At 66.6% G+C, this 54,960-nt stretch carries 63 protein-coding genes, 1 tRNA gene and 1 pseudogene (2 of these 65 running past the window's edge); 61 read left to right on the top strand and 4 right to left on the bottom strand.

The features are described from left to right. The 48 genes and pseudogenes from M9917_RS21165 to M9917_RS20930 form a co-directional block, all read left to right on the top strand. Positions 1–885, top strand: partial view of an ABC transporter ATP-binding protein gene (locus tag M9917_RS21165; RefSeq protein WP_297256986.1) — the 3' portion only. 99 nt of this gene lie to the left of the window's left edge; only the last 885 of its 984 coding nucleotides appear in the window; the start codon falls outside the window, past its left edge; its stop codon occupies positions 883–885. Then, entirely contained in the window at positions 882–1,880 is a 999-nt protein-coding gene (locus M9917_RS21160; RefSeq protein WP_297256985.1) for an ABC transporter ATP-binding protein, read from the top strand. Before M9917_RS21165 ends, M9917_RS21160 begins: the two co-directional genes overlap by 4 nt. Before the next feature lie 62 nt (positions 1,881–1,942). Continuing rightward, positions 1,943–4,000, top strand: coding sequence for a hydantoinase/oxoprolinase family protein (locus M9917_RS21155; protein WP_297256984.1), 2,058 nt, complete (start codon positions 1,943–1,945; stop codon positions 3,998–4,000). Between the two features lie 4 nt (positions 4,001–4,004). Further along, positions 4,005–5,978 carry a hydantoinase B/oxoprolinase family protein gene (locus M9917_RS21150; RefSeq protein ID WP_297256983.1) on the top strand — a complete coding sequence of 658 codons (1,974 nt, stop codon included), beginning with the start codon at positions 4,005–4,007 and terminating at the stop codon, positions 5,976–5,978. A 75-nt stretch (positions 5,979–6,053) separates the two neighbouring features. Further along, positions 6,054–6,836, top strand: a pseudogene (locus M9917_RS21145) (enoyl-CoA hydratase/isomerase family protein). 71 nt (positions 6,837–6,907) lie between these two features. Further along, positions 6,908–6,983, top strand: a tRNA-Trp gene (locus M9917_RS21140). Positions 6,984–7,033: 50 nt separating this feature from the next. Next, positions 7,034–7,765: a class I SAM-dependent methyltransferase gene (locus M9917_RS21135; protein ID WP_297256982.1), complete on the top strand. Its 732-nt coding sequence runs from the start codon at positions 7,034–7,036 to the stop codon at positions 7,763–7,765. A gap of 159 nt (positions 7,766–7,924) precedes the next feature. Next, positions 7,925–8,119, top strand: coding sequence for a preprotein translocase subunit SecE (secE, locus tag M9917_RS21130; protein ID WP_297256981.1), 195 nt, complete (start codon positions 7,925–7,927; stop codon positions 8,117–8,119). A gap of 14 nt (positions 8,120–8,133) precedes the next feature. Beyond that, complete coding sequence (gene nusG, locus M9917_RS21125) at positions 8,134–8,667, top strand: transcription termination/antitermination protein NusG (protein WP_297256980.1); 534 nt, start codon at positions 8,134–8,136, stop codon at positions 8,665–8,667. A 102-nt stretch (positions 8,668–8,769) separates the two neighbouring features. After that, entirely contained in the window at positions 8,770–9,891 is a 1,122-nt protein-coding gene (locus tag M9917_RS21120; RefSeq protein ID WP_297256979.1) for a baeRF11 domain-containing protein, read from the top strand. Positions 9,892–10,091: 200 nt separating this feature from the next. Continuing rightward, positions 10,092–10,523 carry a 50S ribosomal protein L11 gene (gene rplK / locus M9917_RS21115; protein WP_297256978.1) on the top strand — a complete coding sequence of 144 codons (432 nt, stop codon included), beginning with the start codon at positions 10,092–10,094 and terminating at the stop codon, positions 10,521–10,523. A 13-nt stretch (positions 10,524–10,536) separates the two neighbouring features. Beyond that, entirely contained in the window at positions 10,537–11,235 is a 699-nt protein-coding gene (rplA, locus tag M9917_RS21110) for a 50S ribosomal protein L1 (protein ID WP_297256977.1), read from the top strand. Positions 11,236–11,747: 512 nt separating this feature from the next. Continuing rightward, complete coding sequence (gene rplJ / locus M9917_RS21105) at positions 11,748–12,263, top strand: 50S ribosomal protein L10 (RefSeq protein ID WP_297256976.1); 516 nt, start codon at positions 11,748–11,750, stop codon at positions 12,261–12,263. Between the two features lie 48 nt (positions 12,264–12,311). Then, positions 12,312–12,692 carry a 50S ribosomal protein L7/L12 gene (gene rplL, locus M9917_RS21100; RefSeq protein WP_297256975.1) on the top strand — a complete coding sequence of 127 codons (381 nt, stop codon included), beginning with the start codon at positions 12,312–12,314 and terminating at the stop codon, positions 12,690–12,692. Positions 12,693–12,979: 287 nt separating this feature from the next. After that, positions 12,980–17,101: a DNA-directed RNA polymerase subunit beta gene (rpoB, locus tag M9917_RS21095; protein WP_297256974.1), complete on the top strand. Its 4,122-nt coding sequence runs from the start codon at positions 12,980–12,982 to the stop codon at positions 17,099–17,101. A gap of 163 nt (positions 17,102–17,264) precedes the next feature. Further along, a complete protein-coding gene (gene rpoC, locus M9917_RS21090) occupies positions 17,265–21,449 on the top strand; it encodes a DNA-directed RNA polymerase subunit beta' (protein WP_297256973.1) in 4,185 nt (1,394 codons plus the stop codon). A 430-nt stretch (positions 21,450–21,879) separates the two neighbouring features. After that, complete coding sequence (rpsL, locus tag M9917_RS21085; protein ID WP_297256972.1) at positions 21,880–22,251, top strand: 30S ribosomal protein S12; 372 nt, start codon at positions 21,880–21,882, stop codon at positions 22,249–22,251. Positions 22,252–22,321: 70 nt separating this feature from the next. Beyond that, on the top strand, positions 22,322–22,792 hold the full coding sequence (rpsG, locus tag M9917_RS21080; protein WP_297256971.1) for a 30S ribosomal protein S7: 471 nt from the start codon (positions 22,322–22,324) through the stop codon (positions 22,790–22,792). 34 nt (positions 22,793–22,826) lie between these two features. Further along, a complete protein-coding gene (gene fusA, locus M9917_RS21075) occupies positions 22,827–24,902 on the top strand; it encodes an elongation factor G (RefSeq protein ID WP_297256970.1) in 2,076 nt (691 codons plus the stop codon). A 44-nt stretch (positions 24,903–24,946) separates the two neighbouring features. After that, positions 24,947–26,137: an elongation factor Tu gene (tuf, locus tag M9917_RS21070; RefSeq protein WP_297256969.1), complete on the top strand. Its 1,191-nt coding sequence runs from the start codon at positions 24,947–24,949 to the stop codon at positions 26,135–26,137. 68 nt (positions 26,138–26,205) lie between these two features. After that, the gene (gene rpsJ / locus M9917_RS21065; protein WP_043237115.1) at positions 26,206–26,514 is read left to right on the top strand and encodes a 30S ribosomal protein S10; all 309 of its coding nucleotides are present in this window, start codon (positions 26,206–26,208) and stop codon (positions 26,512–26,514) included. A gap of 72 nt (positions 26,515–26,586) precedes the next feature. Next, on the top strand, positions 26,587–27,312 hold the full coding sequence (gene rplC, locus M9917_RS21060; protein ID WP_297256968.1) for a 50S ribosomal protein L3: 726 nt from the start codon (positions 26,587–26,589) through the stop codon (positions 27,310–27,312). Further along, entirely contained in the window at positions 27,312–27,932 is a 621-nt protein-coding gene (rplD, locus tag M9917_RS21055) for a 50S ribosomal protein L4 (RefSeq protein ID WP_297256967.1), read from the top strand. The genes rplC and rplD overlap by 1 nt, the downstream gene beginning before the upstream one ends. Next, positions 27,929–28,240: a 50S ribosomal protein L23 gene (locus M9917_RS21050; protein ID WP_297256966.1), complete on the top strand. Its 312-nt coding sequence runs from the start codon at positions 27,929–27,931 to the stop codon at positions 28,238–28,240. Before rplD ends, M9917_RS21050 begins: the two co-directional genes overlap by 4 nt. A gap of 10 nt (positions 28,241–28,250) precedes the next feature. Continuing rightward, positions 28,251–29,093 carry a 50S ribosomal protein L2 gene (gene rplB, locus M9917_RS21045; protein ID WP_297256965.1) on the top strand — a complete coding sequence of 281 codons (843 nt, stop codon included), beginning with the start codon at positions 28,251–28,253 and terminating at the stop codon, positions 29,091–29,093. Positions 29,094–29,101: 8 nt separating this feature from the next. Then, a complete protein-coding gene (gene rpsS, locus M9917_RS21040; protein ID WP_297256964.1) occupies positions 29,102–29,380 on the top strand; it encodes a 30S ribosomal protein S19 in 279 nt (92 codons plus the stop codon). A 3-nt stretch (positions 29,381–29,383) separates the two neighbouring features. Continuing rightward, the gene (gene rplV, locus M9917_RS21035; RefSeq protein ID WP_297256963.1) at positions 29,384–29,767 is read left to right on the top strand and encodes a 50S ribosomal protein L22; all 384 of its coding nucleotides are present in this window, start codon (positions 29,384–29,386) and stop codon (positions 29,765–29,767) included. 10 nt (positions 29,768–29,777) lie between these two features. Next, complete coding sequence (rpsC, locus tag M9917_RS21030) at positions 29,778–30,503, top strand: 30S ribosomal protein S3 (protein WP_047582032.1); 726 nt, start codon at positions 29,778–29,780, stop codon at positions 30,501–30,503. An 18-nt stretch (positions 30,504–30,521) separates the two neighbouring features. Beyond that, the gene (gene rplP, locus M9917_RS21025; RefSeq protein WP_297256962.1) at positions 30,522–30,935 is read left to right on the top strand and encodes a 50S ribosomal protein L16; all 414 of its coding nucleotides are present in this window, start codon (positions 30,522–30,524) and stop codon (positions 30,933–30,935) included. A gap of 11 nt (positions 30,936–30,946) precedes the next feature. Continuing rightward, a complete protein-coding gene (gene rpmC, locus M9917_RS21020) occupies positions 30,947–31,159 on the top strand; it encodes a 50S ribosomal protein L29 (RefSeq protein WP_297256961.1) in 213 nt (70 codons plus the stop codon). Positions 31,160–31,169: 10 nt separating this feature from the next. Further along, entirely contained in the window at positions 31,170–31,412 is a 243-nt protein-coding gene (gene rpsQ, locus M9917_RS21015; protein ID WP_297256960.1) for a 30S ribosomal protein S17, read from the top strand. Between the two features lie 211 nt (positions 31,413–31,623). Further along, on the top strand, positions 31,624–31,992 hold the full coding sequence (gene rplN, locus M9917_RS21010; protein ID WP_055730187.1) for a 50S ribosomal protein L14: 369 nt from the start codon (positions 31,624–31,626) through the stop codon (positions 31,990–31,992). After that, the gene (gene rplX / locus M9917_RS21005; protein WP_047582043.1) at positions 31,992–32,309 is read left to right on the top strand and encodes a 50S ribosomal protein L24; all 318 of its coding nucleotides are present in this window, start codon (positions 31,992–31,994) and stop codon (positions 32,307–32,309) included. The genes rplN and rplX overlap by 1 nt, the downstream gene beginning before the upstream one ends. Further along, positions 32,302–32,868: a 50S ribosomal protein L5 gene (gene rplE, locus M9917_RS21000; protein WP_297256959.1), complete on the top strand. Its 567-nt coding sequence runs from the start codon at positions 32,302–32,304 to the stop codon at positions 32,866–32,868. Before rplX ends, rplE begins: the two co-directional genes overlap by 8 nt. Before the next feature lie 36 nt (positions 32,869–32,904). Continuing rightward, positions 32,905–33,210 (top strand): 30S ribosomal protein S14, encoded by a 306-nt coding sequence (gene rpsN, locus M9917_RS20995; protein WP_199085556.1) that lies wholly within the window; start codon positions 32,905–32,907, stop codon positions 33,208–33,210. A 13-nt stretch (positions 33,211–33,223) separates the two neighbouring features. Beyond that, positions 33,224–33,622 carry a 30S ribosomal protein S8 gene (gene rpsH, locus M9917_RS20990; protein ID WP_047582049.1) on the top strand — a complete coding sequence of 133 codons (399 nt, stop codon included), beginning with the start codon at positions 33,224–33,226 and terminating at the stop codon, positions 33,620–33,622. A 38-nt stretch (positions 33,623–33,660) separates the two neighbouring features. After that, on the top strand, positions 33,661–34,194 hold the full coding sequence (rplF, locus tag M9917_RS20985; protein ID WP_297256958.1) for a 50S ribosomal protein L6: 534 nt from the start codon (positions 33,661–33,663) through the stop codon (positions 34,192–34,194). 11 nt (positions 34,195–34,205) lie between these two features. Continuing rightward, positions 34,206–34,568 carry a 50S ribosomal protein L18 gene (rplR, locus tag M9917_RS20980; RefSeq protein ID WP_297256957.1) on the top strand — a complete coding sequence of 121 codons (363 nt, stop codon included), beginning with the start codon at positions 34,206–34,208 and terminating at the stop codon, positions 34,566–34,568. Positions 34,569–34,712: 144 nt separating this feature from the next. After that, positions 34,713–35,276 carry a 30S ribosomal protein S5 gene (gene rpsE / locus M9917_RS20975; RefSeq protein WP_297256956.1) on the top strand — a complete coding sequence of 188 codons (564 nt, stop codon included), beginning with the start codon at positions 34,713–34,715 and terminating at the stop codon, positions 35,274–35,276. 10 nt (positions 35,277–35,286) lie between these two features. Further along, positions 35,287–35,481: a 50S ribosomal protein L30 gene (gene rpmD, locus M9917_RS20970; RefSeq protein ID WP_297256955.1), complete on the top strand. Its 195-nt coding sequence runs from the start codon at positions 35,287–35,289 to the stop codon at positions 35,479–35,481. A 13-nt stretch (positions 35,482–35,494) separates the two neighbouring features. After that, on the top strand, positions 35,495–35,971 hold the full coding sequence (gene rplO, locus M9917_RS20965; protein ID WP_297256954.1) for a 50S ribosomal protein L15: 477 nt from the start codon (positions 35,495–35,497) through the stop codon (positions 35,969–35,971). Between the two features lie 94 nt (positions 35,972–36,065). Continuing rightward, positions 36,066–37,403, top strand: coding sequence for a preprotein translocase subunit SecY (gene secY / locus M9917_RS20960; protein WP_297256953.1), 1,338 nt, complete (start codon positions 36,066–36,068; stop codon positions 37,401–37,403). Position 37,404: 1 nt separating this feature from the next. After that, a complete protein-coding gene (locus M9917_RS20955; protein WP_297256952.1) occupies positions 37,405–37,998 on the top strand; it encodes an adenylate kinase in 594 nt (197 codons plus the stop codon). A gap of 305 nt (positions 37,999–38,303) precedes the next feature. Further along, positions 38,304–38,672, top strand: coding sequence for a 30S ribosomal protein S13 (rpsM, locus tag M9917_RS20950; RefSeq protein WP_297256951.1), 369 nt, complete (start codon positions 38,304–38,306; stop codon positions 38,670–38,672). A gap of 123 nt (positions 38,673–38,795) precedes the next feature. Then, positions 38,796–39,185 carry a 30S ribosomal protein S11 gene (rpsK, locus tag M9917_RS20945; RefSeq protein ID WP_043237079.1) on the top strand — a complete coding sequence of 130 codons (390 nt, stop codon included), beginning with the start codon at positions 38,796–38,798 and terminating at the stop codon, positions 39,183–39,185. Between the two features lie 96 nt (positions 39,186–39,281). After that, positions 39,282–40,298 carry a DNA-directed RNA polymerase subunit alpha gene (locus M9917_RS20940; RefSeq protein ID WP_297256950.1) on the top strand — a complete coding sequence of 339 codons (1,017 nt, stop codon included), beginning with the start codon at positions 39,282–39,284 and terminating at the stop codon, positions 40,296–40,298. A 124-nt stretch (positions 40,299–40,422) separates the two neighbouring features. Further along, positions 40,423–40,839, top strand: coding sequence for a 50S ribosomal protein L17 (rplQ, locus tag M9917_RS20935; RefSeq protein ID WP_297256949.1), 417 nt, complete (start codon positions 40,423–40,425; stop codon positions 40,837–40,839). A gap of 176 nt (positions 40,840–41,015) precedes the next feature. Then, complete coding sequence (locus M9917_RS20930; protein ID WP_297256948.1) at positions 41,016–42,281, top strand: Glu/Leu/Phe/Val family dehydrogenase; 1,266 nt, start codon at positions 41,016–41,018, stop codon at positions 42,279–42,281. 108 nt (positions 42,282–42,389) lie between these two features. Here the strand turns inward: M9917_RS20930 and M9917_RS20925 are convergent, their stop codons facing one another. Next, on the bottom strand, positions 42,390–42,809 hold the full coding sequence (locus M9917_RS20925; RefSeq protein ID WP_297256947.1) for a BLUF domain-containing protein: 420 nt from the start codon (positions 42,807–42,809) through the stop codon (positions 42,390–42,392). A gap of 147 nt (positions 42,810–42,956) precedes the next feature. On the opposite strand from M9917_RS20925, the gene M9917_RS20920 reads away from it, so the two are divergent. From M9917_RS20920 to M9917_RS20870, 11 genes are all read left to right on the top strand, one after another. Next, positions 42,957–44,393 carry a Do family serine endopeptidase gene (locus M9917_RS20920; RefSeq protein ID WP_297256946.1) on the top strand — a complete coding sequence of 479 codons (1,437 nt, stop codon included), beginning with the start codon at positions 42,957–42,959 and terminating at the stop codon, positions 44,391–44,393. After that, positions 44,390–45,697, top strand: a complete 1,308-nt coding sequence (locus M9917_RS20915; protein WP_297256945.1) for a replication-associated recombination protein A — start codon at positions 44,390–44,392, stop codon at positions 45,695–45,697. The genes M9917_RS20920 and M9917_RS20915 overlap by 4 nt, the downstream gene beginning before the upstream one ends. Before the next feature lie 2 nt (positions 45,698–45,699). Continuing rightward, positions 45,700–45,867: a hypothetical protein gene (locus M9917_RS20910; RefSeq protein ID WP_297256944.1), complete on the top strand. Its 168-nt coding sequence runs from the start codon at positions 45,700–45,702 to the stop codon at positions 45,865–45,867. Positions 45,868–45,930: 63 nt separating this feature from the next. Continuing rightward, positions 45,931–46,314, top strand: a complete 384-nt coding sequence (gene crcB, locus M9917_RS20905; RefSeq protein ID WP_297256943.1) for a fluoride efflux transporter CrcB — start codon at positions 45,931–45,933, stop codon at positions 46,312–46,314. Beyond that, positions 46,311–47,522: an RluA family pseudouridine synthase gene (locus tag M9917_RS20900; RefSeq protein ID WP_297256942.1), complete on the top strand. Its 1,212-nt coding sequence runs from the start codon at positions 46,311–46,313 to the stop codon at positions 47,520–47,522. The genes crcB and M9917_RS20900 overlap by 4 nt, the downstream gene beginning before the upstream one ends. Positions 47,523–47,616: 94 nt before the next feature. Continuing rightward, entirely contained in the window at positions 47,617–48,084 is a 468-nt protein-coding gene (locus M9917_RS20895) for a hypothetical protein (RefSeq protein WP_297256941.1), read from the top strand. 177 nt (positions 48,085–48,261) lie between these two features. Continuing rightward, the gene (locus M9917_RS20890) at positions 48,262–48,948 is read left to right on the top strand and encodes an HAD-IA family hydrolase (RefSeq protein WP_297256939.1); all 687 of its coding nucleotides are present in this window, start codon (positions 48,262–48,264) and stop codon (positions 48,946–48,948) included. 234 nt (positions 48,949–49,182) lie between these two features. Continuing rightward, positions 49,183–49,632 (top strand): hypothetical protein, encoded by a 450-nt coding sequence (locus tag M9917_RS20885; protein WP_297256937.1) that lies wholly within the window; start codon positions 49,183–49,185, stop codon positions 49,630–49,632. Positions 49,633–49,759: 127 nt separating this feature from the next. Continuing rightward, complete coding sequence (locus M9917_RS20880) at positions 49,760–51,760, top strand: acetyl-CoA carboxylase biotin carboxylase subunit (RefSeq protein ID WP_297256936.1); 2,001 nt, start codon at positions 49,760–49,762, stop codon at positions 51,758–51,760. Between the two features lie 14 nt (positions 51,761–51,774). After that, the gene (locus tag M9917_RS20875) at positions 51,775–52,395 is read left to right on the top strand and encodes a glutathione S-transferase family protein (protein ID WP_297256934.1); all 621 of its coding nucleotides are present in this window, start codon (positions 51,775–51,777) and stop codon (positions 52,393–52,395) included. Between the two features lie 78 nt (positions 52,396–52,473). Further along, on the top strand, positions 52,474–53,262 hold the full coding sequence (locus M9917_RS20870; RefSeq protein ID WP_297256932.1) for a YdcF family protein: 789 nt from the start codon (positions 52,474–52,476) through the stop codon (positions 53,260–53,262). On the opposite strand, the gene M9917_RS20865 is transcribed toward M9917_RS20870, so the two are convergent. Further along, positions 53,263–53,532, bottom strand: coding sequence for a DUF3253 domain-containing protein (locus tag M9917_RS20865; RefSeq protein ID WP_297256930.1), 270 nt, complete (start codon positions 53,530–53,532; stop codon positions 53,263–53,265). Between the two features lie 99 nt (positions 53,533–53,631). On the opposite strand from M9917_RS20865, the gene M9917_RS20860 reads away from it, so the two are divergent. Both M9917_RS20860 and M9917_RS20855 read left to right on the top strand, forming a co-directional pair. Beyond that, complete coding sequence (locus tag M9917_RS20860; protein ID WP_297256928.1) at positions 53,632–54,042, top strand: rhodanese-like domain-containing protein; 411 nt, start codon at positions 53,632–53,634, stop codon at positions 54,040–54,042. Between the two features lie 7 nt (positions 54,043–54,049). Beyond that, positions 54,050–54,223 (top strand): hypothetical protein, encoded by a 174-nt coding sequence (locus M9917_RS20855; protein WP_297256926.1) that lies wholly within the window; start codon positions 54,050–54,052, stop codon positions 54,221–54,223. A 13-nt stretch (positions 54,224–54,236) separates the two neighbouring features. Here the strand turns inward: M9917_RS20855 and M9917_RS20850 are convergent, their stop codons facing one another. Together M9917_RS20850 and M9917_RS20845 are read right to left on the bottom strand one after the other, a co-directional pair. Next, a complete protein-coding gene (locus M9917_RS20850) occupies positions 54,237–54,740 on the bottom strand; it encodes a gamma-glutamylcyclotransferase family protein (RefSeq protein WP_297256924.1) in 504 nt (167 codons plus the stop codon). 33 nt (positions 54,741–54,773) lie between these two features. Beyond that, on the bottom strand, positions 54,774–54,960 hold the 3' portion of the coding sequence (locus M9917_RS20845) for an isovaleryl-CoA dehydrogenase (RefSeq protein ID WP_297256922.1). 986 nt of this gene lie beyond the right edge of the window; 187 of the gene's 1,173 nt are visible here — the last part of the coding sequence; its start codon lies off the right edge, out of view; it ends in the stop codon at positions 54,774–54,776.

Genomic DNA, 54,960 nt, shown 5'->3' with positions numbered 1-54,960 from the left:
GGCGAGGTGCTGGGGCTGGTCGGCGAGAGCGGGTCGGGAAAGTCGGCGACCGGCTTCTCGATCCTCAACCTGATTGATCCGCCCGGCCGGATCGCCGGCGGCCGCATCCTGTATCGCGGCCGGGACCTTGCCAATTGTTCCGAGCGCGACTGGCAGAAGATCCGCGGCCGGCACATCGCGATGATCTTCCAGGATCCGATGATGACCCTGAACCCGGTGCTGAAGATCTCGACCCAGATGATCGAGGCCGTGCAGGCTCACGAGAGCATCTCCAGGGCCGCCGCGCGGGAGCGTTGCCGCCAGGCGCTGGCCCGTGTCGGCATTCCCTCTCCCGATGAACGGCTGGAGGCCTATCCGCACCAGTTCTCGGGCGGCATGCGCCAGCGGGTGGCGATCGCGATCGCGCTCCTGCACGATCCCGACCTCATCATCGCGGACGAGCCCACGACGGCGCTCGACGTGACCATCCAGGCGCAGATCCTGTTCGAGGTGCAGAAGCTCGCCGACCAGTCCGGCACGGCGATGATCTGGATCACGCATGATCTCAGCGTCGTCTCCAGCCTGGCCGACACGCTCGCCGTGATGTATGCGGGCAAGATCGTGGAACAGGGACCCGCGCCGCAGGTCGTGTCCCGGCCGATGCATCCCTATACCAGCGGCCTGATCGATTCGATCCCGAGCCGCAACAGGCGCGGCGCCGACCTCAGGCAGATACCGGGCATGGCGCCCTCGATCCTCGACCTGCCCGAGGGATGCGCCTTCCGCCCGCGCTGCTTTCGCGCTTCCGAGGCCTGCCTGGCCGTGCCGCCCATGCGGGAGCTTCGTTCCGGGCAGAGCGCGCGATGCTTCCATCCGCTCGACCCGGGCGCCGGGGCCGGCGCATGAGGCATCCGCTGGTCTCGGTCAGGAACCTGACGAAGCGTTTCACGGTCCAGCAGGATGCGGCCGAGGCATTCGCCGTCCGCATCGGGCTGGCCGCCGCGCCGTCGACCGTTCACGCGGTCGATGATGTCAGCATGGACATCGCGCAGGGCGAGGTCGTGGGGCTGGTCGGCGAATCCGGCTCGGGCAAGTCCACGATCGGGCGCATGATCGCCGGCCTCCTGGCGCCCAGCTCGGGGCAGATCGCGTTCGACGGCGCCGATATCACGCAGCCCGGGCGGTCGGCGAAATCAGCCGCGCTCCAGATCCAGATGATCTTCCAGGACCCGATGTCCTTGCTGAACCCGCGCATGCGCATCCGCGACTGCATCGCCGAAGCACCCCTCTATCACGGGCTCATCCGGCGGGCCGAGGTCGATGGCTTCGTCGACGAGATGCTGACGCGCGTGGGGCTCGACCCGTCCGTGCGCGACCGCTATCCGCATCAGTTTTCGGGCGGGCAGCGGCAGCGCGTCGTCATTGCGCGTGCGCTCGCCGTCAATCCCCGGTTCCTGATCTGCGACGAATCCATCGCCGCGCTCGACGTGTCGATCCAGGCCCAGGTCTTGAACCTGTTCATGCGCCTGCGCCGCGAGCTCGACCTGAGCTACCTGTTCATCAGCCATGATCTCGGGGTCGTCGAGCATATTTCGGACCGGGTCGTGATCCTCTATCTCGGCCGCGTGGTCGAGGTTGCGCCGACCGGGGAGCTGTTCGCCGCCCCGCTGCATCCCTATACGCGGGCGCTGCTCGACGAGGTGCCGCGCCTGTCGATGGAAAAGCGCCGCTTCCAGCCGATCAAGGGCGAAATCCCCTCGCCGATGCAGCCGCCGCCCGGTTGCCATTTCCATACCCGCTGCCCGTTGGCCGGCCCGCGCTGCTCACGCGAGATCCCCCGGCTGCAACGGACGGGCGCGCGCGCCGTGGCTTGCCACATCGATGACGGGGGAACGGCGTAGCCGGCGATTTTCGGCCCACCGAAGGCAGGCGGGCCAGATCGAAGTAAGGATAAAGGCTCATCATGATCAGGATCGGCATCGACATAGGCGGGACGTTCACCGATTTCGCGGTGTGGAACGATCGCGGCGGGCATGCGCATCTCCTCACCTTCAAGGTGCCGTCCACGCCGCCCCATTTCGACGAGGCCTTCAAGACCGGGGTCGAGCGCATCCTCGAAACCATCGCTCCCGAGCCCGGGGAGACCGTGATCGTCGTGCATGGCACGACGGTCAGCACCAATCAGGTCATCGAGCGTTCCGGCCCCCCGATAGCCCTGCTGGTGACGGCAGGGTTCAAGGACGTCCTGGAGGTGCAGAGGCTGCGCCTCCGGAACGCGCTGAACATGCTGGAGACGAGAATAAAGCCTCTCGTGGAAAGGAACTTCGTCAAGGAGATCAAGGAGCGGACCCTGCATGACGGGTCGATCCTGCTCCCGATCGACGAGGCGGACGTGCTTGCCGCCGCGGGCGAAGCCATCGCGGCCGGAGCCACGGGGATCGCGATCGCATTCCACCACAGCTTTCGCAACGACAGCCACGAAAAGCGCGCGCGCGAGATGATCCGCGCCCGCTTTCCGGCGATGGATGTCACGATTTCCTCCGAAATCTGGCCGCGCATGGGCGAATACGAGCGCGCGACCGTTGCCGTGCTCAATGCCTATGTCAAGGAACGGATGGATGCCTATCTGACCTCGATCGACCGGTATCTGTCGGCCAGGCTCGATGGGCAGCGCCTGTTCATCATGCGCTCGAACGGCGGGGCGATGTCGGCGCAGGAGGCCGCCGCCTTTCCCGTGCACACGCTGCTGTCGGGGCCCGCATCGGGCGTTACCGCCGCGCAGTTCGTCGGCCGCTCGGTCAGCGACGAGAAGCTGCTGACGCTGGACATGGGCGGGACCAGCACGGATGTGTCGCTGATCCAGAACGATCGCCCGACCGTCTCGAACAATGCCGAGGTCGGCGATTTTCCGCTGATCATGCCGGTCACCGGCATCGAGGCGATCGGAGCCGGCGGCGGCTCGATCGCCTGGCTGGACAGCGGCGTCCTGAGGATGGGCCCGAGAAGCGCCGGCGCCTATCCGGGCCCCGCCTGCTTCGGCAGGGGCGGCACGCAACCCACGCTCACGGATGCCTATCTCATCTGCAATTATCTCGATCCGGAGAGCTTCCTGGGAGGCCGGATGAAGCTCGACCGATCCGCGGCCGAGGCCGCCATGCGGCCTCTGGCAGCGGCGCTTCGCCTCGGTGTCACGCAGGCGGCCGAGGCCTGCATCACGGTGGCGACCTCGAACATGGTCGCCGGCGTCCTTCCCTATCTGGCGCGATACGGGGTCGATCCCGAGGATGCCACGCTCGTCCTGTTCGGTGGAGGCGGTGCTCTCCATGGACCCCTGCTTGCCGAGGAGATCGGCGTCAAGCGCATCCTGATCCCGAGCCTGCCCTCGGTCTTCTGCGCCTTTGGCGGGCTGGTCTCCAACCTGGTGCACGACACGATCACCAGCGTCCGCGGCGTTCCGGTGGTGCGCGACACGCTGGTCGATCTCTATGACAAGCTCGTCGGCGAAGCCGAAGCTTGGCTTTCCGCCCAGACCTCTCCCGACCAGATATCCGGGACGCTCTTCGAGTACTGGGCGGAGATGGCCTATGAGGGCCAGTCGTTCCAGATCGACGTGATGCTCGACGAGAAGGACGTCCGCGCCGGTGATCTGGCGAATGTCCGACGGGCGTTTCATGCCGAGCATGACCGCCTTTACGGCCATTCCGAGCCGGAGGCCTCCGTGCAGTTCACGGAGCTGCGCGTGCGCATTCGCGGCGTGCTGGCGATGCCGCAGCATGATTTCCGCCCTCCGCCTAGGCAGAACGCCGCGCCGCCGTCGGGGGCCGGGCGGATGCGTCATGTCGATTGGGGCGACGGGCAGGCCGGGCCCACCCGGATCCGGAACTACGCAGATCTGGATCCCGGCGAGGAGGTTCAGGGGCCGGCCATCATCGAACAGTCCGACACGACGATCGTGGTCCCCTCGTCGTTCACGGCCCGGATGCGGGAATCGGGCGTCATCGTCATGTCGGTCAAGGGCTGAGAACATGGATGAGATGAGAGCTGCGATCCTGTCCAACCGCTTCAACGCGATCGTCGAGGAAGCGTCGACCACCCTGTACAGGACGGCCAAGACGACCTTCGTCAAGGTGGTGCAGGATTATCAATGCGCCATGGCGACCCTGGACGGAGAGATGTTCGCCTATCCGCTGCAATCGGGCGTCACATCGATCATCGGCGCGCCCCTTCAGAAGACCCTGTCGATGTTCAGGCAGGAGGAATGGCAGGAAGGGGACTGCGTGATCACCAACGATCCTTTCAGCACGGAAGGATTGCTGACGCATATCATGGACATAACGCTGATCCGGCCGATCTTTGTCGAAGGCAGGCTGATCGCGTTCGGATGGGCCTTCGTTCACGCGACCGATGTGGGCGGCGCAGTGCCGGGAAGCATTTCCCCCCACTTCACCGAGGTTTTCCAGGAAGGCCTGCGGGTGAGGCCGATGAAGCTCTACAGGGCCGGCGTGCTGAACGAGGATATCCGGGACATCTATCTCGACAACAGCCGGATCCCCGAGGAGATGTGGGGCGATCTCAAGGCGATGCTCGGCTCGCTGGTAGGGATGGAAAGACGCATGGTCCAGCTCTGCAGGCGCTATGGCCAGGATGCCGTGCGCGCGGGGATGGACGATGTCCTGTCCTTCGCGGAGGAAAAGGCCCGCTCGGTGATCAAGGGCATCCCCGACGGGGTCTACAGGTTTCCGGACTATCTCGAGGGGATAGAGGACGGCGAGTTCTCCCTGATCAATTGCGAGATGACCGTCGAGGGCGACGAGGTCACCTTCGATTTCCGGGGGACCGACCCCCAGATCCCCGCCGCCTACAACCTCACCAGCGGATCGCGAACGCATTCCCAGCTCGTCCAGGCGATGGTGTCCTATGTCCTGACGGTGGAGCCGACGACGCCGCGCAACACCGGTATCCTGCGGCCGATCAAGACCAGGACACCGAAAGGCACCATCCTGAACGCGGAATTTCCGGCGGCGGGCGGCGCCCGGGTGGCGAGCAACAACCGGGTGTTCGACACCATTATCGGCTGCCTCGACCAGGCGGTCCCGGGTGGCATCGGGGCGGCCGGCGCCGGGATGCTCGGGATCATCGTGGTCGGCCAGCCCGATCGCCGCACCGGCCACAACCGCGTGAACGTGGTCAACCCGATCTGCGGCGGCGGGGGCGGGCGAAACGGCCGGGACGGCGTCGATGCCACGGATGTCCGTTACGGCACGTTGAAGAACATCCCGGCGGAGTTCATCGAGGTCGAGACCTTCCTGCGGATACGCTCCTATCGGCTGGTTCCCGATTCCCAGGGCGCCGGCAAGTGGCGGGGAGGGGCTGCGATCTCCATCGAATTCGAGAATACCGGGCCCAGGGCCACGATCACGGTGCGCGGCCTGAACCGGTTTCATTTTCGCCCATGGGGCGTGGATGGCGGGCAGGCGGGCTGTCTGACCGAGGTTCTGGCCAATCCGGGGACGGACCGGGAGCGCTCGATCGGCAAGATCACGGTGCATGTGATGGAGACGGGGGATGTCCTTCGCATCACCTCCTCCGCGGGGGGAGGGTTTGGCGATCCTCTCGCCCGCGACGCGGCCTCCGTGATGGCGGACATGCGCGGCGGGCTCCTGACGGCTGAAGAGGCCTCCAACTCATACGGCATCGTCACCGATGAAGACGGACGGCTCGACGAAGCGGCGACGGCGGCGCTTCGGATGCGTCGAAGCCGGGAGGGCAAGCCGTCGCAGGGATTTGTCTGGGGAGCGGAAAGAGATGCGCAGGATCGGCTCTGGCCTCCGTCACTTCGCGCATCCCTTGCAGAAGAAGCGTTGAAGGAACATCCACGCAGGCGGCATCTGCTGGTCTCTCGCGTTTGTGAGGAGGTCAGGAGGAGCGGCCAGCCCGTGAAGCCGGAGATTCTGACGGAACTTCTGGGTAGGTATAGAAATGACAGCTATAGGCATTGAAATAATCATCTGATAGCGCCTAATTACCTGGATGTTATCTAATTTAATCTATCATTAAATCTTGTCGGAGTCGTCATGGAATCTGCGTTCGTCCTTCAGGAAAGCCGTCAGGGGATATCGCTCATCACGCTGAATCGGCCGAAAGTCCTGAATGCGTGGCATGCCCCGATGCGGGCCATGCTGATCGAGGCGCTGGCCAAGGCCGAGGCTGATCCGGACATCGGCGCGATCGTGATCACCGGCGCCGGCGACAGGGCCTTCAGCGCCGGGTAGGATCTCAATGAAACCAAGACATTCGATCCTGACCGGGCCGAAGAATGGATCGAGGAATGGGACCTGCTCTATGGCCTGATCCGTTCTCTTTCGAAGCCGCTGGTGATGGCGCTCAACGGCGTCGCGGCCGGCTCGGCCTTTCAGGTCGCGCTGCTCGGCGATCTGCGTGTCGGGCACGCCGGCGTCACCATGGGGCAGCCGGAGATCAATTCCGGTATCGCCAGCGTCACGGGTCCATGGATCATGCGCGAGATCCTCGGCATTGCGCGGACGACCGATCTGGCCCTCACGGGGCGGATGATGGGCGCGCAGGAGGCGTTCGACATCGGCCTGCTCAGCCGGATCGCCCCGGAGGGCAAGGTTCTGGAGGAAGCGCTGGCGCTGGCCGCTCAGCTCGCCGCCAAGCCTCCGATCGCGATGCGGCTCACCAAGGCATGGCTGCGCGAGATGACCGAACCGGCCTTCCGCCAGGCGATCGACGCGGCTGTCCGCATCCACCGCGAGGCTTATGGGACGGGCGAGCCGGGACGCATGATGGAGCGCTTCCTGAGCAGTCGCGCCCGCGGCAAAAATGGCCCGTCCTGAGACGACGCCGATGCGAGGCGCGATTTCGACTTGAAATGCGTTGCGCCTTGGGGCACATCACGCCCACCTGCAGGGGTATAGCTCAGTTGGTAGAGCGGCGGTCTCCAAAACCGCAGGTCGCGGGTTCGAGCCCTGCTGCCCCTGCCAGCCGCCTTTCTGGCGGCCGATGCGCTCCGGGCCGGCTGGCAAGGCGCCTCATGACCCAGAACATCTACGACGACGAGACCTTCTTTGCGGGCTACAGCCGGCTGCCGCGCTCGATCCACGGGCTGGACGGGGCGCCGGAATGGCCGGTGCTGCGCGGAATGCTGCCGCAGCTCGCCGGCAGGAAGGTGCTCGATCTCGGCTGCGGCTTCGGCTGGTTCTGCCGCTTTGCGGCGGGCGAGGGGGCTGCGAGCGTCCTTGGCGTTGACGTCTCCGAGAAAATGCTGGAACGGGCGCAACGCGAGACGGACGATTCCCGCGTCAGCTACGAGCGCGCCGATCTCGAACGTTATACCCCGCCCGCGGATGCCTTCGATCTCGCCTACAGCTCGCTCGCCTTCCACTATATCGAGGATCTCGCCGGGCTCTTCGGGCAGGTCCATGCGGCTCTGAAGCCGGGCGGGGCGCTGGTTTGCTCGGTCGAGCATCCGATCATGACCGCGCCCACGCGGCAGGAATGGCTCACCGACGCGGACGGCCGGGCGGCATGGCCGGTCAACGGCTATCTCGACGAGGGCAGGCGGGTCAGCAACTGGCTCACCGAGGGCGTGGTCAAGCGCCACCGCGCCGTCGCGACCCATCTCGATCTGCTGCTGGGGGCGGGCTTCAGGCTGGACAGGCTGGTCGAATGGGCGCCGAGCCCGGAGCAGGTCACCGCCGAGCCTGCCTGGACGAGGGAGCGGGAACGGCCCTTCTTCCTGCTGATCGCGGCGGCGCGGAGCTGACGGATAACCGACAAGGCTCTTGGCTAACGGCGCCAAGCGATGTAAGAGGCATGCGATGACGGCGCGCGACCCTCCCCGGGTTCCGCGCCGCGAATGTTTCAGGACGGCCGAATCGGGCCCGCGGCAGATCGCGGGCCGGCTCGGAACCCGAGGTGGTCCATGGCGAAATCCAATCCCTTCCAGTTCCTGCAGGAAGTGCGCTCCGAGGGCTCCAAGGTCACCTGGCCTTCGCGCCGCGAGACATTGATCACCACGGGCCTCGTGCTCGCCATGATCGTGCTCTCCAGCCTGTTCTTCCTCTTCACCGACACCGTCATCCGCTGGGTGCTCGGCCTCATCCTCGGCGCCCGTTAAACGGAATTACGCACGTGAGCACCCGCTGGTACATCGTCCACGCCTATTCGAACTTCGAGAACAAGGTCGCCCAGTCGATCCGCGACCAGGCCGCGCAGCGCAACCTCGCCGACAAGTTCGAGGAGGTTCTGGTGCCGACCGAGAAGGTCGTCGAGGTTCGCCGCGGCCGCAAGGTCGATACCGAGCGCAAGTTCTTCCCCGGCTACGTGCTGGTGAAGTGCGAGATGACCGACGAGGTCTACCACCTGATCAAGAACACGCCGAAGGTCACCGGCTTCCTGGGCGCCGACAAGGCCAAGCCGATGCCGATCCCCGAGCATGAGGCGATGCGGATCAAGGGCCAGGTCGCCGAGGGCATCGAGCGGCCCAAGCCCACGATCGTTTTCGAGGTCGGCGAGCAGGTCAAGGTCGCGGACGGGCCGTTCGCCTCCTTCAACGGCGTCGTCGAGGATGTCGACCATGCCCGCGCCCGCCTCAAGGTCGCGGTCTCGATCTTCGGCCGCGCCACGCCGGTCGAGCTCGAATACGGGCAGGTCGAGAAGCTCTGAGCAACCGGCGTTCGGCTTTGATCTCGATCAGTTCGAGCCGCGCTCGCCCCTGTTAACACCCCAATGGGCCGGGTGGCCCCGCCATCCCCATAGGAGACCTGAATGCTGCATATCGACCTGCCGACCAGGGCCGACATCGAGAAGCTCGCCGGCTGGAACGGAAGCCCCGCCGTCTCGATCTACATGCGCACGACGCCGGTCACGCAGGATACCAAGGCCGAGCGGATCACGCTGAAGAACCTGCTCGGCCAGGCCGTTGCCGAGATGGAGCAGGCCGGTATCGCCAAGCGCACGATCGCGCCGCTGGCCGAGGGCATCGGGGCGCTGGTCGACGACGAGGATTTCTGGGCGGAGCAGGCCAACAGCCTGGCGATCTTCGCCAATGAAGCCGGCGTGCTGACCTATCGCCTGCCGAACCATCTCGGCGATCTCGTCGAGGTCTCGGACCGCTTCCATCTGAAGCCGTTGATCCGCTCAGTCACCTTCCCGCATCACGCCTATGTGCTGGCGATCGGCGCCGGCAATGTGCGTCTGGTCGAGGTTTCGCCCGATCTGCCGCCGCATCCGGTCAAGGTGCCCGATCTGCCGCGCGATGCCGGCCAGGTGCTCGGGCGCAGCATGCATGGCAGCCGTACCGGCGACATGATGAGCAGCGAGGGCTCGAGCGAGCACAACTCGCTGACGCGCTTCGCCCGTGCCGTCGACAAGGCGTTGCGGCCGGTGCTGAGCGGCGGCGAGCGCCCGCTGATCGTCGCCGCGGCCGAGCCGCTGGCCTCGATCTTCAAGAATGTCTGCAGCTATCCGCATCTGGCCGGGGAGGTGATCGCCGGCAGCGCCGACCATACGCCCGATCACGAGATCGCGGCCGCGGCGCGCAAGGTGCTCGATTCGCTCTATGCGGCCGATCTTGCCGCCCTGGCCGATCTCTACGGCCAGCGCGCTTCGCAGGGCCGCGCCACCGGCGACGTCGCCCAGGCTGCGCGGGCGGCGACGTTCGGTGCGGTCGAGACCCTGATCTTCGACATGGATTCCACGGTTCCGGGCACCGTGGCCGACGAGGACGGCGCGGTGACCTTCGCGGCTGCGGCCGATGCGGTGAATTACGGTGTCGTCGACGAGATCGTGCGCCGGGCCATGCGCTCCGGCGCCCGCGTCGTCGCCGCCCGCCGCGGCGAGATTCCGGGCGGCGGCGAGCTCGCCGCGATCCTGCGCTATCCGCTCTGACGCTTCCGTCCGGGCTTCCCTTCGGCGTCGCCTTATGTCATAGGGCACGCCTCAACCGCGTGGGAGGCGTGCCGGTCGCCAGCCGGATCACAGGCGCCGCACCACGCACTGCAACCACCCCGGCCCCCGGCTGAAGAGCGTCGCGGGCAGGGGCGTCGTCGTTCCGAAAGGCAGCGGAGCGGACGGCAGGAGCAGCCATCATGGCGAAGAAGATCACGGGCTACGTGAAGCTTCAGGTTCCGGCGGGCGCGGCCAATCCGTCGCCGCCGATCGGTCCCGCGCTCGGTCAGCGCGGCCTCAACATCATGGAATTCTGCAAGGCCTTCAACGCGAAGACCCAGCAGATGGAGAAGGGCATGCCGATCCCGGTGATCATCACCGCGTATCAGGACCGCTCCTTCACCTTCGAGATGAAGCAGCCGCCGGTGTCCTACTGGCTGAAGAAGGCCGCCGGCCTCACCTCCGGCTCGAAGACGCCCGGCCGCGGCGGCCATGCCGGCAAGGTCACCGCCGCGCAGATCAACGAGATCGCCGAGAAGAAGATGGCCGATCTCAACTGCGACAGCGTCGAAGCGGCTTCGACCATGATCCGTGGCTCGGCCCGCTCGATGGGCCTGGACGTCGTGGGCTGAGGGGAGGCTGACAATGGCACATGTGGGAAAGCGCGTCGTCAAGGGCCGTGAAGGCATCGACCGCACCAAGCTCTATCCGCTCGATCAGGCGGTCACGCTCGTCAAGGAGCGCGCCAGCGCGAAGTTCGACGAGACCGTCGAGATCGCGATGAATCTCGGCGTCGATCCGCGCCACGCCGACCAGATGGTCCGCGGCGTCTGCAACCTGCCGAACGGGTCGGGCCGCACGCTGCGCGTCGCCGTCTTCGCCCGTGGGGCCAAGGCGGACGAGGCCAAGGCGGCCGGTGCCGACGTCGTCGGCGCCGAGGAACTGGTCGAGACCGTCCAGAAGGGCGAGATCAACTTCGACCGCTGCATCGCGACCCCGGACATGATGGGTCTGGTCGGCCGCCTCGGCAAGGTGCTCGGGCCGCGCGGCCTGATGCCGAATCCGCGCGTCGGCACCGTCACCATGGACGTGACCGCGGCGGTGGCCGCCTCGAAGGGCGGCTCGGTCGAGTTCCGCGTCGAGAAGGCCGGCATCGTCCATGCGGCGGTCGGCAAGGCCTCGTTCTCGGCCGAGAAGCTCTCGGAGAACATCAAGGCCTTCGTCGACTCGGTCGCCAAGGCGAAGCCCGCCGGCGCCAAGGGCACCTATATCCAGCGCGTCGCGTTGTCCTCGACCATGGGGCCGGGCGTCAAGATCGAGCCGAACACCGTCATCGGCGGCTGATGCGCTCGAGGAGGGCGGCCGGATCGCCGGCCGCCTCCCGCTCTTGATTTCATTCTGTCAAGAGCCTACTTGGCAGGAGCAGGCGAAGGCGCTATACGCACGCCTGTTTCCATGAGTGACAGGGCTCCAGCGTGCTCGGCACGAGGGGGTCCGTTCGCGTTTTCGGTGGATTTTCACCGAGAAATGGGTGTTTCGGGCCAGGAAGAGCGATCTTTCGGGCGAGAATCACCCGAAGTCCTGTCTGAGACTGCAGGTGCGCTTCGGATTCGTCCGGGGGCATAATTTCGTCAAGAGACCTGCATAGACGGTGCAAGAGCTCAAGCTTCCGGATCGCGAGATCCGGAAAAGAGGTTCGAACCATCTCGCCCGGTCGCGGCCTTCACGGGCTCGGGAGCGGGGACAGGGCACCAAGCGTCGCTGTGCGGGGCGCCGGTGTCAACCGGGGTTCCGGAGAGCGGCATTTGCAACCGGCGGCGAGCCTTCAAAGCTTGTCGCCTACCGGAGAGAGCCCAGTGGATAAAGCGGCAAAAAAAGATGCCGTCGCGTCGCTGAACGGTGTGTTTGCGAACACGTCGGTCGTCGTCGTGGCCCACTATGCGGGCTTGACCGTGGCCCAGTTCCAGAAGCTTCGTCGCGAGATGAAGGCCAATGGCGCCACCGTCAAAGTCGCAAAGAACCGCTTGGCCAAGATCGCTCTTGAAGGCACCGACGTCGCGTCCATCAGCAACCTGCTGACGGGTCCCACCCTGATCGCTTATTCAAACGATCCGGTCGCGGCGCCGAAGGTCGCCACCGCCTTCGCCAAGGAGAACGACAAGCTCGTCATCCTCGGCGGCGCGATGGGCAAGACCGCCCTGAACCCCGACGGCGTCAAGGCCCTGGCCACGATGCCCTCGCTCGATGACATGCGCGCCAAGCTCATCGGCCTTATCCAGGCCCCGGCTACCAAGCTCGCGCAGCTCACGAACGCGCCCGCCGGCAAGCTGGCACGCGTGGTTCAGGCCTATGCCGACAAGAATGCGGCCTGAGAGCCAGCAACCTCAATCGTTCGAACCTCTAAGACAGGAAGTTAAATCATGGCCGATCTCGCCAAGCTCGTCGACGAGCTGTCGTCGCTCACCGTTCTCGAGGCCGCCGACCTCGCCAAGATGCTCGAAGAGAAGTGGGGCGTCTCCGCCGCCGCCGCCGTCGCCGTCGCGGCCGGCCCGGCTGCCGGTGGCGCTGCCGCCCCGGCTGCCGAGGAGCAGACCGAGTTCACCGTCGTGCTCGCCGCCGCCGGCGACAAGAAGATCGAGGTGATCAAGGAAGTCCGCGCCATCACCGGTCTCGGCCTCAAGGAAGCCAAGGACCTGGTCGAGGGCGCGCCGAAGCCGGTCAAGGAGTCGGTCGGCAAGGACGAGGCCGAGAAGCTCAAGAAGCAGCTCGAGGCCGTCGGCGCCAAGGTCGAGCTCAAGTGAGCCCGGGCCGGCTGATGCCGGTCCGACCCTAGCCAAGATCGACAGTCCCGGGGCGGTTCTCCGCCTCCGGGGCTGTCGCGTCGTTTCCGCGCAAGCTGGCGCGGAACGGCTCACCCGGCGGCCTGAGAGGCCGCGCCCACGGACCGCCGGGTGAGCCGTCCATGGAACCGGAACCGATGGCCGGGCTTTAAGCCCATTGGCCCCGGAACCGGCTCCGCACGGAGAGGTCGGGACCTTCCGGAGCGTGGCCGCCACGCGCCGAGGTCCAGAGAATGCGAGGAACAACGATGGTCAATTCGCTCCAGGGCCGCAGGCGCGTCCGCAAGTTCTTCGGCAAGCTCAAGGAAGTGGCGCAGATGCCGAACCTCATCGAGGTTCAGAAGGCGTCCTACGACCAGTTCCTGATGGTCGACGAGCCCGTGGGCGGCCGCGCCGACGAGGGCCTGCAATCCGTCTTCAAGTCGGTCTTCCCGATCGGCGACTTCTCCGGCGCCTCGCTGCTGGAATTCGTCAAATACACCTTCGAGCCGCCGAAATACGACGTCGACGAGTGCCGCCAGCGCGGCATGACCTTCTCGGCGCCGCTCAAGGTGACGCTGCGCCTGATCGTGTTCGATATCGACCCCGATACCCAGGCGAAGTCGGTCAAGGACATCAAGGAGCAGGACGTCTACATGGGCGACATGCCGCTCATGACCGACAACGGCACCTTCATCGTCAACGGCACCGAGCGCGTCATCGTCTCGCAGATGCACCGTTCGCCGGGCGTGTTCTTCGACCACGACAAGGGCAAGACCCATTCCTCGGGCAAGCTGCTCTTCGCCGCGCGCATCATCCCCTATCGCGGCTCCTGGCTCGACATCGAGTTCGACGCCAAGGACATCGTCTATGCCCGCATCGACCGGAAGCGCAAGATTCCGGTGACGTCGCTCCTGTTCGCGCTCGGCATGGACGGCGAGGAGATCCTCAGCCGCTTCTACAACCACATCACCTACACCAAGGACGACAAGGGCTGGCGCGTTCCCTACGACGCGGAGCGGATGAAGGGCTTCAAGGCCAATGACGACCTGATCGACGCCGATACCGGCGAAGTCGTGGTCGAGGCCGGCAAGAAGCTCGTCGCCCGCACCGCCCGCCAGCTCGCCGAGAAGGGCCTGAAGTTCCTGCGCGCGCAGGACGAGGACCTCTACGGCCAGTACATCGCCGAGGACCTGGTCAACCCCGCGACCGGCGAGATCTTCGCCGAGGCCGGCGAGGAGATCAACGAGAAGCTGCTGAAGCAGCTCACCGACGACGGCTTCGACGAGGTCCCGGTGCTCGACATCGACCACATCAATGTCGGCCCCTATATCCGCAACACGCTCGCCGTCGACAAGAACTCGCGCCGCGAGGAAGCCCTGTTCGACATCTACCGCGTGATGCGCCCGGGCGAGCCGCCGACGCTCGAGACCGCCGAGAACATGTTCCAGTCGCTGTTCTTCGACGCCGAGCGCTACGACCTCTCGGCCGTCGGCCGCGTCAAGATGAACATGCGCCTCGACCTCGACGCCGAGGACACCGTGCGCATCCTGCGCAAGGAGGACATCTTCGCGGTCGTCAAGGCGCTGGTCGACCTGCGCGACGGCAAGGGCGAGATCGACGACATCGACCATCTCGGCAACCGCCGCGTGCGCTCGGTCGGCGAGCTGATGGAGAACCAGTATCGCCTGGGCCTGCTGCGCATGGAGCGCGCCATCAAGGAGCGGATGTCCTCGGTCGATATCGACACGGTGATGCCGCAGGACCTGATCAACGCGAAGCCCGCGGCCGCCGCCGTGCGCGAGTTCTTCGGCTCGTCGCAGCTCTCGCAGTTCATGGACCAGACGAACCCGCTCTCGGAAGTCACGCATAAGCGCCGCCTTTCGGCGCTCGGGCCGGGCGGTCTCACGCGTGAGCGCGCCGGCTTCGAGGTGCGCGACGTTCACCCGACGCATTATGGCCGCATCTGCCCGATCGAGACGCCGGAAGGCCCGAATATCGGCCTGATCAACTCGCTCGCCACCTTCGCGCGGGTGAACAAGTACGGCTTCATCGAGAGCCCCTATCGGCGCATCCGCGACGGCAAGGTCACCGACGAGGTGATCTATCTCTCGGCGATGGAGGAGGCGAAGTACAACGTCGCCCAGGCCAACGCCGCCGTCGACAAGGAAGGCCGCCTGACCGACGATCTCGTCGTCTGCCGCCGCGCCGGCGAAGTCGTCGTCACCCCGGTCGACAAGGTCGATTTCCAGGACGTCTCGCCGAAGCAGCTCGTCTCGGTCGCCGCGGCGCTGATCCCGTTCCTCGAGAACGACGACGCCAACCGCGCGCTGATGGGCTCGAACATGCAGCGCCAGGCGGTGCCGCTGGTGCGCGCCGACGCGCCCTTCGTCGGAACCGGCATGGAAGCGGTCGTCGCCCGTGACTCGGGCGCCGCGATCGCGGCCCGCCGCGGCGGCGTCGTCGACCAGGTCGACGCGACCCGTATCGTCATCCGCGCCTCCGACGAGATGGACCCGACCAAGCCCGGCGTCGACATCTACCGGCTGCAGAAGTTCCAGCGCTCCAACCAGTCGACCTGCATCACGCAGCGTCCGCTGGTGCGCGTCGGCGACATCATCAAGAAGGGCGACATCGTCGCGGACGGCCCGTCGACCGAGTTCGGCGAGTTGGCGCTCGGCCGCAACGTGCTCGTCGCCTTCATGCCGTGGAACGGCTACAATTTCGAGGACTCGATCCTTCTCTCCGAGAACATCGTGGCCCAGGACGTCTTCACCTCGATCCATATCGAGGAGTTCGAGGTCATGGCCCGCGACACCAAGCTCGGCCCGGAGGAGATCACGCGCGATATTCCGAACGTCTCGGAAGAGGCGCTGAAGAACCTCGACGAAGCCGGCATCGTCTATATCGGCGCGGAAGTGGCGGCGGGCGACATCCTCGTCGGCAAGATCACGCCGAAGGGCGAAAGCCCGATGACGCCGGAAGAGAAGCTGCTTCGCGCCATCTTCGGCGAGAAGGCGTCCGACGTGCGCGACACCTCGCTGCGCGTGCCGCCGGGCGTCCAGGGCACGATCGTCGAGGTCCGCGTCTTCAACCGCCACGGCGTCGACAAGGACGAGCGCGCCCAGGCGATCGAGCGCGAGGAGATCGAGCGTCTCGCCAAGGACCGCGACGACGAGCAGGCGATCCTCGACCGCAACACCTTCGCGCGTCTGGCCGAGATCCTGACCGGCAAGACCGGCCTTGCCGGCCCGAAGGGCTTCAGGAAGGACACGGTCATCACCCGCGAGGTGATGAACGAGTTCCCGCGCTCGCAATGGTGGCTGTTCGCCACCGCCGAGGACTCGCTGATGAGCGAGATCGAGGCGATGCGCAAGCAGTACGACGAATCGAAGAAGCGCCTCGAGCAGCGCTTCCTCGACAAGGTCGAGAAGCTGCAGCGCGGCGACGAGCTGCCTCCGGGCGTGATGAAGATGGTCAAGGTCTTCGTCGCGGTGAAGCGCAAGATCCAGCCGGGCGACAAGATGGCCGGCCGCCACGGCAACAAGGGCGTGGTCTCGCGCATCGTGCCGGTGGAGGACATGCCCTTCCTCGAGGACGGCACCCATGCCGACATCGTGCTGAACCCGCTCGGCGTGCCCTCGCGCATGAATGTCGGCCAGATCCTGGAGACGCATCTGGGCTGGGCGGCCGCGGGGCTCGGCAAGCAGATCGGCAAGGCGCTCGACGCCTACAAGAAGTCGAACGACTTCAAGGCGCTGAAGGCCCAGTTCGACGCCGTCTACGAGGACAATGAGATCATCGCCTCGATGGATGAGAACGAGCTCGTCGAGATGGGCCAGAACCTGCGCCGCGGCGTCCCCGTCGCGACGCCGGTGTTCAACGGCGCCAAGGAGGCCGATATCGAGCGGCTGCTGGAGCAGGCGGGCCTGCACTCGTCGGGGCAGTCCACGCTGTACGACGGCAGGACCGGCGAGCCCTTCGACCGCAAGGTGACGATGGGCTACATCTACATGCTCAAGCTGCACCACCTGGTCGACGACAAGATCCATGCCCGTTCGATCGGCCCGTACTCGCTCGTCACCCAGCAGCCGCTGGGCGGCAAGGCGCAGTTCGGCGGCCAGCGCTTCGGCGAGATGGAGGTCTGGGCGCTCGAAGCCTATGGCGCCGCCTATACCCTGCAGGAGATGCTGACGGTGAAGTCGGACGACGTGGCCGGCCGCACCAAGGTCTACGAGTCGATCGTGCGCGGCGAGGACAATTTCGAGGCCGGCATCCCGGAGAGCTTCAACGTTCTCGTCAAGGAGATGCGTTCGCTCGGCCTCAATGTCGAGCTGGTCAACAACAAGGTGAAGCCGGGCGAGTTGCCGCCGGCCGAAGCGGCCGAATAAGCCGCGGCTCGTTGGACATGATCTTATCGGAAAAGCGGTTCCCACTTTTCCGGATCATGTTCGAAGCCTTGGACATGCGCCGGCGGTACTGACGCCGCCGGCAGACGGAATTGACGAGCCGGGCAGGGTGGCCTTCGCCCCCGCCGGTGAGAGGAGACAGGCGATGAAGCAAGAGGTCATGAACCTTTTCGGCCAGCAGCCGGTCCAGCAGGCCTTCGACGCGATCAAGATCTCGATCGCGAGCCCGGAGAAGATCCTGTCCTGGTCCTATGGCGAGATCAAGAAGCCGGAGACGATCAACTACCGCACCTTCAAGCCGGAGCGCGACGGCCTGTTCTGTGCCCGCATCTTCGGGCCGATCAAGGACTACGAGTGCCTGTGCGGCAAGTACAAGCGCATGAAGTTCAAGGGCGTCATCTGCGAGAAGTGCGGCGTCGAAGTGACGCTCGCCCGCGTCCGGCGCGAGCGCATGGGCCATATCGAGCTCGCCGCTCCCGTCGCGCATATCTGGTTCCTGAAGTCGCTGCCCTCGCGCATCGGCCTCCTGATGGACATGCCGCTCAAGGACCTGGAGCGCATCCTCTATTTCGAGAGCTACGTCGTCATCGAGCCGGGCCTGACGCCGCTCAAGGACCGTCAGCTTCTGTCGGAGGAGGAGTATGTCCGGGCGCAGGAGGAGTACGGCGCCGACACCTTCACCGCCATGATCGGCGCGGAAGCCATCCGCGAGATGCTGCGCGCGCTCGACCTCGACCAGATCAACGCCGATCTCAAGCATGAGATCGCGACGACGACGTCGGAGCTGAAGCCCAAGAAGCTGATGAAGCGCCTCAAGATCATCGAGGCGTTCCAGGAATCGGGCAACAAGCCGGAATGGATGGTGATGACCGTGATCCCGGTCATCCCGCCGGATCTGCGCCCGCTCGTGCCGCTCGACGGCGGCCGCTTCGCGACGTCCGACCTGAACGACCTCTATCGCCGCGTCATCAACCGCAACAACCGCCTGAAGCGGCTGATCGAGCTGCGCGCGCCGGACATCATCATCCGCAACGAGAAGCGGATGCTGCAGGAATCGGTCGACGCGCTGTTCGACAACGGCCGGCGCGGCCGCGTCATCACGGGGGCCAACAAGCGCCCGCTGAAGTCGCTCGCCGACATGCTGAAGGGCAAGCAGGGCCGCTTCCGCCAGAACCTGCTCGGCAAGCGCGTCGACTATTCGGGCCGCTCGGTCATCGTCGTCGGCCCGGAGATGAAGCTGCACCAGTGCGGCCTGCCGAAGAAGATGGCGCTCGAGCTGTTCAAGCCGTTCATCTATGCGCGCCTCGACGCCAAGGGCTACTCGACCACGGTCAAGCAGGCCAAGAAGCTGGTCGAGAAGGAGAAGCCCGAGGTCTGGGACATCCTGGACGAGGTCATCCGCGAGCATCCGGTGATGCTGAACCGCGCGCCGACGCTGCACCGCCTCGGCATCCAGGCCTTCGAGCCGGTGCTGATCGAGGGCAAGGCGATCCAGCTCCACCCGCTGGTCTGCGCCGCCTTCAACGCCGACTTCGACGGCGACCAGATGGCGGTGCACGTGCCGCTGTCGCTGGAAGCGCAGCTCGAGGCGCGCGTGCTGATGATGTCGACCAACAACATCCTGCACCCGGCGAACGGCCAGCCGATCATCGTGCCCTCGCAGGACATCGTGCTCGGCCTCTACTACCTCTCGATCGTCTCGGACGGGGAGCCCGGCCAGGGCAAGATCTTCGGCGATTTCGGCGAGCTCGAATACGCGCTGCACGAGAAGGTCGTGACGCTGCATTCGAAGATCAAATACCGTTGGACCGGCATCGGCCATGACGGCAAGCCCTACACCAAGATCTACGACACCACGCCCGGCCGCGTGATCCTCTCGACCGCGCTGCCGGAGCATCCGGCGGTGTCCTTCGACGTCGTCAACAAGCTGATGACCAAGAAGGAGATCTCCGGGATGATCGACGCCGTCTATCGCGGCTGCGGTCAGAAGGAATCGGTGATCTTCTGCGACCGCGTCATGGGGCTCGGCTTCAAGCACGCCTTCAAGGCCGGCATCTCCTTCGGCAAGGACGACATGGTCGTGCCGGAGAACAAGTGGCAGATCGTCGACACGACCCGCGCGCTCGCCAAGGATTACGAGCAGCAGTACCAGGACGGCCTGATCACCCAGGGCGAGAAGTACAACAAGGTCGTCGACGCCTGGGCGAAGTGCTCCGACAAGCTCGCCCAGGAGATGATGGCCCGCATCTCGACCGTGCAGAAGGACGAGACCGGTCGCGACAAGCAGATCAACTCGATCTACATGATGTCGCATTCGGGCGCCCGCGGCTCGCCGGCGCAGATGCGCCAGCTCGCCGCCATGCGCGGCCTGATGGCCAAGCCCTCGGGCGAGATCATCGAAAGCCCGATCATCTCGAACTTCAAGGAAGGCCTCGACGTTCTCGAGTACTTCAACTCGACCCACGGCGCCCGCAAGGGCCTCGCCGACACGGCGCTGAAGACGGCCAACTCCGGCTATCTCACCCGCCGCCTCGTCGACGTGGCGCAGGACGCGATCATCTCCGAGGTGGATTGCGGCTCCGACAACGGCATCAAGATGCGCGCCATCGTCGATGCCGGCCAGGTCGTGGCCTCGCTCGGCATGCGCATCCTGGGCCGGGCTGCGGCCGAGGACGTGGTCGACGTCGAGGGCAAGGTCCTGGTCGCCAAGGGCGCGGTGATCGAGGAGAGCGACATCGCCAAGATCAACGCCGCCGGCGTCCAGGAGGTGAAGATCCGCTCGGTCCTCACCTGCGAGACCAAGAACGGCGTCTGCGCCACCTGCTACGGGCGCGACCTCGCCCGCGGCACGCCCGTCAACATGGGCGAGGCGGTCGGCGTCATCGCGGCGCAGTCGATCGGCGAGCCGGGCACGCAGCTCACCATGCGCACCTTCCACATCGGCGGCGCGGCCACCATCGCCGACCAGTCCTTCGTCGAGTCGAACTTCGAAGGCACGGTCAAGATGCGCAACCGCAACGTCGCCCGCAACTCGGACGGCGACCTGATCGCCATGGCGCGCAACATCGCCATCGTGATCGTCGGTCCGGACGGAGCGGAGCGCGCGGTGCACCGCGTCCAGTTCGGCTCGAAGCTGCGCGTCGACGAGGGCGACAAGATCAAGCGCGGCCAGCGCCTGATCGAGTGGGACCCCTATTCCCGCCCGATCCTGGCGGAGGTGGACGGCAAGGTCGGCTACGAGGATCTCGTCGACGGCATGTCGATGACCGAGACGACCGACGAGGCGACCGGCATCTCCAAGCGCGTCGTCATCGACTGGCGCGGTTCCGCCCGCACGGCCGATCTCAAGCCCGCGATGGTGATCCTCGGCGCGGACGGCAAGGTGTCGAAGCTCGCCCGCGGGGGCGATGCCCGCTACATCCTGCCCGTCGACGGCATCATCTCGGTGGAGCCGGGCGCTGGGGTGAAGGCCGGCGACGTGCTGGCGCGCGTCTCGACCGACTCGGCCAAGACCCGCGACATCACCGGCGGTCTGCCGCGCGTCGCGGAGCTGTTCGAGGCGCGCCGTCCGAAGGACGCGGCGATCATCGCCGAGAAGGCCGGCGTCATCGGCTTCGGCAAGGACTACAAGAACAAGCGCCGCGTCACGCTGACGCCGCATGACGGTTCCGACGGGCTCGAGTACCTGATCCCGAAGGGCAAGCACATCCATCTCCAGGACGGCGACGTCGTGGAGGTCGGCGACTACATCCTCGACGGCAACCCGGCCCCGCACGACATCCTGGCGATCAAGGGCGTGGAGGAGCTGGCGGCTTATCTGGTCAACGAGATCCAGGAGGTCTACCGCCTCCAGGGCGTGACCATCAACGACAAGCACATCGAGGTCATCGTCCGGCAGATGCTGCAGAAGGTCGAGATCACCGAGTCGGGCGACAGCGACATCCTGACCGGCGACCAGATCGACCGGATCGAGCTCGAGGAGATCAACGCGAAGCTGCGCGAGGAGGGCAAGAAGCCGGCTTCCGGCGTGCCGGTCCTGCTCGGCATCACCAAGGCTTCGCTGCAGACGCGCTCCTTCATCTCGGCGGCCTCCTTCCAGGAGACTACCCGCGTCCTCACCGAAGCGGCGGTCAACGGCAAGTCGGACCTGCTCGAGGGCCTCAAGGAGAACGTCATCGTCGGCTCGCTCATCCCGGCCGGCACCGGCGCCCAGGTCGCCCGCATCAAGCAGGTGGCGACGCGCCGCGACGACCTCATCGTCGGCCAGAAGGCGGATGCGGCGGCGAAGGCCGCCGCCGAAGCCGCGGCCGCGCTGCCGGCCGCCGAGTAGGGCAGGCGTTTCGCGCAACGATCGCAAAGGCCGCCCCGTCCGGGCGGCCTTTTTCTTGCGCGCCGGGCGAGGCGAGGGCGCAAGCCGGCGAAACCCCGCAAAACACCGTCGTTTTCGGCGGTTACGGGCTTGACGCGAATCCCCGCGTGAGTCATAAGCGCGCCACTGTCGACGGCTGTCGGACACGTTTGTCGCTTGCGCATCGTTCGCGGGCGAGGTTCGCGACCGAAACTCCGTCGGAATTCCAGCGTCGATCGACGACATGGCAGGACGCATGAACGCGGAATAAGCCCCGTGTTCCTCTGCACGGCAAGCGCGCCTGAGGCCCCGAAGGGATGCCGATGGCGCCGCTTCGTTTATGCCATGCTATCGGCCGAACTGGGAGCTTGACCGGGAATTTCCAAACGCTCAGTGGGGCGAGAGGCCTTAAATGCCGACAATCAGCCAGCTCATCCGCAAGTCGCGGTCGCCCGTGAAGGTGCGAAACAGCGCTCCGGCGCTCGAGTCCTGCCCGCAGAAGCGCGGCGTCTGCACGCGCGTCTACACGACGACCCCGAAGAAGCCGAACTCGGCGCTGCGCAAGGTCGCCAAGGTCAGGCTGACCAACGGCTTCGAGGTGATCGGCTATATTCCCGGCGAAGGCCACAACCTGCAGGAGCACTCGGTCGTCATGATCCGTGGTGGGCGCGTCAAGGACCTTCCCGGCGTGCGCTACCACATCCTGCGCGGCGTGCTCGATACGCAGGGCGTCAAGAACCGCAAGCAGCGCCGTTCGAAATACGGCGCCAAGCGTCCGAAGTGATTTCGGCCCGACCGGCCGGGCGAGCCGCCTGAGCCGATCCGCCGCGTTGAAGATTTACGGAGACTAGACGATGTCCCGCCGCCACAGTGCCGAAAAGCGCGAAATTATTCCGGACCCGAAGTTCGGCGATATCATCGTGACCAAGTTCATGAACTCGATCATGTACGAGGGCAAGAAGTCGACCGCCGAGCGGATCGTCTACGGTGCCTTCGACATCATCGAGGCGAAGACCAAGAGCGAGCCGCTCGGCGTCTTCAAGTCGGCGCTGGAGAACGTCGCCCCGGCGATCGAGGTCCGTTCCCGCCGCGTCGGCGGCGCGACCTACCAGGTTCCGGTCGAGGTGCGCTCGGAGCGCCGCCAGGCGCTCGCCATCCGCTGGCTGATCGCCGCCGCCCGCGGCCGCAACGACAAGACCATGGTGGAGCGCCTCTCGGCCGAGCTGATGGACGCCGCCAACAACCGCGGCAACGCCGTCAAGAAGCGTGAAGACACGCACCGGATGGCGGAAGCCAACCGCGCCTTCTCGCATTACCGCTGGTAAGCGGCACGGTTTTCAAAAGACACAGAGCACGACAATGGCCCGTTCCCATCCCATCGAGCGCTATCGCAACTTCGGCATCATGGCCCACATCGATGCGGGCAAGACGACGACGACCGAGCGCATCCTGTTCTACACCGGCAAGAACCACAAGCTGGGCGAGACCCATGACGGTTCGGCCACGATGGACTGGATGGCGCAGGAGCAGGAGCGCGGCATCACCATCACCTCGGCGGCGACGACCTGCTTCTGGCGCGACAACCGCCTGAACATCATCGACACCCCCGGCCACGTCGACTTCACCATCGAGGTCGAGCGTTCGCTGCGCGTGCTCGACGGCGCGGTGTGCGTGCTCGACGGCAACCAGGGCGTCGAGCCCCAGACCGAGACCGTCTGGCGCCAGGCCGACAAATACGACGTTCCGCGCGTCGTCTTCGTCAACAAGATGGACAAGATCGGCGCCGATTTCTATCGCTGCGTCCAGGACATCATCGACCGCGTCGCCGGCAAGCCCGTCTGCCTCCAGATCCCGATCGGCGCCGAATCCGACTTCGCCGGCGTCGTCGACCTGATCAAGATGAAGGCGATCGTCTGGAACGGCGAGGCGCTCGGCGCTTCGTACGAGGAGAAGGACATCCCGGCCGATCTCGCCGAGAAGGCGGCCGAGTACCGCTCGAAGCTGGTCGAGGCCGCTGTCGAGATGGACGACGTCGCGATGGAAGCCTATCTCGAAGGCACCGAGCCCGACGCCGACACGCTGCGCCGTCTGGTCCGCACCGCCGTGCAGCGGCGCGCCTTCCATCCGGTCCTCTGCGGCTCGGCCTTCAAGAACAAGGGCGTGCAGCCGCTGCTCGACGCCGTCGTCGACTTCCTGCCCTCGCCGGTGGATCGCGGCGCGGTCGACGGCATCGACTTCAAGACGGAAGAGCCGACGACGCGCAACCCGAGCGACGCCGATCCCTTCTCCATGCTCGCCTTCAAGATCATGGACGATCCCTTCGTCGGCACGATCACCTTCTGCCGCATCTATTCGGGCAAGATCGAGACCGGCGCCTCGGTGCTGAACTCGACCCGCGACAAGAAGGAGCGCGTCGGGCGCATGCTGCTGATGCATGCCAACAACCGCGAGGACATCAAGGAGGCCTTTGCCGGCGACATCGTCGCGCTTGCCGGCCTCAAGGACGTCCGCACCGGCGACACGCTCTGCGACACGGCCCAGCCGGTGATCCTCGAGCGCATGGAGTTCCCCGAGCCGGTCATCACGATCGCGATCGAGCCGAAGTCCAAGGCCGACCAGGAGAAGCTGGGCCTCGCCTTGTCGAAGCTTGCCAACGAGGATCCCTCCTTCCGCGTCTCGACCGACCAGGAAAGCGGCCAGACCATCCTGAAGGGCATGGGCGAGCTGCATCTCGACATCAAGGTCGACATCCTGCGTCGTACCTACAAGGTCGATGCCAATATCGGCGCGCCGCAGGTCGCCTATCGCGAGACGCTGACCAAGAAGGCCGAGGTCGACTACACCCACAAGAAGCAGACCGGCGGCACCGGCCAGTTCGCCCGCGTCAAGATCGTCGTCGAGCCGAACGAGGCCGGCAAGGGCTTCGAGTTCGAGTCGAAGATCGTCGGCGGCGCGGTGCCGAAGGAGTACATCCCCGGCGTCGAGAAGGGCCTGAACTCGGTCATCGGGTCGGGTGTTCTCGCCGGCTTCCCGGTGGTGGACGTCAAGGTCACGCTGATCGACGGCGCCTTCCACGAGGTCGACTCCTCGGCGCTCGCCTTCGAGATCGCCTCCCGTGCGGCGCTGCGCGAGGGGCTTCAGAAGGGCGGCTCCGTGCTGCTCGAGCCGATCATGAAGGTCGAGGTCGTGACGCCTGAGGACTATACCGGCTCGGTCATCGGCGATTTGAACTCGCGCCGCGGCCAGATCCAGGGCCAGGACATGCGCGGCAACGCCGTCGTGGTCAATGCGATGGTGCCGCTGGCGAACATGTTCGGCTATGTCAACCAGCTGCGTTCCTTCTCGCAGGGCCGCGCGAACTACACGATGCAGTTCGACCATTACGAGCAGGTTCCGTCGGCGGTCGCCGCCGAGGTCCAGGCCAAGTACGCCTGACCGGAACCTTCGACTGAACACTGAAAGATTGGACGGAGGCTACGATGGCCAAAGAGAAGTTTGCTCGGACGAAGCCGCACTGCAACATTGGAACGATTGGTCATGTTGACCATGGCAAGACGTCTTTGACGGCTGCGATCACGAAGGTTCTGGCTGAGTCTGGCGGGGCGTCGTTCACGGCGTATGACCAGATTGACAAGGCACCTGAGGAGAAGGCTCGCGGGATCACGATCTCGACGTCGCATGTCGAGTACGAGACGGCGAACCGTCACTATGCGCATGTCGACTGTCCCGGGCACGCCGACTATGTGAAGAACATGATCACGGGCGCGGCGCAGATGGACGGCGCGATCCTTGTGGTTTCGTCGGCTGACGGTCCGATGCCGCAGACGCGCGAGCACATCCTGCTGGCGCGTCAGGTGGGTGTTCCGGCGCTTGTGGTGTTCATGAACAAGGTGGACATGGTTGACGATCCGGAGCTTCTCGAGCTTGTCGAGCTCGAGATCCGCGAGCTTCTGTCGAAGTATGATTTCCCCGGCGACGACATTCCGATCACCAAGGGCTCGGCGTTGTGCGCGCTCGAGGATCGCGAGCCTGCGATCGGCCGCGATGCGGTCCTGGCGCTGATGAAGACGGTCGACGAGTACATCCCGCAGCCGGAGCGTCCGATCGACCAGCCGTTCCTGATGCCGGTCGAGGACGTATTCTCGATTTCGGGCCGCGGCACGGTCGTGACGGGCCGCGTCGAGCGCGGGATCGTCAAGGTCGGCGAGGAGATCGAGATCGTCGGTCTGAAGGACACGGTGAAGACGACGGTGACCGGGGTCGAGATGTTCCGCAAGCTTCTGGACCAGGGGCAGGCGGGCGACAACATCGGCGCGCTGTTGCGCGGCACGAAGCGCGAGGACGTGGAGCGCGGGCAGGTTCTGTGCAAGCCGGGCTCGGTGAAGCCGCACACGAAGTTCAAGGCCGAGGCCTATATCCTGACGAAGGAGGAGGGCGGGCGCCACACGCCGTTCTTCACCAACTACCGGCCGCAGTTCTATTTCCGCACGACGGACGTGACCGGCGTGGTGACGCTGCCGGAAGGCACGGAGATGGTGATGCCGGGCGACAACATCTCGATGGAGGTGACGCTGATCGCCCCGATCGCGATGGAGGAGAAGCTGCGCTTCGCCATCCGCGAAGGCGGCCGAACCGTCGGCGCCGGCGTCGTCGCCTCGATCATCGCGTAACGCGTTTTCGTGAGGGGCGAGGGCCCTTCGGGGCCTTCGCCTTTTCACGTCACGGAGAAACAGAGACCATGAACGGTCAGAACATTCGGATCCGCCTCAAGGCGTTCGATCACCGCATCCTCGACGCCTCGACGCGCGAGATCGTGTCGACCGCGAAGCGGACGGGCGCCCAGGTCCGCGGACCGATTCCGCTGCCCACGCTCATCGAGAAGTTCACCGTCAACCGCTCGCCCCACATCGACAAGAAGTCGCGCGAGCAGTTCGAGATGCGGACCCACAAGCGGGTCCTCGATATCGTCGACCCGACCCCGCAGACGGTCGACGCCCTCATGAAGCTCGATCTCGCCGCCGGCGTCGACGTCGAAATCAAGCTCTGATCCGGTTCAACGGGTCCTCTGTTTCCGGCTTGAACCCCGGATGGACATGACCCCAAGGGAAGGTATGCACCGATGCGTTCCGGTGTGATTGCACAGAAAGTCGGGATGACCCGCATCTTCACCGATGCCGGCGAGCACATCCCGGTCACCGTGCTGAAGCTCGACAGCTGTCAGGTCGTCGCGCATCGCACGATCGAGAAGAACGGCTATGTCGCCGTGCAGCTCGGGACGGGCCTGGCCAAGGTCAAGAACGTCTCGAAGGCGCAGCGCGGCCATTTCGCCGTCGCCAAGGTCGAGCCGAAGCAGAAGATCGTCGAGTTCCGCGTCTCCGACGACGCGCTGATCCCGGTCGGGGCCGAGCTCACCGCCGACCACTTCGTCGTCGGCCAGTTCGTCGACGTCTCCGGCACCACCACCGGCAAGGGCTTCGCCGGCGGCATGAAGCGCTGGAACTTCGGCGGCCTGCGCGCCACGCACGGCGTCTCGATCTCGCATCGTTCGATCGGTTCGACCGGTGGCCGCCAGGACCCGGGCAAGACCTTCAAGAACAAGAAGATGCCGGGCCATCTCGGCGCCGAGCGCGTGACCACGCAGAACCTGCGCGTCGTCCAGACCGATGTCGAGCGCGGCCTGATCCTCGTTGAGGGCGCCGTTCCGGGCGTCGCCGGCGGCTGGATCCATGTCCGTGACGCCGTCAAGCGCGCCCTTCCGAAGGAGGCGCCGCTGCCGGGCAAGTTCAAGGTTGCCGGCGAGGCAAAGGCAGAGGCTCCTGCGGCCCAGGCTGAGGAGAACGCGTGATGAAACTCGATATCGTCACTCTCGAGGGCAAGTCGGCCGGTTCGGTCGAGCTGTCGGAGGCGGTGTTCGGCCAGGAGCCTCGCGCCGACCTGCTCGCCCGCATGGTGCGCTACCAGCTCGCCAAGCGCCGCGCCGGGACGCACAAGACCAAGGGCCGCTCGGAGATCGACCGCAGCCGCAAGAAGATCTACAAGCAGAAGGGCACCGGCGGCGCCCGCCACGGCGCGGCTTCGGCCCCGCAGTTCCGCGGCGGCGGCAAGGCCTTCGGCCCGGTCGTGCGCGACCACGCCCATGACCTGCCCAAGAAGGTCCGTGCGCTGGCTCTGCGCCACGCGCTCTCGGCCAAGGCCAAGGACGCCGGCATCATCGTGATCGACGACGCCAAGCTCTCCGAGCCGAAGACCAAGGTGCTGCTCGGCCATTTCGGCAAGCTCGACCTGTCGAGCGCGCTGATCATCGGCGGCGCCGAGATCGATACCAATTTCGGCCTGGCTGCCCGCTCGATCCCGAATGTCGACGTGCTGCCGGTCCAGGGCATCAACGTTTACGACATCCTGCGTCGCGACAAGCTCGTCCTGACGCGCGCGGCCGTCGATGCGCTGGAGGCGCGCTTCAAATGAGCCAGTCCGCCAAGAACCTCGACCCGCGCCACTACGACGTGATCGTGGCGCCGGTCATCACCGAGAAGGCGACCATGCTCTCCGAGCACAACAAGGTCGTGTTCAAGGTCGCCAAGACCGCGACCAAGCCGCAGATCAAGGCGGCGGTCGAGAAGCTGTTCGACGTCAAGGTGAAGAGCGTCAACACGATCGTCACCGAAGGCAAGGTCAAGATGTTCCGCGGCCGTCCCGGCCAGCGTTCGGACGTCAAGAAGGCGGTCGTGACCCTCGAAGAGGGCCACTCCATCGACGTGACCACGGGCCTGTGAGGGAAGCACCATGGCTTTGAGACATTTCAAGCCGATCACGCCGAGCCTTCGCCAGCTCGTGATCGTCGACCGCAGCGAGCTCTACAAGGGCAAGCCTCTCAAGAAGCTGACCGAGGGCAAGAGCTCGTCCGGCGGCCGCAACAATCTCGGCCGCATCACCGTCCGCTTCCGCGGCGGCGGCCACAAGCGCACGCTGCGCCTCGTCGACTTCAAGCGTCGCGGCAAGGCCGGCGTGCCGGCCACCGTCGAGCGGATCGAGTATGATCCCAACCGCACCGCCTTCATCGCCCTGATCCAGTATCAGGACGGCGAGCAGTCCTACATCCTGGCGCCGCAGCGCCTGGCTGTCGGCGACACGGTGGTCGCGGGCGACAGCGTCGACGTGAAGCCCGGCAATGCCGCTCCGATGGGCTCGCTGCCGATCGGCACGATCGTCCACAATGTCGAGCTGAAGATCGGCAAGGGTGGCGCGCTCGCCCGCTCGGCCGGCAACTACGCCCAGATCGTCGGCCGCGACCAGGGCTACGTCATCGTCCGCCTGAACTCGGGCGAGCAGCGCCTGATCTCGGGCCAGTGCTACGCCACGGTCGGCGCCGTCTCGAATCCGGACCACATGAACCGGAACGACGGCAAGGCCGGCCGCTCGCGCTGGCTCGGCCGGCGTCCGCATAACCGCGGCGTCACGATGAACCCGGTCGACCACCCGCATGGCGGCGGCGAAGGCCGCACCTCGGGCGGCCGTCATCCGGTCACGCCCTGGGGTCTGCCGACCAAGGGCAAGAAGACCCGCTCCAACAAGCGGACCGACACCTTCATCGTGTCGAGCCGTCACGCCCGCAAGAAGAAGAACTGAGGTCCGTCATGGCGCGTTCGCTTTGGAAAGGTCCGTTCGTCGACGGATACCTCCTGAAGAAGGCCGAGGTCGCCAGGACCTCGGGCCGTAATGAAGTCATCAAGATCTGGAGCCGCCGCTCCACGATCCTGCCGCAGTTCGTCGGTCTGACGTTCGGCGTCTACAACGGCCAGAAGCATGTGCCGGTGTCCGTGAACGAGGAGATGGTGGGCCACAAGTTCGGCGAGTTCTCGCCGACGCGCACCTTCCACGGCCATGCCGCCGACAAGAAGGCGAAGAGGAAGTAAGCCATGGGTAAAGCATCCGCCCCCCGTGCGCTGCCTGAGAACGAAGCGGTCGCGGTCGCCCGCAACCTGCGCGTCTCGCCGCAGAAGCTGAACCTCGTCGCTCAGCTCATCCGCGGCAAGAAGGTTGCAACCGCGCTCGCCGATCTCGAGTTCTCGCGCAAGCGCATCTCGAACGACGTTCGCAAGTGCCTGCAGAGCGCGATCGCCAACGCCGAGAACAACCATGATCTCGACGTCGACGATCTCGTCGTCGCCCAGGCCTTCGTCGGCAAGGCGCTGGTCATGAAGCGCTTCCACGCCCGCGCCCGCGGCCGTGGCGCCCGGATCATGAAGCCGTTCTCGAACATCACGATCGTGGTGCGCGAGCAGGCTGCGGCGCAGGCCTGAGGAGAGAACGATGGGTCAGAAAATCAATCCGATCGGGCTGCGCCTCGGCATCAACCGCACCTGGGATTCGCGCTGGTTCGCCAACAAGGGCGAGTACGGCAAGCTGCTGCACGAGGACATGGCGATCCGCGCCGCCCTGATGAAGCTCCTGAAGCAGGCCGCGGTTTCGAAGATCATCATCGAGCGTCCGCACAAGAAGTGCCGCGTCACCATCCACTCGGCGCGTCCGGGCGTGGTGATCGGCAAGAAGGGTGCCGACATCGAGAAGCTCCGCAAGGAAGTCTCGAAGCTCACCAAGGCCGACGTGACGATCAACATCGTCGAGGTGCGCAAGCCTGAGATCGACGCGACGCTGGTCGCCGACTCGATCGCCCAGCAGCTCGAGCGCCGCGTCGCCTTCCGTCGCGCGATGAAGCGCGCCGTGCAGTCGGCGATGCGCCTGGGCGCCGAGGGCATCCGCATCAACTGCTCGGGCCGCCTCGGCGGCGCCGAGATCGCCCGCCTCGAATGGTATCGCGAGGGCCGCGTGCCGCTGCATACGCTACGCGCCGACGTCGATTACGGCGTCGCCACCGCCTTCACGACCTATGGGACGTGCGGCATCAAGGTCTGGATCTTCAAGGGCGAGATCCTCGAACACGACCCGATGGCCCAGGACAAGCGCCTCTCCGACGAGGGCGGCCGCTCCGGCGGTCGTGATCGCGACCACCGCGATCGTCGCGAGCAGGCTGCGTAAGGCTGATCGAGAAGAGCCATGCTGCAACCAAAACGCACCAAGTTCCGCAAGCAGTTCAAGGGACGCATTTCCGGCGTCGCCAAGGGCGGCACGGATCTCAACTTCGGCCAGTTCGGCCTGAAGGCCCAGGAGCCCGAGCGCGTCACCGCGCGCCAGATCGAGGCGGCCCGCCGCGCGATCACGCGTGCCATGAAGCGTGTCGGCCGCGTCTGGATCCGCGTGTTCCCCGACGTGCCGGTCTCCAAGAAGCCGACCGAAGTCCGCATGGGCAAGGGCAAGGGTTCGCCCGAGTTCTGGGCGGCCAAGGTCAAGCCGGGCCGGATCATGTTCGAACTCGACGGCGTCTCCGAGGAGATCGCCCGCGAGGCGTTGCGCCTCGGCGCCGCCAAGCTGCCGATCAAGACCCGCTTCATCCAGCGCATCGGCGAGTGAGGGAGGACGAGATGAAGATCACCCAGCGTCAGTCCGACCTGAAGGCCATGAGCACGGACCAGCTCCAGGACGAGCTGCTCAAGCTGAAGAAGGAGCAGTTCAACCTGCGCTTCCAGAAGGCCACCGGGCAGCTCGAGAACACCGCGCGCGTCACCCAGGTGCGCAAGGACATCGCCCGCATCAAGACGCTGCAGCGGTCGAAGACCGTCGCCGCGAGCGCGTGAGGAGAGAATAATGCCTAAGCGCGTACTGCAGGGCGTCGTCGTCAGCGACAAGCAGAACAAAACTGTTGTGGTCAAGGTCGAGCGGCGGTATACGCACCCGCTCTTCAAGAAGACGGTGCGCCGCACGAAAAACTATCACGCCCATGACGAGGCGGGTGCGTTCAAGGTCGGCGATACGGTGTGGATCGAGGAGTCCAAGCCGATTTCCAAGCTGAAAAGCTGGGTCGTGCTCGACGACGCCCCCAAGGCGTGAGGCGAGACGGCTTCGCCCGGCCCCGAATCGCGGGGCAGGGCGGGGCACCGTAGGAAGCCGGACATGTTTCTCCGCAAAGGTGGCAACCACTTTTGCGGATCGTGTTTTGTTTGAGGCCAGGGGGCGATCGACCCCCGTCAGTCGTAGTCCCCGCCGGCGCTGAGGCCGGCGAGGAAACCGCGCTGATACACCAATTGGAAGGATCAAGGCCATGATCCAGGTGCAGACGAATCTCGACGTCGCCGACAATTCCGGCGCCCGTCGCGTGATGTGCATCAAGGTTCTCGGCGGGTCGAAGCGGAAATACGCCGGTGTCGGTGACATCATCGTCGTTTCGATCAAGGAAGCCATCCCGCGCGGCCGCGTGAAGAAGGGCGACGTCATGAAGGCGGTCGTCGTGCGCACCGCCAAGGACGTCAAGCGCGCCGACGGTTCGGTGATCCGCTTCGACCGCAATGCGGCGGTGCTGATCAACAACCAGAAGGAGCCGGTCGGCACCCGCATCTTCGGACCGGTTCCGCGCGAGCTTCGCGCCAAGAACCACATGAAGATCATCTCGCTGGCGCCGGAGGTGCTGTGATGGCTGCGAAGATCAAGAAGGGCGACAAGGTCGTCGTGCTCGCCGGCCGCGACAAGGGCAAGGCGGGCGAGGTGCTGCAGGTCCTGCCGAAGGACGGCCGCGCCGTCGTGCGCGGCGTCAACCTGGTGAAGCGCCACACCAAGCAGTCCCCGCAGTCCGAGGGCGGTATCATCAGCAAGGAAGCGACGATCGACCTGTCGAACATCGCCATCGCCGATCCGAAGGACGGCAAGGCGACCCGGGTCGGTTTCAAGGTGCTCGATGACGGCCGCAAGGTTCGTTTCGCCAAGCGTTCGGGGGATCTGATCGATGGCTGAGGCTCAAGGCGCCGCGCTCACGCCGCGCATGAAGAAGCATTACGAGGACGTCGTGCGTCCCGCGATGATCAAGGAATTCGGCTACAAGAACGCCATGGAAGTGCCGACGATCGAGAAGATCGTCATCAACATGGGCGTCGGCGAGGCGACGGCGGACCGCAAGAAGGTCGACAACGCCGCGGGCGATCTCGCCCTCATCGCCGGCCAGAAGCCGGTCATCACCAAGTCCCGCCTCGCCATCGCCGGCTTCAAGCTGCGCGAGAACATGCCGGTGGGCTGCAAGGTCACCCTGCGCAAGACCAAGATGTTCGAGTTCGTCGACCGGCTCGTCACCATCGCCTTGCCGCGGGTGCGCGACTTCCGGGGCCTCAACCCGAAGTCGTTCGACGGGCGCGGCAATTTCGCGCTCGGGATCAAGGAGCACATCGTGTTCCCCGAGATCAACTACGACAAGGTCGACCAGGTCCTGGGCATGGACGTGATCGTCTGCACGACTGCGAAGTCGGACGACGAGGCGCGCTCCCTGCTCAAGCACTTCAACTTCCCGTTCCGGCAGTGAACTGAAACGTTCAGACGCGGAAACCAGGAGAGATCGATGGCTAAGAAAAGCTCCGTCGAGAACAACGAGCGCCGCAGGAAGCTGGTGAAGAAATTCGCCGGCCGCCGGGCTCGCCTTCTCGCGATCGCCAATGACGACAACCAGCCCATGGACGAGCGCTTCCTCGCCCGCCTGAAGCTGGCCGAACTGCCGCGCAACTCGGCGAAGATCCGCATCCGCAATCGCTGCGAGGTGACGGGCCGTCCGCGCGCTTTCTATCGCAAGCTCAAGATGTCGCGTGTCGCGCTGCGTGAGCTCGGCAACAAGGGGCTGGTTCCCGGCCTCGTGAAGTCGAGCTGGTAAGGAGGACTGGACAATGGCGATCATTGATCCGCTCGGCGACATGCTGACCCGCATCCGCAATGCGCAGATGCGCCGCAAGTCGCGCGTTTCCACCCCCGGCTCGAAGCTGCGCGCCCGCGTGCTCGACGTGCTCCAGTCCGAGGGCTACATCCGCGGCTACAGCCAGACCGAGTTCGGCAACGGCCGGACCGAGTTCGACATCGAGCTGAAATATCACGAGGGCCAACCGGTCATCCGGTCGATCTCGCGTGTTTCGAAGCCCGGCCGCCGCGTCTATTCGTCGGTCGAGACCATGCCGCGCGTGGCCGACGGCCTCGGCGTGACCATCGTCTCGACGCCGCGTGGCGTGATGGCCGATCATGTGGCCCGCGAGCAGAACGTGGGCGGCGAAGTGCTCTGCAAGGTCTTCTGACCTTCCAGGCGCCCCGCTCATCTTCAGGAGAAATCCAAATGTCTCGTATCGGTAAGAAGCCGGTTTCGGTTCCCGCGGGCGTCACCGCCTCGGTCACCGGCCAGCTCGTCAAGATCAAGGGCTCGAAGGGCGAGCTCTCCTTCGAGGTGCCCGAGGACGTCTCGGTCGCCATGGAGAACGGCGCGATCTCGGTTCAGCCGCGCTCGCAGTCGAAGCGCGCCCGCGCGCTCTGGGGCACTTCGCGCGCCCGCATCAACAACCTCGTCGTCGGCACCACCTCAGGCTTCGAGAAGCGCCTCGAGATCAATGGCGTCGGCTACAAGGCCGCCGTCGCCGGCAAGGTGCTGAAGCTGTCGCTCGGCTACAGCCACGACATCGACTACGACATCCCGGCCGGCGTCGCGATCACGACGCCGAAGCCGACGGAGATCGTCGTCGCCGGCATCGACAAGCAGGTCGTCGGCCAGACCGCCGCGGAGATCCGCGATTATCGCGGCCCCGAGCCCTACAAGGGCAAGGGCGTCAAATACGCCGGCGAGTTCATCTTCCGCAAGGAAGGCAAGAAGAAGTAAGGACGCCAGCCATGAGCAAGCAGAACGATGTGACTGCGCGCCGCAAGGCCCGCGTCCGCCGCGCGGTCAAGGCGGTCGCCAACGGCCGCCCGCGCCTCTCGGTGCACCGCACCGGCAAGCAGATCTACGCCCAGGTCATCGACGACGTGAAGGGGGTCACCCTGGCTTCGGCCTCGTCGCTCGACAAGGACGTGCGCGCCACGATCAAGTCCGGCGCCAATGTCGAGGCTGCCGGCCAGATCGGCAAGATCGTCGCCGAGCGCGCGGTCAAGGCCGGCGTGACGGAAGTGGTCTTCGACCGCGGCCCGTACATGTACCATGGCCGCGTCAAGGCGCTGGCCGATGCGGCCCGCGAGGGCGGGCTGAGCTTCTGACGATTATCGGGTTTCGCCCGGCCCGGCGTTCAGCGCCGGCCGGGCGGCATCCGTTTTCAAGGCTTCCCCGCGCAATGAGGCACGGGGGCAGGCTCGAGCGAGCGGCGGGGTTCGATCCTCGTCCGCGCAAGTAAGAGGACCAACATGGCTAGAGAGCCGCGTGAGCGTCGGGACAGCGAAGAGCGCGATTCCGAATTCGTGGACAAGCTCGTCCACATCAACCGCGTCGCCAAGGTGGTGAAGGGCGGGCGTCGCTTCGGCTTCGCCGCGCTCGTCGTCGTCGGCGACCAGAAGGGCCGCGTCGGCTTCGGCCACGGCAAGGCCCGCGAGGTGCCCGAGGCGATCCGCAAGGCGACGGAAGCCGCCAAGCGCGGCCTCGTCCGCATCCCGCTGCGCGAGGGCCGCACCCTCCATCACGACGTGCACGGCCGCCACGGCGCCGGCAGGGTCGTGCTGCGCGCGGCGCCCGCCGGTACCGGCATCATCGCCGGCGGCCCGATGCGCGCCGTGTTCGAGGCGGTCGGCATGCAGGACGTCGTGTCGAAGTCGCTCGGCTCCTCCAACCCGTACAACCTCGTGCGCGCCACCTTCGACGCGCTGAAGAACGAGGACAGCCCGCGCTCGGTCGCGGCCCGTCGCTCGCTCAAGGTTTCGGCCCTGCAGACCCGTCGCCGCGATGCCGGCACGGATGCGGCCGCGGAAGCGTGAGGAGGGCGTCATGGCAAAGGCTGAGAAGACCCTCACCGTCGAGCAGATCGGCTCCCCGATCCGCCGCGACGCCACCCAGCGCCAGACCCTGATCGGTCTCGGCCTGAACAAGATCCGCCGCCGCTCGACCCTCCAGGACACCCCCTCGGTGCGTGGCATGGTCGAGAAGGTCAAGCACCTCGTGCGCGTCGTCGACGCGAAGTGAGGAGGGCGACACCATGAAACTCAACGAGATTCGTGACAACGAAGGCGCTCTGAAGCAGCGCATCCGCGTCGGCCGCGGCATCGGCTCCGGCAAGGGCAAGACCGGCGGGCGCGGCGTGAAGGGCCAGACCTCGCGCGCCGGCGTCGCCATCAACGGCTTCGAAGGCGGCCAGATGCCGCTCTATCGCCGCCTGCCCAAGCGCGGCTTCAACAACCTGTTCGGCAAGGACCTCAACGAGGTGAACCTCGGCCGGATCCAGCAGGCGGTGGAAGCCGGCAAGCTCGACGCCAAGGGCGCGGTCACCGTCGAGGCGCTGGTCGCCGCCGGCGTCATCACCCGCCAGGCCAAGGACGGCGTCAAGATCCTCGGCAATGGCGAGCTCAAGACGAAGCTTTCCTTCGAGGTCGCGGGCGCGTCCAAATCGGCCGTCGCCGCGATCGAGAAGGCCGGCGGTTCGGTCAAGATCCTGGCTGCCGCTTCACAGGCGTGATCTCAACGCCTACATGACCTTTGCGAGCGGCGGCCGGGCCTAGCGCCCTGGCCGCCGTTCGCCTGTTTGAAGACGCTCTCAAGGACCGGACGCGATGGCATCGGCGGCTGAACAGCTAGCGGCAAACCTCAATTTCGGGGCTTTCGCCAAGGCGGACGAACTCAAGAAGCGAATCTGGTTCACGCTGGGGGCGCTCGTCATCTACCGGCTCGGGACCTATATCCCGCTGCCCGGCATGAACCCGGAGGCGGTGGCCGACCTGTTCCGCCAGACCCAGTCGGGCATGCTCGGCATGTTCAACATGTTCTCGGGCGGCGCGGTCGGGCGCATGGCGATCTTCGCGCTGGCGATCATGCCCTACATCTCGGCCTCGATCATCGTGCAGCTCCTGTCGAGCGTGGTGCCGACCTTCGAGACGCTGAAGAAGGAAGGCGAGCAGGGCCGCAAGATCCTGAACCAGTACACGCGCTACCTCACGCTGGTGCTGGCGGTGTTCCAGGCCTATGCCATCGCGGTCGGCCTGCAGGGCTCGGGCAACCTCGTGCTGGAGCCGGGGCCGTTCTTCCTGCTCTCGACCACGATCACGCTGACCGGCGGCACGATGTTCCTGCTCTGGCTCGGCGAGCAGATCACCAGCCGCGGCATCGGCAACGGCGTCTCGATCATCATCTTCGCCGGCATCATCGCCGAATTCCCGGCGCAGCTCGCCCAGACCTTCGAGCTCGGCCGGCAGGGCGCGATCTCGACCGGGCTCCTGCTCGGCGTCTTGGTGATGGCGATCTGCGTCATCGCCTTCTGCGTGTTCATGGAGCGCGCGCAGCGGCGCCTCCTGATCAACTATCCGAAGCGCCAGGTCGGCAACCGCATGTATGAGGGGCAGACCTCGTTCCTGCCGCTGAAGCTCAACACCTCGGGCGTGATCCCGCCGATCTTCGCCTCATCGCTCTTGCTCCTGCCGACGACGGTCGCGAGCTTCTCGCAAGCCTCGGGCGGCACCGGGATCATGTCGCTGATCGCGACCTATCTCGCCCATGGCCGGCCGCTGTTCATGGTGCTCTACGCGCTCCTGATCATCTTCTTCACCTTCTTCTACACCGCGATCGTGTTCAATCCGGTGGAGACGGCGGACAACCTCAAGAAGCATGGCGGCTTCATGCCGGGCATCCGCCCCGGCGAACGGACCGCCGAGCATATCGACCGCATCCTGACGCGCATCACCGTCATCGGCGCAGCATATTTGACGATTGTGTGCCTTATCCCCGAGATCATGATCACCTATGCTCAGGTTCCGATCATCCTGCTGGGCGGCACCTCGCTGCTCATCGTGGTGTCGGTGACGATGGACACGGTGGCACAGGTCCACGGGCATCTGCTGGCCCATCAGTACGAGGGGCTGGTCAAGAAGGCGAAGCTGAGAGGAGCGCGAAGGTAAGATGCGTTTGATTTTCCTGGGGCCGCCGGGGGCGGGCAAGGGCACTCAGGCGGCGCGCATCGTCGCGAAGCACGGCATTCCGCAACTCTCGACCGGCGACATGCTGCGCGCGGCGGTGGCCGCTGGCACAGCCGTGGGCCTGAAGGCCAAGGCGGTGATGGAGGCTGGAGGGCTGGTCTCGGACGAAATCGTCATCGGCATCGTCGCCGACCGCATCGAGGAACCGGACGCGAAGAAGGGCTTCATCCTCGACGGCTTCCCGCGCACGCTGGCGCAGGCGCAGGCGCTCGACCGCATGCTCGAAGGCAAGGGGCTGAAGCTCGATGCCGTGCTGGAGCTCAGGGTCGACCAGTCGAAGCTCCTCGACCGGATCGTGCGCCGCGCCGAGGAGGCCAAGGCGGCAGGCCAGCCGGTGCGCAAGGACGACGATCCGGAGGTCTTCAAGACAAGGCTTCATGCCTATAATCGCGATACGGCGGTGGTCGCGCCCTTCTACGAGAAGCGCGGGCAGCTCACCGCGATCGACGGCATGCAGCCGATCGACGGTGTTTCGCAGGCGATCACCGATGCGCTTTCGGCGGCGGCGCGGGGCTGACGCAGCCGCTCGGTATTCCAGATCGCGCGGGAATACCCTCTCCTTCCGGGAGAGGGGGTCCCCGCGCTCTACGCCGTCTTGGCATGTTTCTTGGTTGCGACGGGTTGACTCGCCCGGCCCAACCCGTTAACGACCCGCCATCCGGTTTCATGGGAGCGATGCCGTTGCCTTCGCGAGAAGGGACGACGTCGCGCTATCGCATGGGACCGTTCGACACCCTGCATGGGCCGGCCTCCACCGGACGCTAGGGTTCTTTCCCCCGCCGGGGCACTATGGGGTGCTTCGGCCGACATGGAGACGAGAGCATGGCTCGTATCGCGGGCGTCAACATTCCCACCGGCAAGCGCGTCGTCATCGGCCTGCAGTATATCCACGGCATCGGCTCGGCCAAGGCCCAGGAGATCTGCGACAAGGTCGGCATCGCCGCCGAGCGCCGCGTCAACCAGCTGACCGACGCCGAAGTGCTCCAGATCCGTGAGGCGATCGACCGCGACTATCTCGTCGAGGGCGATCTGCGCCGCGAGGTCTCGATGAACATCAAGCGCCTGATGGACCTCGGCTGCTATCGCGGCCTGCGCCATCGCCGCTCGCTGCCGGTGCGCGGCCAGCGCACCCACACCAACGCCCGCACCCGCAAGGGCAAGGCGAAGCCGATCGCCGGCAAGAAGAAGTGATTTCGGGGCGGTAGGCGGCAGGCAGCAGGCAGTCGTTTCCGATTGCCGATCGCCGATCGGCCTACAGCCCTTTCTCCCCAGCGCCTGGCATGACGGGCGCGCCTGAAGGATGAAAGACCAGATATGGCCAAGGAAGCCCAGCGCGTCCGCCGTCGCGAACGCAAGAACATCGTCTCCGGCGTCGCGCATGTGAACGCCTCGTTCAACAACACCATGATCACCATCACCGACGCGCAGGGCAACACGATCTCCTGGTCGTCGGCCGGCACGATGGGCTTCAAGGGCTCGCGCAAGTCGACCCCCTATGCCGCGCAGGTCGCCGCCGAGGATGCCGCCCGCAAGGCCGCCGAGCATGGCATGCGCACGCTGGAGGTCGAGGTGACGGGGCCGGGCTCGGGCCGCGAATCGGCGCTGCGCGCGCTCCAGGCCGCGGGCTTCACTGTGACCTCGATCCGCGACGTCACGCCGATCCCGCACAATGGCTGCCGGCCGCGCAAGCGCCGTCGCGTCTGACGCGAAGACCCTAGCTAGAAAGAGGCGCCCGCAAGGGCGGGCGCCTGTCCGGGGCGGCGGTTGCCGCCAGATGAATTCAGCACCGGGAGTGCGGTCGTGATCAGCAAGAACTGGCAGGATCTTTCCAAGCCGAACAAGCTCGAAGTCAAGCTCGGGGACGACCCGAAGCGCCAGGCGACCGTGGTCGCGCGCCCGCTCGAGCGCGGCTTCGGCATGACGCTCGGCAACGCGCTGCGCCGCGTGCTGCTCTCCTCGCTCCAGGGCGCGGCCGTGACCGCCGTGCAGATCGACGGCGTGCTGCACGAGTTCTCGTCGATCCCGGGCGTCCGCGAGGACGTGACCGACATCGTCCTCAACATCAAGGCCGTCGCGGTCAAGATGCAGGGCGAGGGGCCCAAGCGCATGACGCTGCGCAAGTCCGGCCCGGGCAGCGTCACCGCCGGCGACATCAACACCATCGGCGACGTGGCGATCCTCAACCCCGACCTCGTGCTGTGCACGCTGGACGACGGGGCCGAGATCCGCATGGAGTTCACGGTCAACACCGGCAAGGGCTATGTCCCGGCCGAGCAGAACCGGCCCGAGGACGCGCCGATCGGCCTGATCCCGGTCGACAGCCTGTATTCGCCGGTCAAGAAGGTCTCCTATCGCGTCGAGAACACCCGCGAGGGCCAGAACCTCGACAAGGACGCGCTGACGCTGGCGATCGAGACCAACGGCTCGGTCAGCCCTGAGGACGCGCTGGCGCTTGCCGCCCGCATCCTGCAGGACCAGCTCGCCGTCTTCATCACCTTCGAGGAGCCGCGCAAGGAAGAGGCCGTCTCGACCGCGCCGCAGCTTCCCTTCAACCCGGCGCTGCTCAAGAAGGTCGACGAGCTCGAGCTTTCGGTGCGCTCGGCCAACTGCCTCAAGAACGACAACATCGTCTATATCGGCGACCTCATCCAGAAGTCCGAAGGCGAGATGCTGCGCACCCCGAACTTCGGCCGCAAGTCGCTGAACGAGATCAAGGAAGTGCTCGCCACCATGGGCCTGCACCTGGGCATGGACGTCCAGGGCTGGCCGCCGGAGAACATCGAGGAGCTCGCGAAGCGCTTCGAGGAGCATTACTGAGTTCGGTTAGATAGTTCATGGGCGCGGGAGGCATCCCGCGCCGACCCCGCCCGGCTCGTGCGAGCCGGAGTATAACGACCGGTCGTACCGTGGCACGGCGACCGGAAAATCACAGGAGAGCCAAATGCGTCACGGTTTCCGCGGTCGCCGTTTCAACCGCTCGGCCGAGCATCGCCAGGCGATGTTCGCCAACATGGCTCAGGCCCTGATCAAGCACGAGCAGATCACCACCACCCTGCCGAAGGCGAAGGATCTGCGCCCGGTCGTCGAGAAGCTCGTCACGCTCGGCAAGCGCGGCGACCTGCATGCCCGCCGCCAGGCGATCGCCCGGATCAAGGACGTCGAGCTCGTCGGCAAGCTCTTCGCCGTGCTCGGGCCGCGCTACAAGGAGCGCAACGGCGGCTATCTGCGCATCATGAAGGCGGGCTTCCGCTTCGGCGACAACGCCCCGCTCGCGATCATCGAGTTCGTCGACCGCGACGTCGAGGCCAAGGGCAAGGATTCCGGCCCGGTCTTCACGGCGGAAGACGAGGCGGCCTGACCGGCCCGACGGACCGGGAGTTTTTTTTAAGAAGGCGGCCGCGAGGCCGCTTTTTTCATGCCCGACGCGCTGCGTGCGGATTTCGCCGGTGCGATGCGTCTTTTGACCGCTTGTGCATTGCCGGCATGGAATTTAAGCGAATGCCTGCGTTTTAGCTTCTCAGGACGGATTGCATCATGTCGAACGATTCCCTTCTCGACCATGCGCTCGTGCGGCTCGACGCCGCCGCCAAGCATCTCAATGTCGATTCCGATGTGATCGAGAAGCTGAAATTCGCCCGAGAGACGACCCAGGTCCGGCTGATGATCCGGATGGACGACGGCTCGCGCAAATCCTTCCTCGCCTGGCGCTGCCGCTATGACGACACGCGCGGGCCGACCAAGGGCGGCATCCGCTACCATCCCTCCTCGACGGTCGACGAGGTCGAGACGCTGGCCTTCTGGATGACCTTCAAATGCGCCGTGATGAACCTGCCCTATGGCGGGGGCAAGGGCGCCGTGCAGGTCGATCCGCGCCAGCTCTCGAAGGCGGAGCTCGAGCGGCTGTCGCGGGCCTATATCCAGGCCTTCGCGCGTACGATCGGCCCCGATCGCGATATCCCGGCACCGGATGTCTACACCAATGCGATGATCATGGGCTGGATGGCCGATGAATATGCCCAGATCGTCGGCCAGGCCGTGCCGGCGGTGATCACCGGCAAGCCGATCGCGCTCGGCGGCTCGCTCGGCCGCAACGACGCCACCGCCCGCGGCGGCTATTACCTCGTGCGGCATCTGCGCGCCGATCTCGGCCTCGGCGACAGGATGCGGGTGGCGATCCAGGGCTTCGGCAATGCCGGCCAGTTCATCGCCAGACTTCTGGCGGAAGACGGGCACAGCATCGTCGCCGTATCGGATTCGACCGGCGCCGTCGCCTGCGAGGAGGGGCTCGACGTGGCGCGGCTCGTCGCCGCCAAGGAGAGCGGGCAGGCCGTCGCGGCGACCGCCGGCGAGGGCGGCCATCGCCGGATCGACGCCGACGATCTCGTCGGCGTCGATTGCGAGCTCCTGGTGCCGGCGGCGCTGGAGAACATGATCCATGCGGGCAATGCCGGCAGCGTCAAGGCGCGCGTCGTGCTCGAGCTGGCGAACGGCCCGGTGACGACGGAGGCGGATCAACTGCTCGAGGCGCGCGGCATCACCGTGCTGCCCGATATCCTGGCCAATGCCGGCGGCGTCACCGTCTCCTATTTCGAATGGGTGCAGAACCGGCAGGGCTTCTACTGGATGCTGCCGGAGATCCATGAGCGCCTGCGCGAGATCATGGAACGCGAGGGCCGCGCGATCTGGAGCGTGGCGCAGGATAAGGGCATCGCGATGCGCACCGCGGCCTATGTCCACGCGCTGCGGCGCCTGGCCGAGGCGATCGAGGCGCACGGCACCCAGAGCTTCTTCGCGACCTGAGCGGCCGGCGCTTCGCAAAGCTGACGAGGAGTGAGGGCGGCCGGCATGGTCGCCCTTTCGATTCCGGTGGCTGACGCCGGTTTGCCGTGGGGCGCGATCGTGCTGGTTTCAGGCCGGTGGCCCGGCGAGCTCGCCGGCGAGGTCGAGAAGGACGTCGAGCGGTTGGACCTGGAGGTCCTCTTCGGGCGTGACGCCGTAGAGGCCGAAGATGAAGGTCGTGGTCTCGTCGCGCTCGGAGATGCCCATCGCCCAGCCGGGGAAGGAACGCGCGGCGATCGGCTGCTCGCAGAGCAGCTTGAGCCCCGCATGGCGCGGGTCCGCCCCGATCCGACCATAGGTCTCCGCCACCGCCTCGCGCGCCCCTTCGAGCACCTGCGCGAAGGCTGAATCCGTTGCCAGCAGGAAGCCGGTGATGCCGTTGCGCTCGTTGAGGCGCCGCGCGCTCGCCAGAATCCTGTCCAGCTCTTCGCTGCGACAGGTATCGACGAGCCGGCTCTCGCTGGCGTACACAAGCCGAATCAGGCTCATCCTGCTCTTCCTATCCGGCGCTGAAAGGCCATATCGGGGTGAGGCATGCCGCTGCGGGAACAGCAGCGCTTTGCAGCGGGTTGGCGGGTGAACGCGCCTGAACGGGTAACGCCGCTCCGGCGCCTTTGTTTCTGAACGAGGACGAGCATGATCCAGCGCCCCTCAAGCTTCCGGAAGATCCTGGCCGCGACGGCGCTCGCCGGTGCCCTGACAGTAGCTGCCGCGCCGTGGCCGGCGCTCGGTCAGGCGCGCCAGGTCCCCGAGACGCGCGAGCAGATGACGCTCTCCTTCGCGCCGCTGGTGAAGCAGACGGCGGCGGCGGTGGTCAACGTCTATGGCGCGCGCGTCGAGAAGCGCCCACAGAACCCCTTCATGGACGATCCGTTCTTTCGCCGCTTCTTCGGCGATGGCGGCTTCGGCGTGCCGCGCGAGCGGGTCCAGCGTTCGCTCGGCTCCGGCGTCATCGTCGATGCCGCGGGCGGGCTCGTGGTGACGAACAACCACGTCATCGAGAACATGAGCGAGGTGAAGGTCGCCTTCGCCGACAAGCGCGAGGTCGAGGCCACGATCCTGCTGCGCGATCCGCGCACCGACCTTGCCGTGCTCAAGCTCGCCGATGCGAAGAACCTGACCGCGATCGCGCTCGCCGACACCGACGAGCTCCAGGTCGGCGACATCGTGCTCGCCATGGGCAATCCCTTCGGCGTCGGACAGACCGTGACGCAGGGCATCGTCTCGGCGCTTGCGCGCACGCAGATCGGCGTCGGCGACGCGCAGTCCTTCATCCAGACGGATGCTGCGATCAACCCCGGCAATTCGGGCGGTGCGCTGATCGACATGAAGGGCCGCGTCGTCGGCATCAACACAGCGATCTATTCGCGCTCGGGCGGCAGCGTCGGCATCGGCTTCGCGATCCCTTCGGCGATGGTGCGCCTCGTCGTCGACAGCGCCAGGGCTGGCGCCAAGACGGTGAGGCGGCCATGGTTCGGGGCGCGGCTGCAGGCCCTGACGGCGGATGTCGCCGACGGGCTCGGGCTCGACCGGCCGGCGGGCTCGGTCGTCGCCAGCGTCGTCGACAAGGGGCCGGCCGAACAGGCGGGCCTGCGTCGCTCGGACGTCATCCTCTCGGTCGACGGCGTCGCGACCGACGATCCGGAATCCTTCGGCTACCGCTACGCCACAAGGCCGATCGGCGGCACGACGGTGCTCACCGTGCTGCGCGCCGGAAAGCGCATCCCGGTTTCCGTGAAGCTCGTCGCCGCGCCCGAGTCGCGGCCCCGCGACCTCATCAAGCTCACGAGCCGCTCGCCGCTCGCCGGGCTGACGGTCGGCAACATGTCGCCGGCGCTGGCCGAGGAGCTTTCGGTCGAGACCGGCAGCGAGGGCGTCGTCGTCAGCGAGGTCGAGGAGGGCAGCACCGCCGCCAATGTCGGCTTCCAGAAGGGCGACCTGATCAAGGCGCTGAACGGCGAGCCGATGACGAACTCGCGCGAGGTCGAGGCGATGCTGAAGGAGCGCAGGCGCGCCTGGGAGGTGACGATCACCCGCAACGGCCAGACCATCACCTCGGTCTTCCCGGGGTGAGCGACCTGTTCTCAGCCTCCGGCCTCGACAAGTCCGGCCCCCGGCCGCTCGCCGACCGGCTGCGTCCGACGACGCTTGCCGAGGTCGCAGGCCAGGAGCACCTGACCGGGCCGGACGGGGCGCTGACGCGCCTGCTGGCCTCGGGCACGATCGGCAGCCTGATCTTCTGGGGGCCGCCCGGCACCGGCAAGACCACCGTGGCGCGGCTCCTCGCCGGGCTGGTCGATCTCGGCTTCGAGCAGATCAGCGCGATCTTCTCCGGCGTCGCCGACCTCAAGAAGGTGTTCGAGGCGGCGCGCGGGCGCAGGCTCGGCGGCCGGGGCACGCTGCTCTTCGTCGACGAGATCCACCGCTTCAACCGCGCCCAGCTCGATGCCTTCCTGCCGGTGATGGAGGACGGCACGATCACGCTGATCGGCGCGACCACCGAAAACCCGTCCTTCGCGCTCAACGCGGCGCTGCTCTCGCGCGCCCGCGTGCTGACCTTCAAGGCGCTGGACGAGGGCTCGCTCCTCTTCCTGCTCGGCCGGGCCGAGGTGCTGGAGAACCGCGAGCTGCCGCTGACGCCGGAGGCGCGGCTGGCGCTCGCGCGCTTCGCCGATGGCGACGGGCGCGCCGTGCTGACGCTGGCCGAGGAAATCTGGCGGGCGGCGAAGCCCGGCGAGGTGCTCGACGAGCACGGCCTCTCGGAGGTGATCCAGCGCCGGGCGCCGATCTACGACAAGGCGCAGGACGGCCACTACAACCTGATCTCGGCGCTCCACAAGACGATCCGCGGCTCCGATCCGGACGCGGCGCTGTATTATTTCGCGCGCATGCTCGATGCCGGCGAGGATCCGCGCTTCCTGGCGCGGCGGCTGGTGCGCATGGCGGTTGAGGATATCGGGCTCGCCGATCCGCAGGCCCTGCTGCATGCGCGTGCGGCGGCCGAGACCTATGAGCAGCTCGGCACGCCCGAAGGGGAACTGGCGCTGGCAAATTGCGTGATCTATCTGGCGACGGCGCCGAAATCGAACGCGGCCTACACCGCCTACAAGGCGGCGGCGCGGGTGGCGAAGGAGCGCGGCTCGCTGATGCCGCCCAAGACCATCCTCAACGCCCCGACGAGGCTGATGCGCGAGGAGGGCTACGGCGCCGACTACGCCTATGACCACGATGCGCCGGACGCCTTCTCCGGGCAGAACTACTGGCCCGACGTGCTCGGCCGGCAGCGCTTCTACGATCCGCCCGAGCGCGGCTTCGAGCGCGAGATCCGCAAGCGGCTGGAGTATTGGGAGCGGCTGCGGCAGGAGCGGGGGGATTAGGGATGTTCTTGCTGGCGCGCCTGTTCCTGATCGTTCCCTCGCTGATCGCCGGCTGGTTCGTCGCGGAGGACGATGTCGCCTATTGGGTCGTGGCCTTCGCCATCGCGCTCGTCTTCGTCGTGCTGACCATCGCCTTCGAGCTTTATGTGCGCCCGCGGCTGCGGCGCTGACGCGGCCATGAGCTTCCGCGGTTTTCGTTTGTGCAAGGCTGCGGCAGGCTCTATGCCACGGCGATGATCTCCACAGCTCTCGTCTTCGTCGGGGCCGGCATCGGCGGCGTCCTGCGCCATGGCGTCAATGCCGTCTCGCCGCGCTGGTTCGGCATGGACTTCCCCCATGGGACCCTGGCCGTCAACATCCTCGGCTCGGCCCTGATGGGGCTCGTCGCCGGCTGGTTCGCCTTCCGCGCCGGGGAAGACGTGCCGCAGGGCCTGCGCCTCTTCCTGGCCACCGGCGTGCTCGGCGGCTTCACCACCTTTTCCGCCTTCTCGCTCGACGCCGTGCTGCTCTGGGAGCGTGGCGCCGTGATGCCGGCCGCAGCCTATGTGATCGGCTCGGTCGCGCTGTCGCTGGCGGGGCTCGTCGGCGGGCTTGCTGTGATGCGGAGCCTGTCATGAAGACGGGTGGAAAAGGCACCGGGGGCAAGAGCACGGGGGGCAAGAGCACCGGGGGCAAGAGCACCGGGGGCAAGCGGCCAAGCCACGACGCCCGGCGCCGGGCGGCGGCCCGGCCTGCCGCGGGCGGCGCATCGCGCCCAGCGCACCAGCCGGCCGGAGCGCCCCGGCCGACCCGTGCCGAGGTCAAGGCCGAAACCGCGCAGGTGCTCGCGACCGGGGTGCAGCAGCTCGTGGTGACGCCGGACGAGGACGGGATGCGGATCGACCGCTTCCTCGAGGCGCGCTTTCCCCAGCTCTCCTTCAGCCATATCCAGCGCATCGTGCGGACGGGCGAATTGCGCGTCGAGGGCAAGCGCGCCGACAGCAAGGACCGGCTCGCGGCCGGGCAGAGCGTGCGCATTCCGCCGCTGAAGCTGGAGAGCCAGGCCGAGCGCCCACGCTCGGCCAAGGCCGATGCCGATACGATCGGCTTCCTGCGTTCGATCACGCTCTACGAGGACGACGACGTCATGGTCCTCGACAAGCCGGCGGGGCTCGCCGTCCAGGGCGGCTCCGGCACGACGCGCCATGTCGACGGCCTGCTCGCGGCGCTGACGAGCAAGGACGGGCAGAAGCCGCGCCTCGTCCACCGCCTCGACAAGGACACGGCCGGCTGCCTCGTCATCGCCAAGTCGCGCTTCGCGGCGGCGACGCTGGCCAAGACCTTCCGCTCGCGCGCGGCGCGCAAGGTCTACTGGGCGCTGGTCGCCGGTGTGCCGCGCGTCCGTCAGGGGCGGATCTCGACCTATCTCGCGCGCGAGGAAGCCTATGACGGCGACCAGCGCATGGCCGTCGCCCAGCATGGCGAGGACGGCGCGATGCATGCGGTGACCTATTACGCCGTGGTCGAGACGGCGGCGCAGAAACTCGCCTGGGTCTCGCTGAAGCCGGTGACCGGGCGCACGCATCAACTGCGGGCGCACGCTGCCCATATCGGCCATCCGATCGTCGGCGATCCGAAATATTTCAATATCCAGAACTGGGAATTGCCCGGCGGCATCCAGAACAAGCTGCATCTCTTGGCGCGGCGGATCGTGCTGCCGCATCCGCGCGGCAAGGGCGTCATCGACGTCAGCGCGCCGTTGCCGCCGCATATGCGCCAGAGCTGGAACCTGCTCGGCTTCGACGACGCGCCCTATGACCCGATCGTCGAGGCGCCGGACGCCTGATCCCCGCCTGTCGCGGTGACGGAACGTAAGAGAACAGTTGCGGAACAAAACACTTTCTGTTCTATTGATGTTCTCGTCATCGGAGGGGCTGACCATGCGTTCGATCCTGATTGTTTCCGCCTTCCTTTTCGGCATCGTGGGGGCCGCGCAGGCACAGGGTGTCGCTCCGGCCACGGACGAACCGATCCCGCGGGCGGAGCGCGCCAAGGCCCGGCAGGATTGCGTTTCCGAGAATGTCGCGCTCGCGGGCGAGGATCTGCGGGCCGCGATGCGCATCTGCATGCAGGGCAAGTTTCCGGGCGTGCGGCTTTACGCAGGCGGCGGCGTCACGCGCGACGGCAAGCCGACGGCCGTGGCGGCGCGGGCGTCCTGCAAGGAGGAGGTCGACGGGCGCAAGCTCGAGGGCCTGGAGCGTATCGCGGCGCTGACGGCCTGCTTCAACGGCAAGCGGCCGGACCTCGCTTTGCGCTCCGAATGCCGCAAGGAGGCGCGGGCCAGGGGGCTCGACGGTGTCGAACTGCGCAAGGCGGTCGACGATTGCGCGCGCGAGGCCAAGGGTTGAGCCGCCCGTTGACGGGACGGCGCCATGACGGCGCAGTGCTGGATCGCTTCGGCGATCCAGGCTAGAGCATCGGATACGAAAAGTGGAATCCACTTTTCGGGAAAATCCGATGCTGAAACTGGGAGATGGATCGCCACGTCGCGTCCAGCGGGACGCACGGCGATCCAAGGCGCAGCCATGGACCTCATCCTCTTCGATCTCGACGGCACGCTGATCAATTCCGAGGCGATCATCCTCGGCGCGCAATACGAGACCTTCAGGCGCTGCGGCCGGGTGCATCCGGGCCGCGAGGCGGGGCTCGGCGTCGTCGGGCTGACGCTCGATATCGCGATGGCGCAGCTTGCCGGGCTCGACCGGCCCGACGACCGCCTGACCGAGAGCTATCGGGAGGTGTTCCGTGCCATGCGGGCGCGGGCCGAGACCGATCCGTCGCTCGACGAGCCGCTTTTCGCCGGCGTCGCCGAGACGCTTGCCGAGCTGAAGCGCCATGGCGGGTTGAAACTCGGCATCGCCACCGGCAAGCCGCGCAAGGGGGCCGAGTTCATCGTCGCCCGGCATGGCTGGCAGGGACTGTTCGATACGGTGCAATCGGCCGATGACGCGCCCTCGAAGCCGCATCCGGGCATGATCCGGCGGGCGATGGCGGAGACGGGCGCGGCGCCGGAACGCACGGCGATGGTCGGCGACAGCTCCTTCGACATCGAGATGGCGGTGGCTGCCGGTGTGGTGCCTGTCGCCGTCTCCTGGGGCTTCCAGCCGGTCGAGAGCCTCGTCGCGCGCGGCGCGCGGCATGTGCTGCGCGCATTCCCCGAGCTTCCGGCCGTGCTGGGATTGGCGAGGGTCGAGCCGGCCGGGCTCGCCTGATCGGCTCGCGATTGCGGCGGCCTTGGCGGCGACGGCGCGGGCTGACGTGGCCGTCATCCCCGCGGCCGTCGGGATGATCGCAGTAACATCCTCGCAACCAAGCCGACTCAGTTCTGTTTAACCTGAATATCCGTTCAGATTCGCGCGTTAACCACCTGATGCCGAGGCCGGGTGCATGGTGACCCCACAACAGGGACGTACCGGCACAAAACAACGCCGGACAGGGGTTTGAACATGATGGGTCATGAGCTTCGTGAATTCGTCGATCGCGTGATGGATCGTCGCGCGATCGACGAAGAAGACGTCAAGCTGCTTCAGCGCGACATCTTGAACGACATCGTCGTCACGCGGGACATCGTCGATGTCCTGGTGGCGCTCGACCGGGCCGTGCCGCAAAGCGCGCCGGCCTATGCGGATTACCTCGTGGCGCTGGTCGTCGACTTCGCCGTCTGGGAGAACCGCCCGACCGGCGTGATCGACCGCGGCAAGGCGCATTGGCTGGTGACGACGCTGTCGGCCGGCGAGGGGCCGACCGCCACGGCCCAGCGTATCGCCTTCGAGATCGCCCGCGAGGCGGAGCATTGCGACGAGGCGCTCATCGCCTTCGCCTTCGCCAGGGGCGCGGCGAAGGATGTGGTCCGTGCCGGCATCGGCGGCGGCGCGCCCGTCTGGCTCGCGAGCTGAGCAGGCCTTGCCGGCCCGCGCGGCCCGATCCGGCGCGACAGCCGACTTTCGCACTGCTGGACGGCGGTTGCGGCCTCCCATACACCCCGGCTATTGCAGACTGGTCTGAAGCCGGGGTTGGGCACGCATGTTCACGAAGATCCTGATTGCGAACCGTGGCGAGATCGCCTGCCGCGTGATCAAGACGGCGCGGCGGATGGGGATCGCGACGGTTGCGGTCTATTCCGATGCGGATCGCGACGCGCTGCATGTCGAGATGGCCGACGAGGCGGTGCATATCGGCGCAGCGCCCGCCGCCCAGTCCTATCTCGTGATCGACAGGATCGTCGCTGCCTGCAAGGCGACGGGCGCCGAGGCGGTGCATCCGGGCTATGGCTTCCTGTCCGAGCGCGAGGCCTTCGCCCAGGCGCTGAAGGACAACGGCATCGTCTTCATCGGCCCCAATCCGGGCGCGATCGCCGCGATGGGCGACAAGATCGAATCGAAGAAGGCGGCGGCTGCCGCCGGGGTTTCGACGGTTCCCGGCTTCCTCGGCATCATCGAGAGCCCGGAGCACGCGGTCAGCATCGCCGACGGGATCGGTTATCCGGTGATGATCAAGGCGTCCGCCGGCGGCGGCGGCAAGGGCATGCGCATCGCCCATTCCTCGGCCGAGGTGGCGGAGGGCTTCGCCAGGGCGAAGTCGGAGGCCGCGTCCTCCTTCGGCGACGACCGTGTCTTCGTCGAGAAGTTCATCGTCGATCCGCGCCATATCGAGATCCAGGTGCTGGGCGACAAGCACGGCAACGTCATCCATCTCGGCGAGCGCGAATGCTCGATCCAGCGCCGCAACCAGAAGGTGCTGGAGGAGGCGCCGTCGCCGCTCATCGACGAAGCGACGCGCAAGCAGATGGGCGCGCAGGCGGTCGCGCTCGCCAGGGCGGTGAACTACGATTCGGCCGGCACGGTCGAGTTCGTCGCCGGGCAGGACAAGTCCTTCTATTTCCTCGAGATGAACACCCGTCTCCAGGTCGAGCATCCGGTGACGGAGATGGTCACCGGCATCGACCTCGTCGAGCAGATGATCCGGGTAGCCTTCGGCGAGAAGCTCGCGATCACGCAGGCCGACGTGAAGCTCGACGGCTGGGCGGTCGAATCCAGAGTCTATGCCGAGGACCCGACGCGCAACTTCCTGCCGTCCACCGGCCGGCTCGTCACCTATCGGCCGCCGGGCGAGGGGCCGGACGGCGAGGCCGTGGTGCGTAACGACACCGGCGTGTTCGAGGGCGGCGAGATCTCGATCTACTACGACCCGATGATCGCGAAGCTCGTGACGCATGCGCCGACGCGGCGTGCGGCGATCGAGGCGCAAGGCCGCGCGCTCGACGCTTTCGCCATCGACGGCATCCGCCACAACATCCCCTTCGTCGCGGCGGTGATGCGGCATCCGCGCTGGATCGCGGGCAATCTTTCGACAGGCTTCATCGCCGAGGAATTCCCGGAGGGCTTCTCGCTGCCGGCGCCGCAGGGGGAGACGGCGCAGCGCATGGCGGCGATCGCGATCGCCTGCGACCACAAGCTCAACCAGCGCAAGCGCAACGTCTCGGCGCAGATGGAAGGCTGGTGCAGGGTCACCTTCGACCGGCATCGCATCGTCGATCTCGGGGCCGAGCGGTTCGAGGGCGCGGTTTCGGAGCAGGACGGGGCGGTCGTCATCGCGTTCGCGGGCCGCAGCGTCAGCGTCGTCAGCGCCTGGGTGCCGGGCGAGCCTGTCTGGCACGGCACGCTCGACGGGGTGAAGGTCGCGGCGCAGGTGAGGCCGATCCTGAACGGTTTCGCGCTCAGCCATGCCGGCGCCCATGCGGACGCCCATGTCTACACGCCGCGCGAGGCCGAGCTTGCCGCGCTGATGCCGGAGAAGGCCGCGGCCGATACCGGCAAGTTCCTGCTCTGCCCGATGCCGGGGCTGGTCAAGGCGCTGCTCGTCACCGCAGGCCAGGAGGTCAAGGCGGGCGAGGCGCTCGCCATGGTCGAGGCGATGAAGATGGAGAACGTCCTGCGCGCCGAGAAGGACGTCACCATCGCCAGGGTCCTCGCCAAGGAAGGCGATTCCCTCGCCGTCGACGCCGTCATCATCGAATTCGCGTGACGGGAGTTTCACTCATGCTGACGATCTGGGGCCGGTTGAGCTCGATCAATGTCCAGAAGGTTGTCTGGGCCGCCGGCGAGGCTGGGCAGGCTTTCGAGCGCATCGATGTCGGCGGGCCGTTCGGCGGGCTCGATACGCCGGAATTCCTGGCGATGAACCCCAACCGGCAGATCCCGGTGCTGCGCGACGGCACGCTCGTCCTGTGGGAATCGAACAGCATCGTGCGCTACCTCGTGGCGCGCCATGCGTCCGGCGAACTCTGGGAGGAGGACCCGGCGCGGCGCGTCCTGGCCGATCGCTGGATGGACTGGACGAACACCTCGCTCCAGCCGGCGCTGGCGCGGCTGCTCTGGGGCGTGGTGCGCAAGCTGCCGGGCTTCACCGATCCGAATGTGATCGCCGAGAGCCTGGCGCAGGGCGAGGCGCTGATGGAAATCCTCGCCGCGCAGCTCGACGACAGCCCCTACCTCGCCGGCGAGCGCTTCGGCATGGCCGACATCGCGGTCGGCTGCGGCGCGCATCGCTGGCTGCATATGCCGATCGAGCGGATCGAGCGGCCGGCGGTCCGGCGCTGGTACGAGGCGATCCATGCGCGGCCGGCGGCGCGGGCGGCGCTGCCTTTGCCGGTCGCGTGAGGTCGCCGGCCGGGCTTCAGAAAGCCGTCAGCATTTGGCCTTAGGCTGCCCGCGGTCTTCCTCATTGTCCGGGGCCCGATGTTCTTCATTCTGTCAAAGCTGGTCTGGTTCCTGCTGTCACCGGTCAATCTGGCTATTCTGCTCGGCGGTTTCTCGGCCCTGCTGGCGTTCACGCGCTTTGCCCGGCCGGCGCGGTGGGTCGGGCTGATCTCCCTCACCGCGCTCGTGCTGATGGCGTTCAGCCCGCTGTCGCTTGTCCTGATCAGGCCGCTGGAGGACCGGTTTCCGCAACAGGATGCGCGCCGGGCGCCCGTCACCGGCATCGTCGTGCTGGGCGGAGCCGTCGGCGTGGCGCGCGGCGATGTCGTGGTGAACGCTCTCGCGTCGCGGATGACGAAGGCGGTCGAGCTGGCGCGGCTGCATCCGCAGGCGAAAATCGTCTTCGCCGGCGGGACAGCCAGCCTGATCTCGACGGCGACGGTGACGGAGGCCGACGGGGCGAAGCTGCTGTTCGAGGGGCTGGGGCTCGATCCGGCGCGGCTCATCTTCGACGACAAATCGCGCAACACGCGCGAGAACGCCGTCTTCGCCCGCCGCCTCGTCGATCCCAAGCCCGGCGAGCGCTGGCTGCTGGTGACCTCGGGCTGGCACATGCCGCGCGCCATCGGCGTCTTCCGCAAGGCGGGCTTCGCGGTCGAGGCTTTCCCGGTCGATTTCTGGTCGAGCGGCGAGGCACGGGATTTCGTCCGGATCTACGCCCGCGCGCCGCGCGCGCTCGAAATCGCCGATATCGGCTTCAAGGAATGGGTCGGTCTCGTGGCCTATCGTCTCGCGGGCTATACCGATGCGCTGTTTCCGGGGCCGTGATCAAGGCGCGCGCGCCGGCAGGGCCAGGCGATAGACGCCGCGGAAAGCGTCGGGGTCGACCGGCCGGCCCTTGCGGGTGATGACGAGCCGGCCCTCCTTCATCAGCTTCACAGAGGCCCGGCGCACCGGCTGCATCAGGGGTCCCCAGCCGTCCGGATGGCCGCCGCCGAGGCTCAGCGCGACATCCATCGGCGAGATCGTCAGCCCCGCCGGCCGCCGCGAGAGCAGCGCGAGGATCGTATCCTCGATCGTCTGGGGATCGATGCTCATGCCGCCGCTCTGCCATTGCGTGCGCGGCCCGCGCAAGCGGCATTGACGCTGCCGCGGCGAGCCGCCACCCTGCGGCCGGAAGCAGGGAGGGCGCCAGGCGTGCCGCAGACCATCACCAAGGGCTACAAGACGCTGGTCGCCGAGGCCGAGAGCCGGATCGTGACGTTGTCGGTCGAGGAGGCGCGGGCGCTGCACGGGAGCGACGGCGTGGTCTTCGTCGATCTGCGCGATCCGCGCGAACTGGAGCGGGAAGGGCGCATGCCCGGCGCCTTCCACTGCCCGCGCGGCATGCTCGAATTCTGGATCGATCCGGAAAGCCCTTATGCGCGGGCGATCTTCCAGGAGGAGAAGCGCTTCGTCTTCTTCTGCGGCGGCGGCTGGCGCTCGGCGCTGGCGGCCGAGGTGGCGCAGGCGATGGGGCTGAAGCCGGTCGCGCATGTGGCGGGCGGATTCGGCGCCTGGAAGAAGGCCGGCGCGCCGGTCGATGCGCCGGCCGACAAGAAGGGTTGAGCCCGGCTTGTCACATGTCGTCATCGTCCTGCTGGTCGCGATCTTCGTCTTCCGCAAGCCGCTGGGCAGGCTCCTCGCGCGGCGCCTGCCCGACCGCGCGAAGCGCCAGCGGGTGCTGGGCACCATCATCGCGGCCTTCCTGCTGGTGATCGCGCTGCGCCTCCTGGCGCTGCTCTGGTAGAGGAAAGAAGGTTCTATTTCGGCGCCTGTGCCCGCGGCCTCACGCCCTTCACCGGGCCGGGCGGCAGCGGCGCCGTTGCGTCCCGATCCGGCGCCGGGCGGTTCTGAAACCGATTCAAGCCGGCGATGTAAGCCTCTGGCAGGCCGAAATGTTTCGCGCCGGCGATCACCGTCTCCATATAGCCCGGGCGCGGCTTTCCGGGCTCGGCCGAGCGGCCGATATAGATCAGCGCGCGCCTGACGCCGCCGGGCACGATCACCGGCTGGCTGATCTTGACATAGAGCCCGCTCGCCAGCTCCTCGAACCTGTCGAGGACCCGCATGTCGGCGACCGAGCAGTCCCAGAGCACGCCGTGGACTTCCTCGCGCGGATCGCGGACGACCGAGGCGTAGCCGTCGCGGGTGACGACGAAGCGATGCCGCGCCAGGCGGGCGGGGCCGAGCGGGCGCGCGTTCGGGCAGCGCTCGGCCATGCCGATGGGGTCCATGTTGAGGCCGTAGGCGAAATAGAGGGGCATGGTTCGGCTCGGCTTTCTCGCGCGTTCGTTGCCCTACTTCGTCTTGTTGAACAACTCCCGTCCGATCAGCATCCGCCTGATCTCGCTCGTCCCGGCGCCGATCTCGTAGAGCTTGGCGTCGCGCAGCAGGCGCCCTGTCGGGTAGTCGTTGATGTAGCCGTTGCCGCCCAGAAGCTGGATCGCGTCGAGCGCGACCTCAGTCGCCTTCTCCGCCGCGATG

Source organism: Bosea sp. (in: a-proteobacteria), assembly GCF_023953965.1.
Lineage (GTDB): Bacteria > Pseudomonadota > Alphaproteobacteria > Rhizobiales > Beijerinckiaceae > Allobosea.
This window is presented reverse-complemented; position numbering and strand designations above follow the sequence as displayed.

Coding starts and splice junctions, on each gene's coding strand:
- rpoC (WP_297256973.1), top strand. CDS start 17,265: ATGAAGCAAGAGGTCATGAACCTTTTCGGCCAGCAGCCGGTCCAGCAG.
- M9917_RS21120 (WP_297256979.1), top strand. CDS start 8,770: ATGCTGCATATCGACCTGCCGACCAGGGCCGACATCGAGAAGCTCGCC.
- rpsL (WP_297256972.1), top strand. CDS start 21,880: ATGCCGACAATCAGCCAGCTCATCCGCAAGTCGCGGTCGCCCGTGAAG.
- rplB (WP_297256965.1), top strand. CDS start 28,251: ATGGCTTTGAGACATTTCAAGCCGATCACGCCGAGCCTTCGCCAGCTC.
- rpmC (WP_297256961.1), top strand. CDS start 30,947: ATGAAGATCACCCAGCGTCAGTCCGACCTGAAGGCCATGAGCACGGAC.
- M9917_RS20895 (WP_297256941.1), top strand. CDS start 47,617: ATGCGTTCGATCCTGATTGTTTCCGCCTTCCTTTTCGGCATCGTGGGG.
- M9917_RS21160 (WP_297256985.1), top strand. CDS start 882: ATGAGGCATCCGCTGGTCTCGGTCAGGAACCTGACGAAGCGTTTCACG.
- rpsQ (WP_297256960.1), top strand. CDS start 31,170: ATGCCTAAGCGCGTACTGCAGGGCGTCGTCGTCAGCGACAAGCAGAAC.
- rplP (WP_297256962.1), top strand. CDS start 30,522: ATGCTGCAACCAAAACGCACCAAGTTCCGCAAGCAGTTCAAGGGACGC.
- rplR (WP_297256957.1), top strand. CDS start 34,206: ATGAGCAAGCAGAACGATGTGACTGCGCGCCGCAAGGCCCGCGTCCGC.
- rplC (WP_297256968.1), top strand. CDS start 26,587: ATGCGTTCCGGTGTGATTGCACAGAAAGTCGGGATGACCCGCATCTTC.
- tuf (WP_297256969.1), top strand. CDS start 24,947: ATGGCCAAAGAGAAGTTTGCTCGGACGAAGCCGCACTGCAACATTGGA.
- fusA (WP_297256970.1), top strand. CDS start 22,827: ATGGCCCGTTCCCATCCCATCGAGCGCTATCGCAACTTCGGCATCATG.
- M9917_RS21050 (WP_297256966.1), top strand. CDS start 27,929: ATGAGCCAGTCCGCCAAGAACCTCGACCCGCGCCACTACGACGTGATC.
- M9917_RS20930 (WP_297256948.1), top strand. CDS start 41,016: ATGTCGAACGATTCCCTTCTCGACCATGCGCTCGTGCGGCTCGACGCC.
- M9917_RS21135 (WP_297256982.1), top strand. CDS start 7,034: ATGACCCAGAACATCTACGACGACGAGACCTTCTTTGCGGGCTACAGC.
- secE (WP_297256981.1), top strand. CDS start 7,925: ATGGCGAAATCCAATCCCTTCCAGTTCCTGCAGGAAGTGCGCTCCGAG.
- secY (WP_297256953.1), top strand. CDS start 36,066: ATGGCATCGGCGGCTGAACAGCTAGCGGCAAACCTCAATTTCGGGGCT.
- M9917_RS20880 (WP_297256936.1), top strand. CDS start 49,760: ATGTTCACGAAGATCCTGATTGCGAACCGTGGCGAGATCGCCTGCCGC.
- rpsG (WP_297256971.1), top strand. CDS start 22,322: ATGTCCCGCCGCCACAGTGCCGAAAAGCGCGAAATTATTCCGGACCCG.
- M9917_RS20910 (WP_297256944.1), top strand. CDS start 45,700: ATGTTCTTGCTGGCGCGCCTGTTCCTGATCGTTCCCTCGCTGATCGCC.
- rplV (WP_297256963.1), top strand. CDS start 29,384: ATGGGTAAAGCATCCGCCCCCCGTGCGCTGCCTGAGAACGAAGCGGTC.
- rpsS (WP_297256964.1), top strand. CDS start 29,102: ATGGCGCGTTCGCTTTGGAAAGGTCCGTTCGTCGACGGATACCTCCTG.
- rpsE (WP_297256956.1), top strand. CDS start 34,713: ATGGCTAGAGAGCCGCGTGAGCGTCGGGACAGCGAAGAGCGCGATTCC.
- rpmD (WP_297256955.1), top strand. CDS start 35,287: ATGGCAAAGGCTGAGAAGACCCTCACCGTCGAGCAGATCGGCTCCCCG.
- rpoB (WP_297256974.1), top strand. CDS start 12,980: ATGGTCAATTCGCTCCAGGGCCGCAGGCGCGTCCGCAAGTTCTTCGGC.
- rplD (WP_297256967.1), top strand. CDS start 27,312: ATGAAACTCGATATCGTCACTCTCGAGGGCAAGTCGGCCGGTTCGGTC.
- rpsJ (WP_043237115.1), top strand. CDS start 26,206: ATGAACGGTCAGAACATTCGGATCCGCCTCAAGGCGTTCGATCACCGC.
- M9917_RS21155 (WP_297256984.1), top strand. CDS start 1,943: ATGATCAGGATCGGCATCGACATAGGCGGGACGTTCACCGATTTCGCG.
- rpsK (WP_043237079.1), top strand. CDS start 38,796: ATGGCCAAGGAAGCCCAGCGCGTCCGCCGTCGCGAACGCAAGAACATC.
- M9917_RS20890 (WP_297256939.1), top strand. CDS start 48,262: ATGGACCTCATCCTCTTCGATCTCGACGGCACGCTGATCAATTCCGAG.
- rplX (WP_047582043.1), top strand. CDS start 31,992: ATGGCTGCGAAGATCAAGAAGGGCGACAAGGTCGTCGTGCTCGCCGGC.
- rplE (WP_297256959.1), top strand. CDS start 32,302: ATGGCTGAGGCTCAAGGCGCCGCGCTCACGCCGCGCATGAAGAAGCAT.
- rpsM (WP_297256951.1), top strand. CDS start 38,304: ATGGCTCGTATCGCGGGCGTCAACATTCCCACCGGCAAGCGCGTCGTC.
- rplO (WP_297256954.1), top strand. CDS start 35,495: ATGAAACTCAACGAGATTCGTGACAACGAAGGCGCTCTGAAGCAGCGC.
- M9917_RS21150 (WP_297256983.1), top strand. CDS start 4,005: ATGGATGAGATGAGAGCTGCGATCCTGTCCAACCGCTTCAACGCGATC.
- rplL (WP_297256975.1), top strand. CDS start 12,312: ATGGCCGATCTCGCCAAGCTCGTCGACGAGCTGTCGTCGCTCACCGTT.
- rplQ (WP_297256949.1), top strand. CDS start 40,423: ATGCGTCACGGTTTCCGCGGTCGCCGTTTCAACCGCTCGGCCGAGCAT.
- M9917_RS20885 (WP_297256937.1), top strand. CDS start 49,183: ATGATGGGTCATGAGCTTCGTGAATTCGTCGATCGCGTGATGGATCGT.
- M9917_RS20920 (WP_297256946.1), top strand. CDS start 42,957: ATGATCCAGCGCCCCTCAAGCTTCCGGAAGATCCTGGCCGCGACGGCG.
- rplN (WP_055730187.1), top strand. CDS start 31,624: ATGATCCAGGTGCAGACGAATCTCGACGTCGCCGACAATTCCGGCGCC.
- crcB (WP_297256943.1), top strand. CDS start 45,931: ATGATCTCCACAGCTCTCGTCTTCGTCGGGGCCGGCATCGGCGGCGTC.
- M9917_RS20870 (WP_297256932.1), top strand. CDS start 52,474: ATGTTCTTCATTCTGTCAAAGCTGGTCTGGTTCCTGCTGTCACCGGTC.
- M9917_RS20865 (WP_297256930.1), bottom strand. CDS start 53,532: ATGAGCATCGATCCCCAGACGATCGAGGATACGATCCTCGCGCTGCTC.
- rplA (WP_297256977.1), top strand. CDS start 10,537: ATGGCACATGTGGGAAAGCGCGTCGTCAAGGGCCGTGAAGGCATCGAC.
- M9917_RS20900 (WP_297256942.1), top strand. CDS start 46,311: ATGAAGACGGGTGGAAAAGGCACCGGGGGCAAGAGCACGGGGGGCAAG.
- rplK (WP_297256978.1), top strand. CDS start 10,092: ATGGCGAAGAAGATCACGGGCTACGTGAAGCTTCAGGTTCCGGCGGGC.
- M9917_RS20875 (WP_297256934.1), top strand. CDS start 51,775: ATGCTGACGATCTGGGGCCGGTTGAGCTCGATCAATGTCCAGAAGGTT.
- rpsH (WP_047582049.1), top strand. CDS start 33,224: ATGGCGATCATTGATCCGCTCGGCGACATGCTGACCCGCATCCGCAAT.
- M9917_RS20850 (WP_297256924.1), bottom strand. CDS start 54,740: ATGCCCCTCTATTTCGCCTACGGCCTCAACATGGACCCCATCGGCATG.
- M9917_RS20955 (WP_297256952.1), top strand. CDS start 37,405: ATGCGTTTGATTTTCCTGGGGCCGCCGGGGGCGGGCAAGGGCACTCAG.
- rplF (WP_297256958.1), top strand. CDS start 33,661: ATGTCTCGTATCGGTAAGAAGCCGGTTTCGGTTCCCGCGGGCGTCACC.
- rpsN (WP_199085556.1), top strand. CDS start 32,905: ATGGCTAAGAAAAGCTCCGTCGAGAACAACGAGCGCCGCAGGAAGCTG.
- rpsC (WP_047582032.1), top strand. CDS start 29,778: ATGGGTCAGAAAATCAATCCGATCGGGCTGCGCCTCGGCATCAACCGC.
- M9917_RS20925 (WP_297256947.1), bottom strand. CDS start 42,809: ATGAGCCTGATTCGGCTTGTGTACGCCAGCGAGAGCCGGCTCGTCGAT.